Annotated in this window: 54 protein-coding genes and 1 riboswitch (1 of these 55 running past the window's edge); of the genes, 36 read left to right on the top strand and 18 right to left on the bottom strand. The window is 69.2% G+C overall.

Going from position 1 to position 57,443, the window contains the following annotated elements:
* From D0C15_RS13450 to D0C15_RS13440, 3 genes are all read left to right on the top strand, one after another.
* Positions 1-368 carry the 3' portion of a hypothetical protein gene (locus tag D0C15_RS13450; RefSeq protein ID WP_162830070.1) on the top strand. It extends 232 nt beyond the left edge of the window, so 368 of the gene's 600 nt are visible here — the last part of the coding sequence; its start codon lies beyond the left edge, outside the window; its stop codon occupies positions 366-368.
* Between the two features lie 161 nt (positions 369-529).
* A complete protein-coding gene (gene folC, locus D0C15_RS13445) occupies positions 530-1,984 on the top strand; it encodes a bifunctional tetrahydrofolate synthase/dihydrofolate synthase (protein WP_425455389.1) in 1,455 nt (484 codons plus the stop codon).
* Positions 1,981-2,406 (top strand): DUF4233 domain-containing protein, encoded by a 426-nt coding sequence (locus D0C15_RS13440; protein ID WP_116044813.1) that lies wholly within the window; start codon positions 1,981-1,983, stop codon positions 2,404-2,406. Before folC ends, D0C15_RS13440 begins: the two co-directional genes overlap by 4 nt.
* Before the next feature lie 73 nt (positions 2,407-2,479).
* On the opposite strand, the gene D0C15_RS13435 is transcribed toward D0C15_RS13440, so the two are convergent.
* Entirely contained in the window at positions 2,480-3,118 is a 639-nt protein-coding gene (locus tag D0C15_RS13435) for a class I SAM-dependent DNA methyltransferase (RefSeq protein WP_116044811.1), read from the bottom strand.
* Positions 3,119-3,217: 99 nt separating this feature from the next.
* Between D0C15_RS13435 and D0C15_RS13430 the strand changes: the two genes are divergently transcribed.
* The 7 genes from D0C15_RS13430 to D0C15_RS13400 all read left to right on the top strand — a co-directional run bounded on the left by D0C15_RS13430 (position 3,218) and on the right by D0C15_RS13400 (position 13,346).
* Entirely contained in the window at positions 3,218-4,801 is a 1,584-nt protein-coding gene (locus D0C15_RS13430; RefSeq protein ID WP_116044808.1) for an alkaline phosphatase D family protein, read from the top strand.
* A gap of 57 nt (positions 4,802-4,858) precedes the next feature.
* Positions 4,859-5,269, top strand: coding sequence for a nucleoside-diphosphate kinase (gene ndk, locus D0C15_RS13425; RefSeq protein WP_116044805.1), 411 nt, complete (start codon positions 4,859-4,861; stop codon positions 5,267-5,269).
* Between the two features lie 227 nt (positions 5,270-5,496).
* Positions 5,497-7,026: an alpha/beta hydrolase gene (locus D0C15_RS13420; RefSeq protein ID WP_116044803.1), complete on the top strand. Its 1,530-nt coding sequence runs from the start codon at positions 5,497-5,499 to the stop codon at positions 7,024-7,026.
* 183 nt (positions 7,027-7,209) lie between these two features.
* Complete coding sequence (locus tag D0C15_RS13415; protein ID WP_116044800.1) at positions 7,210-10,632, top strand: phosphodiester glycosidase family protein; 3,423 nt, start codon at positions 7,210-7,212, stop codon at positions 10,630-10,632.
* Positions 10,633-10,723: 91 nt separating this feature from the next.
* Positions 10,724-11,668, top strand: a complete 945-nt coding sequence (locus tag D0C15_RS13410; RefSeq protein WP_162830069.1) for an ABC transporter ATP-binding protein — start codon at positions 10,724-10,726, stop codon at positions 11,666-11,668.
* Positions 11,669-11,719: 51 nt separating this feature from the next.
* Positions 11,720-12,517 (top strand): ABC transporter permease, encoded by a 798-nt coding sequence (locus D0C15_RS13405; protein ID WP_116044994.1) that lies wholly within the window; start codon positions 11,720-11,722, stop codon positions 12,515-12,517.
* 1 nt (position 12,518) lies between these two features.
* Positions 12,519-13,346: an ABC transporter permease gene (locus D0C15_RS13400; RefSeq protein ID WP_116044797.1), complete on the top strand. Its 828-nt coding sequence runs from the start codon at positions 12,519-12,521 to the stop codon at positions 13,344-13,346.
* A 24-nt stretch (positions 13,347-13,370) separates the two neighbouring features.
* On the opposite strand, the gene D0C15_RS13395 is transcribed toward D0C15_RS13400, so the two are convergent.
* The gene (locus D0C15_RS13395) at positions 13,371-14,816 is read right to left on the bottom strand and encodes a S8 family serine peptidase (RefSeq protein ID WP_116044794.1); all 1,446 of its coding nucleotides are present in this window, start codon (positions 14,814-14,816) and stop codon (positions 13,371-13,373) included.
* A gap of 639 nt (positions 14,817-15,455) precedes the next feature.
* Here D0C15_RS13395 and D0C15_RS13390 point away from each other — a divergent pair.
* From D0C15_RS13390 to proB, 5 genes are all read left to right on the top strand, one after another.
* Positions 15,456-18,731 carry a translation initiation factor IF-2 N-terminal domain-containing protein gene (locus D0C15_RS13390; RefSeq protein ID WP_116044791.1) on the top strand — a complete coding sequence of 1,092 codons (3,276 nt, stop codon included), beginning with the start codon at positions 15,456-15,458 and terminating at the stop codon, positions 18,729-18,731.
* Between the two features lie 161 nt (positions 18,732-18,892).
* A complete protein-coding gene (rplU, locus tag D0C15_RS13385; protein WP_116044788.1) occupies positions 18,893-19,207 on the top strand; it encodes a 50S ribosomal protein L21 in 315 nt (104 codons plus the stop codon).
* 14 nt (positions 19,208-19,221) lie between these two features.
* On the top strand, positions 19,222-19,479 hold the full coding sequence (rpmA, locus tag D0C15_RS13380; RefSeq protein WP_116044785.1) for a 50S ribosomal protein L27: 258 nt from the start codon (positions 19,222-19,224) through the stop codon (positions 19,477-19,479).
* Positions 19,480-19,606: 127 nt separating this feature from the next.
* The gene (obgE, locus tag D0C15_RS13375) at positions 19,607-21,058 is read left to right on the top strand and encodes a GTPase ObgE (RefSeq protein WP_116044782.1); all 1,452 of its coding nucleotides are present in this window, start codon (positions 19,607-19,609) and stop codon (positions 21,056-21,058) included.
* On the top strand, positions 21,051-22,166 hold the full coding sequence (gene proB / locus D0C15_RS13370; RefSeq protein WP_116044992.1) for a glutamate 5-kinase: 1,116 nt from the start codon (positions 21,051-21,053) through the stop codon (positions 22,164-22,166). The genes obgE and proB overlap by 8 nt, the downstream gene beginning before the upstream one ends.
* Before the next feature lie 63 nt (positions 22,167-22,229).
* Here the strand turns inward: proB and D0C15_RS13365 are convergent, their stop codons facing one another.
* Positions 22,230-23,042 carry a PDDEXK family nuclease gene (locus D0C15_RS13365; protein WP_162830068.1) on the bottom strand — a complete coding sequence of 271 codons (813 nt, stop codon included), beginning with the start codon at positions 23,040-23,042 and terminating at the stop codon, positions 22,230-22,232.
* A gap of 214 nt (positions 23,043-23,256) precedes the next feature.
* A complete protein-coding gene (locus D0C15_RS13360; protein WP_116044777.1) occupies positions 23,257-25,371 on the bottom strand; it encodes a RecQ family ATP-dependent DNA helicase in 2,115 nt (704 codons plus the stop codon).
* Positions 25,372-25,506: 135 nt separating this feature from the next.
* On the opposite strand from D0C15_RS13360, the gene nadD reads away from it, so the two are divergent.
* The 7 genes from nadD to D0C15_RS13325 all read left to right on the top strand — a co-directional run bounded on the left by nadD (position 25,507) and on the right by D0C15_RS13325 (position 32,168).
* Entirely contained in the window at positions 25,507-26,163 is a 657-nt protein-coding gene (gene nadD / locus D0C15_RS13355) for a nicotinate-nucleotide adenylyltransferase (RefSeq protein ID WP_245975749.1), read from the top strand.
* Positions 26,164-26,172: 9 nt separating this feature from the next.
* Complete coding sequence (rsfS, locus tag D0C15_RS13350) at positions 26,173-26,595, top strand: ribosome silencing factor (RefSeq protein ID WP_116044774.1); 423 nt, start codon at positions 26,173-26,175, stop codon at positions 26,593-26,595.
* The gene (locus D0C15_RS13345) at positions 26,592-27,203 is read left to right on the top strand and encodes a histidine phosphatase family protein (RefSeq protein ID WP_116044771.1); all 612 of its coding nucleotides are present in this window, start codon (positions 26,592-26,594) and stop codon (positions 27,201-27,203) included. The genes rsfS and D0C15_RS13345 overlap by 4 nt, the downstream gene beginning before the upstream one ends.
* 11 nt (positions 27,204-27,214) lie before the next feature.
* On the top strand, positions 27,215-27,994 hold the full coding sequence (octT, locus tag D0C15_RS13340) for a diglucosylglycerate octanoyltransferase (protein ID WP_425455387.1): 780 nt from the start codon (positions 27,215-27,217) through the stop codon (positions 27,992-27,994).
* Between the two features lie 9 nt (positions 27,995-28,003).
* Positions 28,004-28,855 (top strand): DegV family protein, encoded by an 852-nt coding sequence (locus tag D0C15_RS13335; protein ID WP_116044768.1) that lies wholly within the window; start codon positions 28,004-28,006, stop codon positions 28,853-28,855.
* A 101-nt stretch (positions 28,856-28,956) separates the two neighbouring features.
* Positions 28,957-29,760, top strand: a complete 804-nt coding sequence (locus D0C15_RS13330; RefSeq protein WP_245975748.1) for a ComEA family DNA-binding protein — start codon at positions 28,957-28,959, stop codon at positions 29,758-29,760.
* Positions 29,757-32,168 (top strand): ComEC/Rec2 family competence protein, encoded by a 2,412-nt coding sequence (locus D0C15_RS13325; protein ID WP_116044765.1) that lies wholly within the window; start codon positions 29,757-29,759, stop codon positions 32,166-32,168. The genes D0C15_RS13330 and D0C15_RS13325 overlap by 4 nt, the downstream gene beginning before the upstream one ends.
* Before the next feature lie 18 nt (positions 32,169-32,186).
* On the opposite strand, the gene thrC is transcribed toward D0C15_RS13325, so the two are convergent.
* Positions 32,187-33,455 carry a threonine synthase gene (gene thrC, locus D0C15_RS13320; protein WP_116044762.1) on the bottom strand — a complete coding sequence of 423 codons (1,269 nt, stop codon included), beginning with the start codon at positions 33,453-33,455 and terminating at the stop codon, positions 32,187-32,189.
* Between the two features lie 12 nt (positions 33,456-33,467).
* Positions 33,468-33,599: riboswitch (SAM riboswitch) on the bottom strand.
* 174 nt (positions 33,600-33,773) lie between these two features.
* Between thrC and holA the strand changes: the two genes are divergently transcribed.
* On the top strand, positions 33,774-34,754 hold the full coding sequence (holA, locus tag D0C15_RS13315) for a DNA polymerase III subunit delta (RefSeq protein WP_116044759.1): 981 nt from the start codon (positions 33,774-33,776) through the stop codon (positions 34,752-34,754).
* Positions 34,755-34,840: 86 nt separating this feature from the next.
* On the opposite strand, the gene rpsT is transcribed toward holA, so the two are convergent.
* The gene (gene rpsT, locus D0C15_RS13310; RefSeq protein ID WP_116044757.1) at positions 34,841-35,101 is read right to left on the bottom strand and encodes a 30S ribosomal protein S20; all 261 of its coding nucleotides are present in this window, start codon (positions 35,099-35,101) and stop codon (positions 34,841-34,843) included.
* A gap of 256 nt (positions 35,102-35,357) precedes the next feature.
* Between rpsT and D0C15_RS13305 the strand changes: the two genes are divergently transcribed.
* The 3 genes from D0C15_RS13305 to D0C15_RS13295 are packed head-to-tail and all read left to right on the top strand — an operon-like array spanning position 35,358 to position 37,686.
* Positions 35,358-36,326 (top strand): zinc-binding dehydrogenase, encoded by a 969-nt coding sequence (locus D0C15_RS13305; protein WP_116044985.1) that lies wholly within the window; start codon positions 35,358-35,360, stop codon positions 36,324-36,326.
* Between the two features lie 45 nt (positions 36,327-36,371).
* On the top strand, positions 36,372-37,268 hold the full coding sequence (locus D0C15_RS13300) for an EamA family transporter (RefSeq protein ID WP_116044754.1): 897 nt from the start codon (positions 36,372-36,374) through the stop codon (positions 37,266-37,268).
* A 43-nt stretch (positions 37,269-37,311) separates the two neighbouring features.
* A complete protein-coding gene (locus D0C15_RS13295) occupies positions 37,312-37,686 on the top strand; it encodes a VOC family protein (protein WP_116044983.1) in 375 nt (124 codons plus the stop codon).
* 18 nt (positions 37,687-37,704) lie between these two features.
* Here D0C15_RS13295 and D0C15_RS13290 read toward each other — a convergent pair whose 3' ends face one another.
* Positions 37,705-38,307, bottom strand: coding sequence for a class I SAM-dependent methyltransferase (locus D0C15_RS13290; RefSeq protein WP_116044752.1), 603 nt, complete (start codon positions 38,305-38,307; stop codon positions 37,705-37,707).
* 112 nt (positions 38,308-38,419) lie between these two features.
* Between D0C15_RS13290 and lepA the strand changes: the two genes are divergently transcribed.
* Positions 38,420-40,279 (top strand): translation elongation factor 4, encoded by a 1,860-nt coding sequence (gene lepA / locus D0C15_RS13285; protein ID WP_116044750.1) that lies wholly within the window; start codon positions 38,420-38,422, stop codon positions 40,277-40,279.
* Positions 40,280-40,353: 74 nt separating this feature from the next.
* Positions 40,354-41,409, top strand: coding sequence for an NAD(P)H-dependent flavin oxidoreductase (locus D0C15_RS13280; RefSeq protein WP_116044748.1), 1,056 nt, complete (start codon positions 40,354-40,356; stop codon positions 41,407-41,409).
* 18 nt (positions 41,410-41,427) lie between these two features.
* On the opposite strand, the gene D0C15_RS13275 is transcribed toward D0C15_RS13280, so the two are convergent.
* Positions 41,428-42,483 carry an alpha/beta hydrolase gene (locus tag D0C15_RS13275; protein WP_116044745.1) on the bottom strand — a complete coding sequence of 352 codons (1,056 nt, stop codon included), beginning with the start codon at positions 42,481-42,483 and terminating at the stop codon, positions 41,428-41,430.
* Between the two features lie 99 nt (positions 42,484-42,582).
* On the bottom strand, positions 42,583-43,551 hold the full coding sequence (locus tag D0C15_RS13270) for a quinone oxidoreductase family protein (RefSeq protein WP_116044743.1): 969 nt from the start codon (positions 43,549-43,551) through the stop codon (positions 42,583-42,585).
* Positions 43,552-43,610: 59 nt separating this feature from the next.
* Between D0C15_RS13270 and D0C15_RS13265 the strand changes: the two genes are divergently transcribed.
* The 3 genes from D0C15_RS13265 to D0C15_RS13255 are packed head-to-tail and all read left to right on the top strand — an operon-like array spanning position 43,611 to position 44,648.
* Positions 43,611-43,838: a hypothetical protein gene (locus tag D0C15_RS13265; protein ID WP_116044741.1), complete on the top strand. Its 228-nt coding sequence runs from the start codon at positions 43,611-43,613 to the stop codon at positions 43,836-43,838.
* Positions 43,839-43,842: 4 nt separating this feature from the next.
* Complete coding sequence (locus D0C15_RS13260; RefSeq protein WP_116044738.1) at positions 43,843-44,277, top strand: guanyl-specific ribonuclease; 435 nt, start codon at positions 43,843-43,845, stop codon at positions 44,275-44,277.
* Entirely contained in the window at positions 44,274-44,648 is a 375-nt protein-coding gene (locus tag D0C15_RS13255; RefSeq protein WP_116044735.1) for a barstar family protein, read from the top strand. The genes D0C15_RS13260 and D0C15_RS13255 overlap by 4 nt, the downstream gene beginning before the upstream one ends.
* Before the next feature lie 12 nt (positions 44,649-44,660).
* On the opposite strand, the gene D0C15_RS13250 is transcribed toward D0C15_RS13255, so the two are convergent.
* From D0C15_RS13250 to D0C15_RS13215, 9 genes are all read right to left on the bottom strand, one after another.
* Positions 44,661-45,434 (bottom strand): enoyl-CoA hydratase family protein, encoded by a 774-nt coding sequence (locus D0C15_RS13250; RefSeq protein WP_116044733.1) that lies wholly within the window; start codon positions 45,432-45,434, stop codon positions 44,661-44,663.
* An 86-nt stretch (positions 45,435-45,520) separates the two neighbouring features.
* A complete protein-coding gene (locus D0C15_RS13245; RefSeq protein ID WP_116044732.1) occupies positions 45,521-46,276 on the bottom strand; it encodes a sirohydrochlorin chelatase in 756 nt (251 codons plus the stop codon).
* Entirely contained in the window at positions 46,273-47,556 is a 1,284-nt protein-coding gene (locus D0C15_RS13240; RefSeq protein ID WP_116044730.1) for a sulfate adenylyltransferase subunit 1, read from the bottom strand. Before D0C15_RS13240 ends, D0C15_RS13245 begins: the two co-directional genes overlap by 4 nt.
* Before the next feature lie 16 nt (positions 47,557-47,572).
* Complete coding sequence (gene cysD / locus D0C15_RS13235; RefSeq protein WP_116044727.1) at positions 47,573-48,493, bottom strand: sulfate adenylyltransferase subunit CysD; 921 nt, start codon at positions 48,491-48,493, stop codon at positions 47,573-47,575.
* Between the two features lie 10 nt (positions 48,494-48,503).
* Positions 48,504-49,208, bottom strand: coding sequence for a phosphoadenylyl-sulfate reductase (locus D0C15_RS13230; protein WP_116044725.1), 705 nt, complete (start codon positions 49,206-49,208; stop codon positions 48,504-48,506).
* Positions 49,205-49,357 carry an eL43 family ribosomal protein gene (locus D0C15_RS35045; RefSeq protein WP_116044722.1) on the bottom strand — a complete coding sequence of 51 codons (153 nt, stop codon included), beginning with the start codon at positions 49,355-49,357 and terminating at the stop codon, positions 49,205-49,207. Before D0C15_RS35045 ends, D0C15_RS13230 begins: the two co-directional genes overlap by 4 nt.
* Positions 49,354-51,054, bottom strand: coding sequence for a nitrite/sulfite reductase (locus D0C15_RS13220; protein ID WP_116044720.1), 1,701 nt, complete (start codon positions 51,052-51,054; stop codon positions 49,354-49,356). Before D0C15_RS13220 ends, D0C15_RS35045 begins: the two co-directional genes overlap by 4 nt.
* A gap of 125 nt (positions 51,055-51,179) precedes the next feature.
* Entirely contained in the window at positions 51,180-51,308 is a 129-nt protein-coding gene (locus D0C15_RS35700; RefSeq protein WP_425455386.1) for a putative leader peptide, read from the bottom strand.
* Positions 51,309-51,350: 42 nt separating this feature from the next.
* Positions 51,351-52,160, bottom strand: a complete 810-nt coding sequence (locus tag D0C15_RS13215) for a hypothetical protein (RefSeq protein WP_116044718.1) — start codon at positions 52,158-52,160, stop codon at positions 51,351-51,353.
* A 121-nt stretch (positions 52,161-52,281) separates the two neighbouring features.
* On the opposite strand from D0C15_RS13215, the gene D0C15_RS13210 reads away from it, so the two are divergent.
* The 5 genes from D0C15_RS13210 to hemW all read left to right on the top strand — a co-directional run bounded on the left by D0C15_RS13210 (position 52,282) and on the right by hemW (position 57,271).
* Complete coding sequence (locus D0C15_RS13210; RefSeq protein WP_116044980.1) at positions 52,282-54,003, top strand: carbon starvation CstA family protein; 1,722 nt, start codon at positions 52,282-52,284, stop codon at positions 54,001-54,003.
* Entirely contained in the window at positions 54,000-54,272 is a 273-nt protein-coding gene (locus D0C15_RS13205) for a cory-CC-star protein (protein WP_116044716.1), read from the top strand. The genes D0C15_RS13210 and D0C15_RS13205 overlap by 4 nt, the downstream gene beginning before the upstream one ends.
* 12 nt (positions 54,273-54,284) lie before the next feature.
* A complete protein-coding gene (locus D0C15_RS13200) occupies positions 54,285-55,217 on the top strand; it encodes an ArsA family ATPase (RefSeq protein ID WP_116044714.1) in 933 nt (310 codons plus the stop codon).
* A 240-nt stretch (positions 55,218-55,457) separates the two neighbouring features.
* Complete coding sequence (locus D0C15_RS13195; protein WP_211323187.1) at positions 55,458-55,871, top strand: hypothetical protein; 414 nt, start codon at positions 55,458-55,460, stop codon at positions 55,869-55,871.
* A 194-nt stretch (positions 55,872-56,065) separates the two neighbouring features.
* Positions 56,066-57,271: a radical SAM family heme chaperone HemW gene (hemW, locus tag D0C15_RS13190; RefSeq protein WP_245975747.1), complete on the top strand. Its 1,206-nt coding sequence runs from the start codon at positions 56,066-56,068 to the stop codon at positions 57,269-57,271.
* Positions 57,272-57,443 lie beyond the last annotated feature (172 nt).

The raw sequence follows: 57,443 nt of genomic DNA, 5'->3' as shown, positions 1-57,443 counted from the left end.
CCACGGAAGCGGAGGTGGAGCAGTGGCGCTCGGCGGTCGAGTCCGCCGCCACGCGTCTGGAGGAACGGCCCTCGGCCGGAACAGCCGTCAACCTCGCGCGGTCGAGCCTTGCCGGTTCGGTCACGATTCTCGGTCGCGCGGTCGAGGCCTATGCCGTCTCCCTGCGGGTCGAGGGCGCCGAGGTGGAACCGTTGCGGGAGTTGGCACGACAGCTCAGAGACGATGCCGTGGTGGCGTGGTCCGTGGCCGCGAACCAGCTCGACGTCGCCGGGGTCGAGTCGGGCCTCGGGCACGTGCACGTGTTCCTCCCGCCACAGGGAGTGGAGGGCGAGCTGAACTCGGATCATGCCCCGGAAGGACCACCCTGACGAGGTAATGGGCTCCAGCGGCACGGCGCCGATCGCGTCCGAGCAGGACGCACGTAGACTCGCAGGAGTCCGTGAGCAGGCATGAGTTGGGAGTTTGTGTGCCGCGAGGTGAGTTCGACGCCTCAGGTGATGAGCCGGTCGATGACGAGTTCCCGCCCGAGCTGACCAGCGGGGACAACTTTGTCGCCGGTCCGCTGCCGGACGACCCCGGCGATGCCGAGGACGCCCCGGTTGTGGAAGACCCTGTGCTGGAGGAGCAGGCCCGACGCGAGTTGATCGTGGTCGAGGCCGAGCTGAACGAGCGGTGGCCCGAGACGAAGATCGCGCCCTCGCTCGACCGGATCGCCACCCTGTTGAACCTGCTCGGCGATCCCCAGACCGGGTACCCCGCACTGCATGTCGCGGGTACCAACGGCAAGTCGTCCGTCGCCAGGATGATCGACGCGCTGCTGACCAGGATGGGCCTGCGGGTGGGCCGGTACACCAGCCCGCACCTGCAGGTGGTGACCGAACGGATCAGCCTGGACGGCGCGCCGATCGCGGCGTCGAAGTACGTGGACACCTACCGCGACGTCGCGCCATTCGTGTCCATGGTGGACGGGGCGACCGGCCCGGACGGTCCGCCGATGAGCAAGTTCGAGGTCCTCACCGGTATGGCCTTCGCGGCGTTCGCCGAGGCCCCGGTCGAGGTCGCGGTGCTCGAGGTGGGACTCGGCGGCAGGTGGGACGCCACCAACGTGGCCGACGCGCAGGTCGCCGCCATCACCCCGATCGGTATCGACCACGTCGAGTACCTCGGGCCGGACGCGGTGAGTGCCGCACGGGAGAAGGCCGGGGTCATCAAACCCGGTGGTGTCGCCCTGCTGGCGGAGCAGCAGCCGGAGGTCGAGCGGGTGCTGCTGGAACGTGTGCTGGAGGTCGACGCCACGGTCGCCAGGGCGGGCAGCGAGTTCGGTGTGCTCAGTCGCGAGGTCGCGGTGGGTGGCCAGTTGCTCAGGCTGCAGGGCCTTGGCGGGGTGTACGAGGAGATCTTCCTTCCGCTGCACGGCGCGCACCAGGCCGCCAACGCGGCGCTTGCGCTGGCTTCGGTGGAGGCGTTCTTCGGCGCGGGGCCCGAGCGGCAGCTGGTCATCGAGGCGGTCCGGGAGGCCTTCGCCGAGGTGGTCACGCCAGGCAGGCTGGAGCGTGTCCGCGCAGCGCCCGCCGTCCTGCTGGACGCCGCGCACAATCCGCACGGCGCGAGCGCACTGGCGAAGACGGTGACCGAGGAGTTCGCGTTCCGCAGGCTGGCCGCGGTGGTCGGGGTGATGGCCGATAAGGATGCTCGCGGCATCATCGAGGCGCTCGAGCCCGTGGTGTCCGAGATCGTGGTGACCAACAGCAACTCGCCGCGAGCGATGCCGCTGGAGGAGCTCGCGGAACTGGCGCGGTTGGTGTTCGGTGAGGAGCGGGTGTTCGCCGAGGCCGCGCTCGACGCGGCCGTGGAGACCGCGATCGGGCTCGTCGAGCAGGGGGACGACCCCGAGGAACCGCTGGCAGGCGGTGGCGTGCTGATCACCGGGTCGGTCGTCCTCGCGGGCGAGGCGCGCACGTTGTTCGGCAAGGAGCCGACATGAGCGAGGCAGGTGACGCCGCGCCGGAGTCGCCGGAGTCACAGCCGTCACCGGCTCCGGCGAAGGACCCGATGAAGTCCTTCCGCGGGATCATGGCGGGCACGCTGGTGATGGAGTCGATCGCGGTGGCGCTGGCGCTGCCCGTGGTGGCCAAACTGGGTGGTGGCGTCGCCAGCTGGCAGGGCTGGACCGTGATCGCGGTCGCGGTGGCGATGCTTTTGCTGTGTGGTGCGCTGCGCCGGGCGTGGGCCATCCCGGCGGTGTTCGCGCTACACGTGGTGCTGCTGGCTTTTGTGGTCGCGGTGCCCGCGATCGCGATCATCGGCATGCTGTTTCTCGCGCTCTGGCTCTGGCTCTTCTGGCTTCGCCGGGATGTCGCCCGCAGGATGGCCGAGGGCAGATTACCCAGCCAACAGTCCCCCTGACCCAGCCCGCCTCCCCCCCACACCCACACACCAAACCGCACTTTCCCGGGAAAGTGCGAGGCCTTGGGCGGGCTCAGATTTGCTTGCGGGCCAGAACGCAGGCCAGCGGGCACTTCTTCCCCTCCGACAACAACTGCGCGGTGACGCGGAGCCCGGCCTGGTTCAGCAACTCGGCGATGTGCTCGGGTGGCAGCCGGTACGCCGCATACGTCACTGGATGACCGTAGGCGCGCTCGGGGCGCAAACACTCGTCGCCGACGTGGAACCCCACCAGCACGTGGCCGTCGGGGGCCAGCACCCGGTGGAACTCCGCGAACAACGCGGGCAACTCGTCCGGTGGTGTGTGGATGATCGACCACCAGGCGACGAGGCCGTCGAGTTCGCCGTCGACACAGTCCAAATCGGTCATCGAACCCACGTCGAACCGCAGCTTCGGATGCCTGCGCCGGGCGATCGCGACCATCGCGGGCGACAGGTCGACACCGAAGGCGGACACTCCTAGGGCGTCCAGGTGCGCGGTGACGTGGCCCGGCCCGCATCCGACGTCGGCGACGGGACCACCGCCGCCAGACCGCACGAGTTCGGCGAACGCGGCCAGCATCGCGCGTCCCAGCGGCTCTTTCGAGAACAGCGCCGTTATCAGGTCGGTGTAGTCCTCGGCAACGGTGTCGTACGACGCTCGCGTGGCGGTCAGATGGGCGGGCTCGCTCATGACGGACGACCGTACTCGCCCCGGTATTGCCGTTCTGGTTCACCGAGCCGACAGCCTCAGTTGGCCCACCGGTCTTCGGCACGGGATAGACAGAACCGTATGACCGAACAGACCCACCACGACCATCAGAACCGACACACCCGCCGTGTCGCCCTGCGTACCGCGCTCGCCGGCGCCGGGGTGCTCACCGCCGGAACCCTCGGCGCGACTTCGGCCTTCGGCGCACCCGCGCTGGTCCGCCGCGGCCGACCCGTGCTGACTCACGGCGTTCAGTCCGGTGGGGTGACCGCCCGGTCCGCGCTCGTGTGGACCCGGGCCGACCGGGCTGCCCGCATGGTCGTCGAGGTGGCTGGTGACCCCTCGTTCGCCCGTGCCCGGACCGTGCGGGGGCCCCTGCTGACGCCGGACTCCGATGGCACCGGCACCGTGCACCTGCCGGGTCTGGCGCCCGGTCGTGAGTTGCACTATCGCGTTCGGGCCGTGGACCTGGACGGAAGGGTGGCGAGTGAACCGGTCACCGGCCGCTTCCGCACGGCTCCCGTCGCCGGGGGTGACGTTCGGCTGGTCTGGTCGGGCGACGTCGCGGGGCAGGGCTGGGGTATCAACCCCGACATCGGCGGGATGACCGCCTACGCGGCGATGGCCGCTCGGGAACCGGACCTCTTCCTGCACAGCGGCGACACGGTGTACGCCGACGGCCCGCTGGCGGAGACCGTGACCCTGCCGGACGGGCGGGTCTGGCGGAATCTGGTGACGCCCGAAAAGGCGAAGGTCGCCGAGACACTGACCGAGTACCGGGGACAGTTCGCCTACAACCTGCTGGACGAGAACGTGCGTGCCTTCGCCTCGGCCGTACCCGTGTCCGTGCAGTGGGACGACCACGAGGTGGTCAACAACTGGTACCCGGGCGAGATCCTCGATCTGCCGCAGTACACCGAGAAACGGGTGGACGTGCTGGCGGCACGGGCCGCCCGCGCGTTCCGCGAGTGGCACCCGATCGGGGAGGGCGCACCAGGACGGGACCGGGAGGGCCGGCTTTACCGGAGCTTCCGGTACGGGCCGCATATCGAGGTGTTCGTGCTCGACATGCGCAGCAATCGCGACCCCAACACCGCGGACCGGACCAAGCCCGGCCGGATTCTCGGCGAGCAGCAGGCTCGCTGGCTGGTGCGCGAGCTACACCGGAGCACGGCGACCTGGAAGATCATCCAGTCCGATATGCCGGTTGGTCTGACCGTGCCCGACGGCACCGACATCGAGGGCGTCGCCAACGGCCTGCCCGGTGCACCCGCGGGCCGGGAGAGCGAGATCGCCTGGGTACTGCGGGAGATCGCGCGCCGAAAGGTGCGCAACACCGTATGGCTGACCGCGGACGTCCACTACACCGCCGCGCACCACTACTCGCCGGACCGGGCCGCCGACGGGGACTTCGATCCGTTCTGGGAGTTCGTCTCCGGGCCGTTGAACGCGGGTGCGTTCGGGCCAAACACCCTGGACCCCACATTCGGCCCCGAGGCTGTTTTCGTCCACGCCCCACCAGTGGCCAACACCTCGCCGATGGACGGATTCCAGCATTTCGGTGAGCTGAACGTCGACGGGGAGTCCGGTGAACTTCGGGTGGATCTGCGGGACGGAACCGGTGCCTCGCTGTGGTCGAGGACCCTGCGCCCGGAGCGTCACTGAGGCGGTGGATAGGCTCGGGCGCATTCAACTGCAGTGAACGAATGGAGAGTTACCGTCGTGAGTGAGCGCACGCTGGTCCTGGTCAAGCCCGACGGAGTCAAGCGGGGTCTCGTGGGTGAGGTCATCTCGCGCATCGAGCGCAAGGGGCTGACCCTCGCCGCGCTGGAGCTTCGCACCGTGGAGCGGTCGGTGGCCGAGGAGCACTACGCCGAGCACAAGGAGAAGCCGTTCTTCGGCGAACTGCTCGAGTTCATCACCTCCGGCCCGGTGGTGGCACTGGCGGTCGACGGCCCCCGCGCCATCGCCGCCTTCCGCCAGCTTGCCGGTGGTACCGATCCCGTGGAGAAGGCGACGCCGGGCACCCTGCGCGGCGACTTCGCCCTGGAGACGCAGTTCAACCTGGTGCACGGTTCCGACTCGCAGGAGTCGGCCGAGCGCGAGCTCAAGCTCTGGTTCCCCGAGCTCTGACCGCAACGGACGCGGCACCATGGCCACTCCGCGGGTTTTCCTGCCGCTGACGTGGCCATGGTGCGGTCCCAGCCAACGTCCCTGGCGCGATGATCTCGCCGGCCGCTAGGGTCGGCCTGCTGGTAATGGATTACCGAAGGGGGCTGGGGATCGTGGGAAAATCGCGGCACCGCGTGTTGGGCACTGGGAGCACCGCGCGTGTCGTGGCTGTTCTGGCCTCGATCACAATGCTGACCAGTCTGGCTACGGCCACGCAGGCCGGCGGCCTCGAGTTGACCGCGCAGGGCACGAACGGCGCTCCCGTCCCCGAGCTGAACTGGGCTCCGTGCGATGCGGCGCCACCCGGTTACGAGTGCGCCGAGGCCGAAGTGCCACTGTCCTATCGCGACCCGCGCGGACAGCGCATCACACTCGCTCTCGGCAAGCTGCCCGCGACCGACCAGGCAGGCAAGCTCGGCACGATCTTCTACAACCCCGGTGGCCCTGGTGGATCCGGCCAGATCCCGCCCCAGCTCACCCCTGAACTGCACGAGAAGTTCGACATCGTCGGGTTCGACCCGCGGGGCATCGGCGCGAGCACGCCCTTGCGCTGCTTTCCCCAGCAGGATCAGGCTCGGCTGCTGGCAGGCGAGTTCCCGACCACTCTCGCCCAGGAACGCAAACTCGTCGAGGACACCGCCAAGGGCACTGCCCTTTGCGCGGAGAACGCGGGCCCACTGATCGATCACATGTCCACGGCCAACGTCGCCAGGGACATGGATCTGCTGCGCCAGGCGCTGGGCGAGGACCAGACGTCGTACTACGGGCTCTCCTACGGCAGTCACCTCGGCTCCGTCTACGCCAACCTGTTCCCGGACAAGGTCGGCGCGGTGGCCATCGACGCGGTGCTCAACCCGGTCGAATGGACCACCGGCTACGAACCCGGTCAGAACTTCGCGCCCTTCTCCTACCGTGTGGGCAGCCACCGAGGGGCCGAGAACGCGTTGGAGAGCTTCTTCGAAGCGTGCTCCGGCGACGAGGACTGCGCGTTCGACGAACCCGGCGCCGACCTCGCGGCCAAGTACGACCGGATTCTCGACCGCCTGCTCGACGGGCCGGTGACCATTCCGTCACCCGGTGGCGAGCAGACCGAGATCACCTACCAGAACGTCGTGCACAGCACCCTCGGCTCGCTTTACCACGCGCAGGCCTCGGGATCGCTCGCGAGGTTCCTGCAGACGCTGTCCGAGGCGGTCGAACCGGCCGCACGGCTGACCGCCGCGGACGCGGTCGCGGTTCCCGACCCCGTCGAGGGTCCCGGCTACCAGCGGAACCGTTATGCCGGGCCCGAACAGAGCGCGGCCGTGTTCTGCGCCGATTCCAGCAATCCCGGCAATCCCTACGCCTGGTCGGGTTTCGCCAGGAGTGCCGATCGGGAGGCAAGGGGATTCGGCTCGAGTTGGACGTGGTTGTCCCTGCCGTGCGCGACCTGGCCGGGGCACGACCGCGACCATTACGCCGGGCCGTGGGACCGGGAGACCGCCAACCCGGTGCTCGTGATCGGCAACGGCAAGGGTGACCCGGCGACGCCCTACGAGGACGCACAGAGCACGGCGAAACTGCTCGGCAACGCCCGCCTGCTCACACTGGACACGTTCGGCCACGGCGCTCTGGGAAACAGTGAGTGCATCGCGGGTTCACTGAACGCCTACTTCATCGAAGGGACGGTGCCCGCCGAGGGCACGGTCTGCCAGCCCGACCACGGGCCGTTCGACTGACCCTGATTTTTCACACTGTGCCTTATTCACATGTCGGGTGATGCACAGTCGCTGGTGCGGCTGACGTCCGCAGCTCAACCGCGTTGTGCATAACCCTACTGGCGTCACCACTTCCTCATTCGTTCACTTCGAGGTCTTCCGCTGGGGATCTCGGCACGCTTGAATGGTCTAGACATTAACTCGATGCTGGGGAAGCCTGTGAAAAAGTCACCACGGGTCGCCGTCCTGCCGTTGCTGGCGATCGCACTCGTCCTTCCGACCACCCCGGTCGCGGCTGATCCGCTGGCCGCACCGCTCGGACCGCCGCCCGTCGAGGCCGCTCCGGCCGCATCCTCCGACGCTCAGGGTTCGGTCTCACACGTAGTCCAGGGATCGCGGATCGCCGCGGCGGACCCGGACGGTCTCGTCACCGACACCGTAACCGCGCCGGTCGCTCCGGGGCTGAGCCTGACCGAGTTCGACCGGTTCGATCCCAACGGCTGGATCCGCGGCGACACCCTGGCTGTGGATCTCGGCACGGACGGTCTGCGACCCACGTACTTGAGCTCCGGCAAGGTATCAAGCAGGACTCCACTGTCCGAACAGGCCGATCGCGCGAATGCGGTCGCGGGGGTGAACGGGGACTTCTTCGACATCAGCGCCACCGGAGCGCCGCTCGGTGTCGGTATCGACGAAGGCGAACTGCAGACCGCTCCGGCGAAGGGGCACAACCTGACGGCATCTGTCACCAAGGAGGGCAAGGCTCGTCTTGCCGAGGTGTTCCTCGAGGCGACGGTGAGCCTGCCCGGCGGCGCGCAGGTCAGCGCGACGAACTTCAACGGCGCCAGGATCCCGGTGAACGGGATCGGGGTTTACACCCCACTGTGGGGCGCCGCCGCGCGTGGCACGGCCGTCACGGGAGCCGAACGTGTATTCGAGGTGGAACTGCGTGACGGATCGGTCGCCGCCGTCCGCGATTCCGTCACCGAGGGGCCGATCGCCGCGGGTAGCACGGTCCTGCTCGCCAGGGACGCCGGAGTGGACTCGCTGGCGGGGCTGAGCGCGGGGGATAGGGTCGGCGTGGAGTACGCACCACGAAGCGAGTTCGGGGAACTCGCGGTCTCCGTGGGCGGTAACCGGGTGCTGCTGCGCGACGGCCGGATCCAGCAGGTCGACACCGTTGCCGCACACCCGCGCACGGCGGTCGGTTTCTCCGCCGACGGCACGAAGATGTGGCTGGCCACCATCGACGGCAGGCAGGCCGACAGCAGGGGGATGACCGAACTCGAGCTCGCGAGGCATATGCGGGCACTCGGGGCGGACGATGCGCTCAACCTCGACGGCGGCGGTTCGTCCACCCTGCTCGCGAGGGAACAGGGTGCACCGGCCACGACCGTGCACAACTCGCCATCGGACGGCGGCGAACGACTGGTGCCCAACGGCCTCGGCTTCGCGACCGAGTCTGGCAGCGGCACACTCACCGGCCTGTCCCCGCGTCCCCGCCTGGACAGCGAGAACGCGAGTAGAGTCCTTTCTGGACTGTCTCGCGGCCTCGTTCCGGGAGGGCACGACGAGACCGGAGCCGCGGTCGAATCGCGTCCGCGGTGGGACACCTCGAATCCGTCGCGTGGCACGGTGAGCGACGGTGAGTTCACCGGGCATCCCGACCGTCGCGACCCGGCGCGCCGGGCGACGGTCGATGTGTACGCGGACGCGCAGGGGGTGCGTGGCACGACCGCGATGACCGTTCTCGGCAAGCCGGTGCGACTCGGGTCGAGCGCCGAGCAGATCGCGCTGTCCGGGGCAGGTGCGCGTGGTGAGTTCCAGATCTACGGATACGACGCGGATGGCTACGGCACCTGGATCGAGCCGGAGGATGTGAAGATCGAGTTCGACCCCGGCGTCGTGCGGATCGAACCCGACGGCGACGGGTTCTCCGTCACCGCTCTCGCGGAGTCCGGCGCATCGGTGATCACGGTGACGGCAGGCGGGCTGACCACCCACCTCGCCGCCTCGGTCGGCAGCGAGCCGCGGACGCTCAACGCGCTCGACGGAACGGACGGCTGGCGCGCGAGCGTGTACCCGTCGGTGGTCGGTGCCGCGCTCTCGAATGCCCCCGGCCGTGACGGCACCGCCGGGCTGGCCATGGACTACCGGCTGACCGGCACGAACGCCACTCGGGCGGCCTACGTCAACGCGACCGCGCCGCTCGCATTGCCCGCAGGAGCTCAGAAAATCGGTATGTGGGTGCACGGCGACGGCAAGGGTGCGTGGCTCAGGGCCGAGTTGCGCGACACCGCGAACGTGGCGTCTGTTGTGGACCTTTCGCTGAGTGTGGACTGGACCGGATGGCGGCACGTCGAGGCCACCCTGCCCGATGGGCTGCCGGACGGACAGCGGCTGACGCGGTTCTACGCCGTGGAGAACGTGCCCGCACAGCAGTACGAGGGCAGGTTGGTTTTCGACGATCTGACCGTGTCGGTGGCACCGTCGGTCGCTGTGCCCGCCGACCCGGCACCGCACGACCCAGCTCTTGTCACCGACGGCACGGTGGGCGAGGACGGTCTTCGGGTGGCCGTGGTGAGTGACGCCCAGTTCACCGCTGACAACCCGGACGGCCCGTTGGTCCGGCAGGCGCGCCGTTCACTGCGTGAGGCCCTGGCGGCGGAGCCCGATGTCGTGCTGATCAACGGCGACCTCGTGGACCGGGGAACCGAAGCGGACTTCGACCTCGCCCGATCGATCCTCGACGAGGAACTGAACGGGACCGTGCCGTGGTACTACGTCCCTGGAAACCACGAAGCCGACGGCGGCAACGGGATCACCGAGTTCACGGCGGAGTTCGGCGAGACCCATCGCGTGGTGGATATGCGGGGTGTCCGGCTCGTGCTGCTGGACACTTCGCGAGGAAGCCTGCGTGCCGGGGGCTTCGACCAGGTGCGGATGTTGCGGGAAGCGCTGGACGAGGCCGAGGGTGATCCTGCGATCCGGGCGGTCATGGTGGCCATGCACCACCCGGTCAAGGATCCGAGTCCGACCGGGAACTCGCAGCTGGCCGACCGTAAGGAAGCCGGACTGGTGACCGATTGGCTCACCGAGTTCGAGCAGGAATCCGGCAAGCCCGCCGCCGCGGTTACGTCACATGCGGGTGTCTTCGACGTGTCCCGTGTGGACGGTGTGCCGTACCTGATCAACGGGAACGCGGGCAAAGCACCCGCCGCCGCGCCCGCGGACGGTGGCTTCACCGGGTGGAGCCTCGTGGGGGTCGACCCGGCGCGGCGGGGTGACCCGATCCGGATAGAGACACGGGCGCACGTCGACGAACTCGAAATGCACGGCCCGGAGACGCTGGCCAAGGGCGAGACAGCCCAGGTTTCCGCCACCCTGCTGCAGCAGGACAGCCGGATACCCGTCACGTACCCGGTCAGCGCGGACTGGGCCGGTGGACGTTCGGTGTACATCGGCACCCTGCCTTCCAGGGGCGGCAGCCCACGGCCGGTCCACGGCTATGTCGCCGCGTTCGATCCCGGTACCGGGACCATGACCGCGTTGCGGCCAGGCACGGCCGAGTTGGGCGTGACGGTCAACGGCAGTCACCGAACGCTGAAGATCCGCGTGACCCGCTGAGGTGACACCGGCGGCAGGGTGACCTCCGGTCCTGTCCTGTCGCCGGTTAACCGGTCGATTCCTGTCGGTGTTCCGTGGCAGGCTGCCAGGTGTGAACGGACATGCTGGCGATGCGCCGGCCCTCGTCGAGGGCAAGGCTCTGGTCAAGAGGTTCGGGGGTTTCGAAGCGGTCAGTGGAATCGACCTCGAGGTCCGCCGGGGCGAGGCTTTCGGCTTTCTCGGCCCCAACGGCGCCGGAAAGTCGTCGACCATGCGCATGATCGCCTGTGTGTCACCTCGGTCCGAGGGTGATCTGCGGGTCCTCGGGATGGACCCCGAGCAGGACGGGCCACGGATCAGGGCCCGGATGGGTGTGGTGCCGCAGCAGGACAACCTGGACAACGAGCTGACGGTACGGCAGAACCTGCAGGTGTACGGCCGCTACTTCGGTCTGTCCCGGGCACACACCAGGCAGAAGGCAGTGGAACTGATGGAGTTCGCGCAGCTTTCCGAGCGTGCGGACGATGAGGTCGAACCATTGTCCGGTGGGATGAAGCGAAGGTTGACCATCGCGCGGTCGCTGGTCAACGATCCGGAGTTGCTGCTGCTCGACGAGCCGACCACCGGCCTCGACCCGCAGGCCCGGCACCTGCTGTGGGACCGGTTGTTCCGGCTGAAGTCCCGCGGCGTCACATTGCTCATCACGACCCACTACATGGACGAGGCGGAGCAGCTTTGTGACCGGCTGGTCGTGATGGACGGTGGCCGGATCGCGGCGGAGGGCTCGCCGTCGGAGCTGATTCGGCGCTACTCCACCCGGGAGGTGCTGGAGCTGCGCTTCGCCCCGGGCGAGCAGACCGGCGTCGCGGACACCGTGCGAGATCTCGCCGATCGCGTCGAGGTACTGCCCGACCGGATACTGCTCTACACAGCCGAAGGCGAGTCCGCACTGGAGGAAGTCCACGGACGGGGTTTGCGACCGGTGTCCAGCCTGGTCCGCCGCAGCACCCTCGAGGACGTGTTCCTCAAACTGACCGGCAGGACGCTGATCGAGTGAGGCGGCAACGGCGAAGGGGTTCTCCCGGTGCGTGAGGCGGCGAGCGGTGGCATGCCGATATCGCGGCCGGTGATCGGTTTCTGGCGTGGAGCCTGGTTGCGGGTGGAAGGTCACTGGACCTGGTATCGGCGCTACTGGACGTCGAACATCTACTCCTCCGGTTTGCAGCCGGTGCTGTTCCTCGCGGCGATGGGCCTTGGCTTCGGTTCGCAGGTGGAACCCGGCGCGGCCACGGGCGGGTTGTCCTATCTGCACTATGTGGCGCCCGCGATGCTCGTCGCGGGAGCGATGCAGTACGCGGTGGGGGAGTCCAGCTACCCCGTGCTGTCCGGCTTCAAATGGCAGAAGGACTACATCGCGGTGACCGCGACGCCCATCACGCCGGGGCAGTTGCTGGGTGGCCAGCTCCTCTGGGTGGCGCTGCGCCTGCTGCTCACCGGCATGGTCTACGCGCTGGTGGCGCTGGCGTTCGGTGCCTGGCTGAACGCGGGAGCGGTACTGGTGGTGCTCGTCGGCGTGCTCACGGGCGTCGCTTGTGCCGCCCCGGTGATGGCGATGGCCGCGTCGACCTTCGACGAGGGCCAACGGTTCGCGTCCCTGTTCCGGTTCGTGGTCATGCCGATGACGTTGTTCGCGGGCACGTTCTTCCCGGTCGAGCAGATCCCGGTGGCCCTGCGCCCGCTCGCGTGGATCTCGCCGCTGTGGCATGGCAACGAACTGGCTCGCGGGGCGACACTCGGAGGTCTCGATCCGCTGCCCGCGCTGGGGCACCTGGCATATCTGGCCGCCGTGTTCCTCGCGGGAACACTCGTCGCCAGGCACTGGTTCTACAAGAGATTGATGGTCTGACGTGCCTGTGCCCACCGAGACTTCCCGGCGTGGCCTGTTGCCGCGCATCCTCCCGCCCGGGTTGTACGCGGGTCGCGCGAGTGCGCTGATCGAACGCTCCCTGCTGGTGTCGTCCAGGCTCTGGCTGGTGTTCGCCTCCGGTGTGGTCGAGCCGCTGCTCTATCTGTTCGCCTTCCAGATCGGCTTCGGCAAGCTCGTCGGTGAGGTGGCCGGGCCCGGCGGGCAGGCGATGTCCTATGTCGCGTTCGTGGCTCCGGCACTGCTTGCCGCCTCGGCCATGAACGGAGCGGTTCTTGACTCCACGTTCAACGTGTTCTTCAAGTTCCGCTACGCCAAGCTCTACGACGCGATGCTGGCGACGCCGATCGGCCCGCTCGACATCGCCGTCGGCGAGATCACCTTCGCGGTACTGCGCGGCGGCGCCTACGCGGCCGCGTTTCTCGTGGTGATGGGCGTGATGGGACTGATCGTGTCTCCGTGGGCACTGCTGATGCTGCCAGTGGCGCTGCTGATCGCGCTCGCGTTCGCCTCGGTCGGCATGGTCTGCGCGACTTTCCTGCGCTCACCGAGTCAGTTCGACTACATACAGCTCGCGATCATGCCGATGTTCCTTTTCTCCACGACGTTCTATCCGCTGACGGTGTACCCCGAGCCCCTGCAGATCGTGGTGCAGTGCATCCCGCTGTATCACGGCGTGGAGCTGATGCGCGGTCTCTCCGTGGGGGTCCTCGACGTCAGCATGGTCGGACACGTGGCATATCTGCTCGTCCTGGTGGCGGTGGGTGTGTACGCGACCTCCCGCAGGCTCGCGGGGCTGCTGCTGAAGTAGGCGGGCCGGAGAGGGGCACGCCGTTCAGCGAGCCTGGGAGAAGTCCGGCCTGCGGGTTGCGCCCAGTGCCCGCTGCGCGTCAGGCATGCCGTGACCGTAGAAGCCGTTGTACCCCGCATATCCGGAACAGTAGGCGTCCTGCGAGCCGCTTCCGGTGAGGTCGTAGTCCGCTGGACACGGGACCGGTTGGGCCTGCTCGGTGAGAGTGTCCCTGAGCCGGCCGGGGGAGGGACTCCCCCTGGCGGCCAGCAGTGCCGCGACACCGGTCACGTGCGGTGCCGCCATCGAGGTGCCACACAGGGAGTCGTAACCGCCGGGGACGGTGGAGAGGACACAGTCGGACTCGTCCCCGCCCGGAGCGGTGAGGTCCACCACACCGAGACCGTAGGAGCTGTAGCTCGCCTTCACGCCGTCCCTGCTCACCGCGGAGACCGTGACCATCTTGCGTAGCCCGGCCGGCAGGGCTTCGCAGGCACCGGAGTCCTCGCCGGGGGAGCGAACGCCATCGGTGGGGGTGAGGGCGACGCCGCCGTTGGTGGCCGCCGTCACGTTGAGCGTGCCTTGGTTCTCGGCGTACTCCACCGCGCGGGTCACTGCCTCGTGCACGACCCCGTGATCGTCGTCCGGCCGGCACGACGGCGACCACGAGCCCACCGAGAAGCTGCTGTTCGTCAGGTCCATGCCCCGCGTCGCGGCCCACATCAGCCCGCAGACCGCCGCCTCGGGATCGACATGCCCGCTGTCGTCCACCACTTTCACCGAGGCTATCCGGGCGCCGGGCGCGACCCCGGTGATCCCCTCACCGTTGTCGGCTGCCGCGATCGTGCCCGCGACATGTGTGCCGTGCACCGACGTGGTGGGCAGCCACGCTGATCTTTCGGTGTCCGGTGCTCCGGTGAGGCAACCCGCCGACAGCTCCGGCGCGACCGCCGCCCGTAGGTCCGGATGCTGGGCATCGACTCCCGAGTCGAGGACCCCCACCACGACATCCGCGATTTCGGGCGGGATCGCTCCCGCGTCGTCCGCTCCGATCATGCGCAGGTTCCACTGCTGGCCCACGCGGTCGGCGATGGGGACGTCCGCGTACGTTGCCGGGAGCCGGTCCCGGGCCACACTCGCGCTCTCGACGCCATCGGTGCTTCGACTGTTTCCCGCTCGGGAGGCTTGTGCGCTGTACGCGCGTTCCGGCCCGATCCGCTCGGTGAACCCGGGCTGCTCGGAGGTCGCGACGGCAACCGCGATGGCGGGGTAGTAGATGGTGGTGCTGCCGCAGGCCGCCGCGATCGCCTGATCGGCCTTTTCGGCGGATGTGTCCTGGTCGAAGACGACGACGTAGCGCAGCTGCGGGCCGAGATCGCTACACGGCTGCGCGTCCGCGACGGAGCCGAGTGCCCCGCCTGCCGCGATCAGTTGCCCGGCCACCAATGTCGCGGAGGCGATCGCCACACTGGTGAGCCGCAGCACGGACACCGGGGACCTCCATGGATGAGACGTTGCGCGGATCGGCTGTCGTGCCCGCCGATCACCTGCCCCGAGGCGCACGGTAGCCACCGCGCGTGGGGTGGACAAGCAAATCGGCGAAGTTCGCCCGGCCGGTGTCGTGCGCGACCGATCGGTGCACTCGCCGTGAGCTGAATCTGACTCCGCGTGTTGCGGTCCGTGTGCACGTCGGAGCGCTGACGGGGGCGCTTGCGGGACCGACCACACTCCAGGAGACGGCTCGTGTGGGATACTCGGTGACGGACGTCAGGCCGGTCCATCGTGGAAGACGCGGTGAATGCCGGCGTGACGACCCGGTGACGCACTGGACGAGCGCCATGACGTCGCCGCTGAGCACTGCGGGTGCCGGCGGCTCGACGATGTGGGAGGTGGCGAGAAGCCAGCGCCCGCTCAGCACGTCACCGAGAGGACCTGCCACCGGCGGCCCGGAGTTTCCGGAGCCTTCGTGGCGTGAGGCAAGAGTGACAAGGATTCCCGCTGTCGGTACCACCGCGGCGGACAAAACAGAAAGGGCCCCTGCGCGGCCGCGTCCAGCCAGCCGGTGCCGGATCGAGGAACTGCCTCGGCCGGTAGCCGGTAGGTGTACGCGCCCGGGGGCGGAGGAGACATATGTCGAACGCGGAGATCCCCGCCGAGAACCAGGGCGGGACTACCGCCGCACCCACAAGCGGCCCGCTGGCCGAGCTACCGGACAGAATCCGGGTGCACGCGCTGGCGAAGCTGCTCGGGACGAGCAGCAAGGAGCTGCTCGCCAAGCTGGGTGAGCTGGGAGAGACGGCCCGCAGCGCGCAGTCGAGCGTTCCTCGCGAGGTCGCGTTGCGTGTCGCGGCATCGCTCGGCGCCCTGGACAGTGGCGAAGGCGAACCGGCCGCCGAGCCGGTCGATACGGCACCCCAGGCTGGCAGGCCCGAGCCCGAGACGAGCCCGGTGAACCCGCCACCCGCGGCCACCCGGCCGCCGATTCCCGCAGGCCCTGGCTCTCCCGAGCCGGACACCGCCAGCAAGGCGGCGGGCAAACCGCATGTGCCGGTGTTCGCGGCGCCCTCCCCGGTCTTCCTGCCGCCGGAGCCCGCTTCATCCGGCAAGGCCGACCCGGAACGCGCGGCAGGACCGGAGAAGAAGTCGCAGGCCAAGGCCGCCCAGCAGGAGAAGGCGGACACCGAGGCGCCCACGGAAGGCACGGAAGGCACGGAAGGCACGGAAGGCACGGCCACCGTCGATGGCGCCGACACCGCGGACAGCGGCGAGGGCGATGACACCGACGGTGGCCGCAGGCGGCGCCGCCGTGGCCGCCGTGGCCGTGGCCGCGGCAAGGGGAGCGAGGACGGCCAGCAGGAAGGCGGCGAGGACACTCCCGCCGGCAAGGACGACTCCGGTCAGGGTGGCGAAAGGCCGGGTAAGCCCGGCAAGGAGCCCGCTGCCGAGAACGCTGCCGACACCGCCGACGGTGACCAGGGCAAGGGCCGTAAGGGCGGTGACCAGGCGGCCGGTGACAGCGGTCCGGCCGACAGCGGTGAGGGCGACGACTCCGATTCGGACTCGGCCAGCAGGCGGCGCCGTCGTCGTCGCAGGCGCAAGGGCGGTGGCGAGGACTCCGCCGACGGGTCCACCCCGGACGACCCGCCCAACACCGTCGTCCACGTCCGCGAGAGCAAAGGCGAGACCAAGAGCGAAGGTAAGGGCGAGGGCAAGGGTGACGGCGTGCGCAGCGTGCGCGGCTCCACCCGGCTGGAGGCCAAGCGGCAGCGCAGGCGCGACGGCAGGGAAGCCGGCCGCAGGCGCGCCCCGATCCTGTCCGAGTCGGAGTTCCTCGCGCGCCGTGAGTCGGTCGAGCGCACGATGGTCGTCGCCGAGAAGGGCGACTCGACGCAGATCGGTGTGCTCGAGGACGGAGTGCTCGTCGAGCACTTCGTGACGTCCTCGGGCAGCGGGTCCATCGTCGGCAACGTCTACCTCGGCCGGGTGCAGAACGTGCTGCCGTCCATGGAGGCGGCCTTCATCGACATCGGCCGCGGCCGCAACGCCGTGCTCTACGCCGGTGAGGTCGACTGGGACGCCGCAGGTCTCGAGGGCAAGGCCCGCAAGATCGAGCAGGCCCTTTCCACTGGGGACAGCGTCCTGGTGCAGGTCACGAAGGATCCGATCGGGCACAAGGGCGCCAGGCTGACGACCCAGATCTCGTTGCCCGGCCGATTCCTTGTCTACGTGCCGGCCGGCGGCGCCACCGGAATCTCCCGGAAGCTGCCGGAGAACGAGCGGCGCAGGCTCAAGGACATCCTCAAGCGGATCGTTCCCGAGGACGCGGGCGTCATCATCCGCACGGCCTCCGAGGGGGTCAGTGAGGAGGAGCTCGATCGCGACGTCCGCAGGCTCAAGGCGCAGTGGGACGTCATCAAGGAGAAGATCGAGAGCGCGGGCGGCAACTCCGGAAAGAAGAAGTCCAGCGCTCCGACCATGCTCTATGAGGAGCCCGACCTGCTGGTGAAGGTCGTACGTGATCTCTTCACCGAGGACTTCAGGAAGCTGGAGGTCCAGGGCGATACGGCATGGGAGACCATCCACTCCTACGTGCAGCATGTGGCACCGGACTTGGCCGATCGGCTCAAGCGTTACGTCGGGAAGGGTGACGTCTTCGCCGACCACCGGATCGACGAGCAGATCACCAAGGCGCTGGACCGCAAGGTCTGGCTGCCGTCGGGCGGTTACCTGGTCATCGATCGCACCGAGGCGATGACGGTCATCGACGTCAACACCGGCAAGTTCACCGGCTCGGGTGGCAACCTCGAGGAGACGGTGACGCGCAACAACCTGGAGTCGGCGGAGGAGATCGTCCGCCAGCTGCGGCTGCGCGACATCGGCGGCATCATCGTGATCGACTTCATCGATATGGTGCTCGAATCCAACCGGGACCTGGTGCTGCGCAGGCTGACCGAATGCCTGGGCAGGGACCGCACCCGGCACCAGGTGGCCGAGGTCACCTCGCTCGGACTCGTGCAGATGACCCGTAAGCGGGTCGGGACCGGCCTGCTGGAGGCCTTCTCCAACAACTGTGAGCACTGCAAGGGCCGTGGCGTGATCGTCTCGACCGAGCCGCAGCGAGCGGCAGGAGCGGGCGGTGGCAACGGCGGCAGCAGTGGTGGCAGTGGTGGCAGCGGTGGTGGCACCCAGCAGCAGAGTGGCTCCCGCCGTTCGCGAGGCCGCGGCAAGAGCGAGGACACCAGCCAGCAAGAGCAGGCCCGTACCGAGCCCGCCGCCCAGGGGCCGACCCCTGAGCAGCGCGAATCGGTCGTGACGGCAGTGCAGGCAATGGCCAGTGCCGCCAAGGTCGCCCAGACGAAGGGCGGGGATGGCGAGGAGACGCGGGACACCGCGGATTCGCCGCGCAATGGCCGGGTGCCGTCCGGGGAAGACGAGCGGGGTGCGCAGCAGCAGTCCGCCGCCGCCCCGGAGGCGTCCGAGGCAGCACCTGCGGCACCCGTAGCACCGGCGGCACCTGTAGCACCGGCGGAGCCGGTGACTTCCCCGGATCGAGACGTGGCTGAGGCTCCGGAGACATCCGAGGCCGCGCCGCGGACCGGCCGTACGGAGAAGCCGGCGCCGGCTCCGGCGAAGGCCGTCCGGCCAGCGGGGCCCGCAGGGCCCGCTGAACGGGCCGTCACCGCCGTGTCCTCGGCGTCTACGGCGCCTACCGCGTCTACGGCGGCGAGCGCCGATTCGGCCACTGAGGCGGCCACGGAGCCCGTCACGGAGCCGGCAGGGACACCGGAGGCCTCAGCTGTCTCCGAGGCCTCCGGTCCCGTCGTGGCGAAGAGCAGCAGGCGGCCACGCAGGCGGGCGGCCTCCCGTCCGGCTGGACCGCCGGTCAACGCCACGGAAACCGGATGACCCCAGGTTTCGGCTACCCCGGTTTGACCATCATTTCGGGCGCCCCGTAACCTGGACAGCGGCCCGCCGACAGAGCGGGCCGCATTGCGCGAATCCCGGACCGCCTCGTGTGGGACGGCCGCGCAAGCCCCCACCCATTGTCGAGTAAGCAGGAGACTTCCGTGTCGGCGTACGCGATCGTCAAAACCGGCGGCAAGCAGTACAAGGTGGCCGTCGGCGACGTCGTCGAGGTCGAGAAGCTCGAGGGCGAGCCGGGGACCGAGCACAGCTTCCCCGCCGTGCTGTTCGTTGATGGCGGTGAGGTCACCACGGACGCTGACGCGCTGGCGAAGGTCTCGGTCACCGGCAAGGTCGTCGAGCAGACCAAGGGCCCCAAGATCCGCATCCACAAGTTCAAGAACAAGACCGGGTACCACAAGCGACAGGGTCACAGGCAGAAGCTGACCCGTGTCGAGGTCACCGGCATCAACAAGTAAGGACTTGACCAGCCATGGCACACAAGAAGGGTGCGTCCAGCTCCCGTAACGGCCGTGACTCCAACGCCCAGCGGCTCGGGGTCAAGCGCTTCGGCGGTCAGGCCGTGAACGCGGGTGAGATTCTGGTTCGCCAGCGTGGTACCAAGTTCCATCCCGGAGTCAACGTCGGTCGCGGCGGTGACGACACGCTGTTCGCTCTCGCCGCGGGTGCGGTCGAGTTCGGCGCCAAGCGTGGCCGTAAGACGGTCAACATCGTTCCGTCGGACGCCTGAGTCCAGGCCTTCGAGCAAAACCTCGAACGAGGGGCGGGGCCGGAACATATCCGGCCCCGCCCCTCTTTCTTGTATGAGGAACATGCGGGGCAGGGCCATTCCTGTCCGGCACTGAGAGAGGTACTTCATGGCATCCCGGTTCGTAGACCGCGCGGTCATCCATCTGGCCGCCGGCGACGGCGGGAGCGGCTGTGCCTCGGTGCACCGCGAGAAGTTCAAGCCGCTCGGCGGCCCTGACGGGGGCAACGGCGGCAACGGTGGCGACGTCCTGTTGATCGTCGACGCCAATGTGCACACCCTGCTCGACTTCCACTTCCGCCCGCACGCCAGGGGTGGCAACGGCAAGCAGGGGCAGGGCAGCAACCGCAACGGAGCCGCAGGCCAGACGCTGGAACTGCGGGTGCCCGACGGCACCGTGGTGCTCACCGAGGACGGAGAGGTGCTCGCCGACCTCGTCGGTCCCGGTACCACCTTCGTCGCCGCCCAGGGTGGTCGTGGTGGCCTCGGTAACGCGGCACTGTCCTCGCGCGCCCGTAAGGCTCCCGGCTTTGCTCTGCTCGGGGAGCCGGGCGAGGCACGTGATCTCGTGCTGGAACTGCGCTCGGTCGCCGACGTCGGCCTGCTCGGTTTTCCCTCGGCTGGTAAGTCGTCGCTGATCTCGGTGGTGTCCGCGGCCAAGCCGAAGATCGCCGACTACCCGTTCACGACACTCGTGCCCAACCTCGGCGTGGTCGAGGCGGGCGAGACCGTGTTCACGATGGCGGACGTACCTGGCCTGATTCCCGGAGCGAGTGAGGGTAAGGGGCTGGGACTCGACTTCCTCCGGCATATCGAGCGGTGTGCCGTGCTGGTGCACGTCGTGGACTGCGCGACCTACGAACCGGGCCGGGATCCGCTGTCCGATATCGACGCGCTCGAGGACGAACTCGCGAGGTACACCCCGAGCCTCGGCGGCGATCTCGCCGAGCGCCCACGGGTCGTGGTGCTGAACAAGGTGGACGTGCCCGAGGCAGCCGAGCTAGCGGAACTGGTGCGACCAGATCTGGAAGCGCGAGGTCTCCAGGTCTTCGAGATCTCGACCGCGACCAGGAAGGGACTGCGCGAACTCACGTTCGCACTTGCCCAGGTCGTTGAGCGGTACCGCGCAGCCCAGCCCGCGCCGGAGCCCGCGAAGATCGTCCTCAAGCCTGCCGCGGTCGACGACTCCGGATTCACCGTGGAACACGATCCGGACGACCCCGAGGGCTTCATCGTCCGGGGGACACGTCCGGAGCGCTGGATTCGGCAGACGAACTTCGGCAACGACGAGGCCGTGGGCTACCTCGGCGACCGGTTGAACCGGTTGGGCGTCGAGGAGGAACTCGCCAGGCAGGGTGCGCAGCCGGGCAGTCCGGTGACCATCGGCGACGTTACGTTCGACTGGGAACCGTCCACCCCGGCCGGAGTGGCCGCGCATATGTCCGGACGCGGGACCGACGCCCGCCTCGAGGACAGCAGCCGCATCTCTGCCTCCGAACGCAAGGAGGCTCGCCGGGTCCGGCGGGACGGCAGCGATGACGATGCGGAATCCGGTGACTGACACGCGCGGCGCGATCGCGGGCGCACGCAGGCTGGTCGTCAAGGTTGGTTCGTCGGCGCTCACCACGGCGGGCGACGGACTGGACACCGCCCGGCTTGACGCGCTGGTGGACGCCGTCGCGGACCGTATCTCGCGCAAGACCCAGATCGTGCTCGTCTCCTCGGGAGCCATCGGCGCCGGGCTGGCCCCGCTTGCCCTCGGGGTGCGCCCGCGGGACCTTGCGACTCAGCAGGCGGCCGCGAGCGTGGGACAACTCGCCCTGGCACATGCGTATGCCGAATCGTTCGGCAGGTACTCCCTCACGGTCGGTCAGGTGTTGCTGACCTCCGACGACGTCGTTCGTCGCGCGCACTACCGCAACGCGCAGCGGACCTTCTCGCGGCTGCTCGCGCTCGGCGCGGTGCCGGTCGTCAACGAGAACGACACCGTGGCCACCGAAGAGATCCGGTTCGGGGACAACGACCGTCTCGCCGCGCTCGTGGCCCACCTCATCGGCGCCGACGCGCTGGTCCTGTTGTCCGATGTGGACGCCCTGTACGACGGTGACCCCAGAGACGGGGCGACCCGCAAGGTGTCCGAGGTCTCCGGCGAGTCCGACCTGGACGGACTGACGGTCGGTATGTCGAGTTCGGGACTGGGGACCGGGGGAATGGTGTCCAAGGTCGCGGCTGCGCGCACGGCCGCCGCGGCGGGAATTCCGGTGTTGCTGGCCGCCGCCACGCAGTCGGCGGAGGCGCTCGGCGTCGCTGAGGTCGGTACCGCCTTCGAACCCGCGGATTCCCGGCTTTCGGCCCGCCGCTTCTGGCTCGGCTATGCGGCTGGGTCCGCGGGCAGGCTGCACCTCGACAACGGGGCGGTCGAAGCGGTGCTCACCCGCAGGCGGTCGTTGCTCGCAGCGGGGGTGACCGGCCTTGACGGGGATTTCCAGGCCGGCGATGTGGTTGACCTGGTGGACTCCGCGCAACGCGTCGTCGCACGGGGCGTGGTGGGTTTCGACGCCGTTGAGCTGCCCGACCTGATCGGCCGTTCCAGCCGTGACCTGCCCGCCGAACAGCGCCGCGAGGTAGTGCACGCCGACGACCTCGTCCCCCTCTCCCACGTCAGGTAGGAGTGCCTGCAAGTACCCCCAAGCAAGATCGACACCTCCTTTTTCCCGCGCCAACCGGCTTCGTCAGTACGGTACGGCGGCGATTGCCGAACGCACCGACTCGACGAACCGCGCTTTCCCGTGCACGACGTCCCACCAGGTGAAGCGCAGGATGGTCCAGCCAGCGGCGACGAGCAGGTTCTGTCGCCAGCGGTCGCGGAACAGTGCCTCGGGTTCGCTGTGAACGCCCTGCCCATCGAACTCCAGTCCGACCTTGCATTCGGCGTAGGCACCGTCGAGGAAGAAGACACTGCCGTCATTCGCGACGACACGGAACTGCGCCTGCGGTAGTGGCACCTTGCCGTCGCGCAGTGCCAGCCTGCCCGCGGTCTCCAACTGCGACTCCGCCTTGCCGTCGGCATCGGATATCCGGGCGCGGGCGAGCGCGTCGCCAGGTGCCCCTGGCCGGGCATCCAGCGATTTCAGCAACTCCTCCCGGTTCACCAGACATCGCCGCAACGAGTCGTCCACCGCCCACACCGCGGCGGTCTCGGCGAGCACCGGGAGGAGATCGATCAGCGTTCGTGGTGGGCGGGTGAGGGCGACTCCCTGGCGGATCTCGACATCGCCGAGGTCCATCTCCCTGCCGTGGAACACCAACTCCTTACGCCTGATCCGGCGCTGCGCGCGAGCCACCGTCACGTGCTCGGGGCATCGACCCTCGGGAAGCGGGATACCGTGCACGCGCGCGGCGGTGTGATGGCTCGCTACGGCGTCGGCTATTCCGGTCGTCAGGAGCGCGGCTCTGGCCACAGCGAGCGGCGAGATCTCGTCCGCGCGACAGACATAGACACCTCGTTGCAGTCGTCGAAGCCGCCCTGTCCGTAGCGCCTTCATTATCTGGTCAGGATCGACGCCGGCATGAAGCGCGGTGTCTCTGAGTATAAGTCCGTCCGGCTCGCGGACGTCCCCCATCCATTCGTCCACAGACCGATTATTCGGTGCGTGGGTCGTTCTTGGACAGGGTGAGTTTCTCACCTGTGGATAACTCGGAACCGCTGGTGGCTTGCTTGGTGGTACTTGCAGGCGCTCCAAGCCGGGGACGGTCCGGTCAGGAGGCGCTGGCGAGAGCGAAGGGGAGCACTGTCGGCGCGCCCGCGTTGAGGAGCAGGCGGGCGGCCAGGGTCATGGTCCAGCCCGTGTCGACGACGTCGTCCACGAGCAGGACCGGACCGTCCACATTGGATAGATCGGCGTGGACCGCGTCCGGGATCTCGAGGCGGCGCCACAGATCCGCCAGTCGCTGTGCGCTGTTCGCCCGCCGGGGCGGTGGGCCCGCGGACTCGAGCATGCCGAGGAACCGGAGCTTGCCGACCTGCGCCAGTCGTTGTGTCAGGTCCTGCACCAGCTCGGGCCGAGTGTGCGAGGCGATACCCACCACCGCCACGGGTCGCTCCGCCCAGTCCCAGGCGGCGAGCACCGAGAGGCATGCCTGGAACACCGGGTCCGGAACGGGCCCGTCCGCCGCCCTGATCCCGACGAGGTCTCGTAGTTTGTTGCCCCATCCGACATCGGTCAGCCTGCCGAGCGCACGCCCGGTCGCGGCCTGTTCCCCCTTGGAAATCCGGCCGGAAAGCGGGACATCGAGGGCGGCCATACCAGTCGGCCACTGTTTGCGGGAAGCCAGTTCGACGCCGGGCTGCTGCAGACTCCGCCTTGTCTCTTCGGCCGTTTCCGCCGACACCTCGGTGGACCATGTGTTGCCCGTGCAGTTGTCACAGCGGCCACACGGCGTGGCGTGCGGATCGTCGAGCTGGCGGAGCAGGAACTCCATCCGGCAGCCCTCGGTGGCGATGTAGCCCAGCATCGCGCGCTGTTCCTGGGCGCGCGCCTGTCGTACCCGTTCGTACCGGCGTTCGTCGTACTGCCAATCCTGTCCGGTCGACTCCCAGCCACCCCGCACCCGGCGGACGGCACCGTCGACGTCGAGCACCTTGAGCACCATCTCCAGCCGGGAACGGGACAACTCCACCGTCGGCTCGATCGCTGCCGTCGACAATGGACGGTCCGCCGCCGCCAGTGTGTCCAGCACCTCGGTCACCCGTCGCTCCTCGGGGAAGGCGAGTGAGCCGAAGTAGCGCCAGATCTCCTCGTCCTCCCTGCCCGGCAGCAGAATCACCTCCGCGCGGCGCACACCGCGGCCCGCGCGGCCCACCTGCTGGTAGTAGGCGATGGGTGAGGAAGGTGCTCCCAGATGCACCACGAAGCCGAGGTCGGGCTTGTCGAAGCCCATCCCGAGCGCGGACGTCGCCACCAGCGCCTTGACCCGGTTGGCCAGCAGGTCGTCCTCGGCGGCCTGCCGCTCGGCCGGGTCGGTCTTGCCCGTGTACGCCGCCACGGGATGGCCACGCTCGGTCAGCAGACTGGCCACATCCTGGGCCGCGGCCACGGTGAGCGTATAGATGATGCCGGAGCCGGGAAGGTCGCCGAGGTGGTCGGCGAGCCAGGCCAGCCGCGCCTCCGCGGTCGGCAGCGAGGCGACGGCCAGGTGCAGGCTCTCGCGGTCCAGTGGACCGCGCAGCACCAGTGTGTCGGTGCCGGACGCCGCGGCGCCGATGCCGAGCTGCTCCGCGACGTCGGTCGCCACCCGGTCGTTCGCGGTGGCAGTCGTGGCCAGCACGGGAACGGCGCGAGGCAGGTCGCCGAGCAGTGTCCGCAGCCGGCGGTAGTCCGGCCGGAAGTCGTGGCCCCAGTCGGAGATGCAGTGCGCTTCGTCCACCACCAGCAGGCCGGCGGACGCCGTGAGCTTGGGCAGCACGGTGTCCCGGAAGTCCGGGTTGTTCAGGCGTTCCGGACTGACCAGCAGAACGTCCACCTCACCCGCGGCGATCTGCGCCTGCACCGCGTCCCATTCCTGCGCGTTGGCGGAGTTCATGGTCGCGGCGTGGATACCGGCGCGCGCGGCAGCGGCGATCTGGTTGCGCATGAGCGCGAGCAGGGGCGAGATGATGACCGTCGGCCCGCTGCCCTGTTCGCGCAGGAGTGCCGTGGCCACGAAGTACACAGCGGACTTTCCCCACCCCGTGCGCTGGACGACCAAAGTCCGGCGGTGCTGTGCCACCAGGGCCTCGATCGCCGTCCACTGGTCCTCGCGCAGGGTGGCGTCGGCACCGGCCAGTGCCCGGAGCAGTGTGTCGGCGCGCTCGCGCAGGGAATGGGTGTCCACATGTCCACGTCTACCGCATCGCACCGACAGGACTCACCCCGACCACCCCGGCCGATACCGCGCCGGTCCGTGCGCAGTTCGCTACGCGACCAGGCACGGCCGGTCACGTTCGGTGCTCCGGGCTACCCTCGGATCATGTCGACACGTCGCATCGGGGTGATGGGTGGAACCTTCGACCCCGTGCATCACGGCCACCTCGTCGCGGCCAGCGAGGTCCAGCACCGCTTCTGCCTGGACGAGGTCATCTTCGTGCCAACGGGACAGCCTTGGCAGAAATCCGACCGGGTCGTCACCAAGGCCGAGGACCGCTACCTGATGACGGTCATCGCCACGGCGTCGAACCCGGTGTTCTCGGTGAGCCGCGTGGACATCGACCGGGGCGGGCACACCTATACGGTCGACACGCTGCGGGACCTGAACGCCGAATACCCCGACGACGAGCTGTTCTTCATCACCGGGGCCGACGCACTGGAGCAGATCCTCACCTGGCGCAACGCCGACGAGCTGTTCGACCTCGCGCACTTCATCGGCGTCACCCGGCCGGGCTACCACCTCAACGACCATCACCTGCCCAGCGGCAAAGTCAGCCTGGTCGAGGTCACCGCCATGGCCATCTCCTCGAGCGGCTGCCGCGAACGGGTCCGCGGGGGAGAGCAGGTCTGGTATCTCGTGCCCGACGGCGTGGTCCGCTACATCGCCAAGCGGAACCTGTACCGCCCGGAAGGGGAACAGCCTGGCCGGGGCGGCTCCGGAAGCGGGCGGGTAGGCTGCTCCGGGCACATCAACACCTGAAGGAGCACTGTGGCAGCGACGGCCGAAGCACGAGACCTCGCGACGGCGGCCGCCCACGCGGCGGCGGACAAGAAGGCGAGTGACATCGTCGTTCTCGACGTGTCCGATCAACTGGTCATCACCGATGCGTTCGTGATCGCCTCCGCGCCGAACGAGCGCCAGGTGGGCGCGATCGTGGACAACGTCGAGGAGAAGCTGCGGGTCGCCGGGCACAAGCCGGTCCGCCGCGAGGGCGCCCGTGAGGGACGCTGGGTGCTGCTCGACTACGTCGACGTGGTCGTGCACGTCCAGCATGACGAGGAGCGTTCGTTCTACGGCCTCGAGCGGCTGTGGAAGGACTGCCCCCGAATCGAGATCCCGGACCTGGACCTCGGTCACGGCCGGGACGACGGCGACGGGGAAGCCGCGGGCGAGGGGCACGAGGAGCGGTGACGCTGCGGCGTCTCGTGCTCTGGCGGCACGGCGAGACGGACTACAACGCCGCGGGCCGGATGCAGGGGCACCTGGACTCCGCGCTGACCCAGGTGGGCTGGAACCAGGCCCGTTTCGCGGTTCCCGCACTCGCCAGGTTCCAGCCAGACCTCATCATCGCCTCGGACCTGCGCCGCGCCACCGATACCGCCACCGTCCTCGCCGAGTCGATCGGCGTTCCCCTGCGGATCGACAAGCGTCTGCGCGAGACACACCTCGGTGAGTGGCAGGGTCTGACCGGCGCCGAGGTCGACGAGCGCTCGCCAGGTGAACGCAAACGCTGGCGAATGGACTCCACCTGGGCCCCGCCCGGCGGTGAGTCCCGCGTCGACGTCGCCGACCGTGCGGCCGAGGTCGTCGCGGATCTGCGCCGCGCCGACCAGCCGGGCGAAACCGTTCTGCTGGCTGCCCACGGCGGTCTCATTCTCGCGCTCACCGCGCGGCTGGTGGACCTGCCTGTCACCAGCTGGCCGATTCTCGGCGGAATCGGTAACTGCCACTGGGTCGAGCTGGGACTGCGCGACGGCACCTGGCGGCTGCACGCGTATAACGCGGGCATGACCGGCTAGGCGTGACAGGTGTGAGCGCGAAAGCCGGCGAGGACGAGGCGCCGACCCCGGCAGTGGACCAACGGTCCTCGCCACGCATCCTGGTGTTCGCCGACTCCCTGAGCTTCCACGGGCCCGATGGAGCGCATGCGGCCGACGAGCCGCGTCTCTGGCCCAATATCGCCGCACACGCGCTCGGCGGCGGGGCGGACCTCGTCGGTGGCATCGGCTGGACCGCGCGGGACGCATGGTGGTCCTTGACCGGGGATCCCCGGGTCTGGGCGGATCTGCATCACGCCGACGTCGTCGTACTGGCTGTCGGCAGCATGGACACACTGCCCTCGCCGTTGCCCACCTACCTGCGCACCGGCCTGCGCTACCTGCGTCCCGACGGCCTGCGCAGAACCGTGCGCGGAGCTTATCTGCGCGCCCAGCCGCGCCTTGCCGTCGCATTTCGGGGCCGGCCTGCCGTGCTGCCGACGAAACTGACCGTCCACTATCTGCGGACCGCGGTCGGCGCGCTGCGGGTGTTGCGCCCCGAGCTACCCATCGTGGGCTGGTTGCCATCGGTCCACCGCGCCGCGTCCTACGGTTACGTGCACACCGTTCGCCGCCGCACGGCGGCCGCCATGGCCGAGTGGGGCAGCGCCGCCGGTGTGCCGCTGCTGGACCTGCCCACGGTGGTAGGCCCACACGTGTTGGGCGGACACGGCAACCCCGACGGGATGCACTGGGGCTGGGAGGGACACAGCGCGGTGGGCAACGCCATGGCGGAGCTGATCGTCCCACTGCTGGCGCGGAAGGGCACGTAGGCTGGGGCGGTGCCGGTCGCAGTTGTCACGGACTCCACCGCCCACCTGCCGGAGGGCTTCGCCGAGCGGCACCACATCAGGGTGGTGCCGCTGCACGTCCTGATCGACGGTGTCGCCGCGCTCGACGGAACCGACATCGGACCTGCCGCGCTCGCCGAGGCCCTCGGACAGCGGCGCATCGTCACGACCTCGAGACCAACCCCCGCGGAGTTCGCGGACACCTTCCGGGCCGCGCTCGCGGAGGGCGCCGACACGGTGGTCTCGATTCACCTTTCCCGGGAACTGTCCGGCACCTGGGAAGCCGCCGTGCTCGCCGCGCAGGAGGTCGGGCCGGACATCGTGCGGGTGGTCGACTCGCGCACCACGGCCATGGGCCTCGGGTTCGCGGCACTGCACGCGGCCGTGGCCGCGGCTGCGGGGGCCGACGGCGCCGAGGTCGAGGACGTCGCCGTGCGGACGGCGGCCCGTTCGGAGACGCTGTTCGCGGTGGAGACGCTGGAACATCTGCGCCGCGGCGGGCGGATCGGTCCCGGCGCCGCCCTGCTGGGTACCGCTCTTGCGATGAAACCGGTCCTCCGGATGGACGAAGGGCAGATCCGGCCGTTGGAGAAGGTCCGGACGATGAACCGCGCGGTGGCGAGGATGATCGAGCTGGCCGTCGCGGCGGCGGGGGACGGCAACCCCGAACTGGCGGTGCACCACCTCGCGGCGCCGGAGCGGGCGGTGGAGCTGGCCAACCGGCTGGAGGACCGGCTGCCCGGATCAGGTGGCTGTGTGGTGTCCGAGATAGGCGCGGTGATCGGTGCGCACACCGGGCCGGGCGTGCTGGGGATCGTGGTCCAGCGCACGGCCGGGGACTGACAGTCCCTCGCGATCGGTAGTTGTCCACGGGTACCCAGTTGTCCACAGCCTGACGAATTGAGGCTGTCGATCCGGCACCGCCGCTTCCTAGCGTGGAACCCGTGTCGGACGAATCATCGAGCAACAGCAGGCTTCTGTACCTGAAGAACCAGGCCGAGGCCGTCGAGCACAGTACTGATCCCGATCGGGACGAGCGGGGTGCGCCGGGCGGGCACCGAGAGCGGGACGGGCCCGAGTCCGGCGCTACTGGCGACCTGCTCGGCAGATGGCTGCCCGGCTTCGTTGTCCGTCTCGGCGGTGGCGGGCGCCGCAGAGGGGCCACGGTGGCCGCGCTGCTGGGTGTACTCGGCGCGGTTGTGTTCGCCGTGGTGTTGATCCGTGGCGATCCCGTCACCGAGTCACCCCCGCCACTGCCGCTCGCCGGGGAACGCACGAGTACCCAGCCTGCCGCTGCCCCATCGGCGCGGCAGGGCACGGACGAGCCGGTGGTCGTGAGCGTGGTCGGCAAGGTGCGGGAACCGGGGCTGGTGACCGTACCCGCGGGATCGCGCGTCGCGGTCGCGGTAGAGGCGGCCGGCGGCGCGCAGGACGGCGTGGACCTCGCCTCGGTCAATCTGGCGCGCAAGCTCACCGATGGTGAACAGATCCACGTCGGTTTGCCGGTGCCCGTGGCCGCGGCAGCCGTCGCGGCGGGTCCCGGCGGGGTGCGGGTAAAGGTCGACCTCAATACCGCGACCGCGGAACAACTCGAAGAACTGCCCGGGGTCGGGGAGGTCACCGCCGCGCGCATTCTCGACTGGCGAACGGAGCGCGGAGCGTTCACCTCGGTGGAACAGTTGCGCGAGGTGGAGGGGATCGGGGACACCCGGCTTTCGCGACTGCGTGATCACGTGAGTGTGGGGTGAGCGGCGCCGATCGCCGGGACGACACCGTATCGGCGGGAACCGATCTCCGGCTCGTTCCCGCGGCGAGCACCGTATGGCTCGCGGCACTGCTGGGGCTTCTGTGGGGCTGGTGGGCCGCATTGGTGTTCGGTACGACAGGCGCGTTGGTGGGAGCGGTATGGCTGTACAGGTCGGGTGCGGGGCGGCGCGGAGGCGAGCGGCACCAAGGGCGATCCGAGATGGCGGCTGTCGCGCTCGTGGGCTGTGGCGTTCTCGCCGCGCTGCTCGTGACGGTCCGGGTGGCGCGAGCGGAACAGGACCCCCTGCGCGTCGCGGCGGGGCGGGGAGCGGAGGTGGTTCTGCGGGTGGAGGTGATGGAGCGCCCGCGCCCGGTGCGTTCTGACGGTTACGCGGGGCAGCGGGCCGGCGCGAGATCCGTGCTGATTCCGGTTCGGGTGGAATCGGCCGCTGCCGGGGGCACCCCTGTCCCGAGCCGAGGCAGGGTGCTGTTGATCGCCGATGCCACCGAATGGTCCGGCCTGCTCCCGGGACAGTTGGTGAACGTCCACGGCGGACTGGCGCCGGCCCGTCCTGGTGAGTTGACGGTCGCGGTGTGTTTCGTCCGCGGGCCTCCTGAGTCGATGAGTCCCGCTTCCTGGTGGCAACGCGGCGCCGACGGAATGCGCGGGTCCCTGCGCCGCGCCGCATCGGTGCTGGCCGACGAACCCGCCGGTTTGCTTCCAGGTCTGGTTCTCGGGGACACCAGTGCGCTGTCGGCCAGAGTGGAACGCGAGTTCCTCGACGCGGGGATGTCGCATTTGACAGCGGTCTCCGGGGCCAACATCACGGTGGTGTGCGGCGCCGTGCTGCTGTTGTTCCGCGCGGCACGGGCCGGGCCCCGCCTGTGCGCGACCGCCGCTGGCGTGGCCCTTGCCGGTTTCGTCGTCCTCGTCGGCCCGGAACCCACCGTGCTGCGCGCCGGGGTCATGGGCGCGGTGGGACTGCTCGCGCTGGCGCTCGGTCGCAAGGGTTCCGCCTTGCCCGCGCTGGCCGCGGCGGTGATCTGTCTCGTACTCCACGACCCCGGTATGGCGGTGAGCCTCGGCTTCGCGTTGTCGGTGGTGGCGACCTCGGGACTCGTGCTCGTGGCACCGCGGTGGACCCGGCGAATGCGCGGCAGGGGTGTGCCGGCGGTGGTGGCCGCCGCCCTTGCCGTGCCGCTGGCGGCCTTCCTGGTGACAGTGCCGATCGTGGCCGGTATGGCGGGCAGCTTCAGTTCCGTCGCGGTCGCGGCGAACGTGCTCGCAGCTCCGGTGGTCGCCCCGGTGACAGTGCTCGGGGTCGCGGTGAGCGCACTCGCGGGGCTCTGGCCGTTCGGGGCCGAACTGCTCGTCCGGCTCGCCGGTCCGGGCGTCGAGTGGCTGATCCTGGTGGCCAGGCACGCGGCAGCGGTACCCGGAGCCGTGGTGCCCTGGTTTTCGGGTTGGTGGGGTGGTCTGCTCGCCGCACTGGCGGTTGTGGCGGCGGTGTGTGCGTTGCGGTACCGGCCGGTTCGGGTCGGGCTCGCCGTCGGGCTGGTCGTTCTGCTGCTCGTCGTCTTGCCGGTTCGGGTGGTGTCGCCGCCGTGGCCGCCTTCGGACTGGTCGGTGGTGGCCTGCGATGTCGGGCAGGGGGATGCCATCGTGTTGTCGGCAGGCGAGCGGGGGCGGGCGGTCGTCGTGGACACCGGGCCAAGGCCCGGTCCGGTGGACCGATGTCTCGATCGGCTGGACGTGGACCGGGTGCCACTGATCGTGCTGAGCCACCTGCACGCCGACCACATCGGCGGACTCGAGTCGGTGTTCGAGGGCCGGACGGTGGGCGGGATCGCGGTGGGGCCCGGCCGGACTCCGGCCTGGGCCTGGCGAGAGGTGACGGAACTGGCTTCGCGGCACCGCGTTGCGCTGCTCGAACTCACCACGGGAGACCGGTTCGGCTGGCCGGGTCTGGACATCGAGGTGCTCGGTCCCCGCTATGTGCCCGCCGCGCCCGCCGGCGACGACGCCGAGCAGGACGGGACGAGTATCAACAACTCGTCAACGGTGGCGGTCGCCAGGACCGCGGCGGGCCGGGTCCTGCTCACCGGTGACATCGAGTTGACCGCGCAGGCCGACCTGCTGGCCGCGCGGACGGACCTGAGCGCGGAGATACTGAAGATTCCGCACCACGGCAGCAGGTTCACTCTGCCGGAGTTCCTCGGCGCGGTACGGCCGAGGATCGCACTGGTGAGTGTGGGGGAGGACAACACCTATGGCCATCCCAGCGAGCGCACACTGCGGGTGCTCACCGGAGACGGGGCACTGATCGCCAGGACCGACCGGAGTGGGGACACGGCGGTGGTACCCGGCGACACCGGTCCCGCAGTGGTGCGCAGGGGGCCGGGCCGGTGATCCGGCCCGGCCTGCGTCCTACTCGCCGAGTGCCGCCTTCACCGCGTCCGCGTTCGGTGGCACGGTCGCCTTCGGGCCGACGTGGTTCTCGATCGCATCCAGGGTCTTCAGGCCGTCGCCGGTGATGAGCAGCACCGTCTCCTCGTCCGGGTCGATCTTGCCCGCCTCGATCAGCTTCTTCGCGGTCGCGACGGTGACGCCGCCAGCTGTCTCGGTGAAGATGCCTTCGGTACGGGCGAGCAACCGGATGCCCTCGACGACCTCCTCGTCGGTCACGTCCTCGATCGCTCCGCCCGTGCGGTTGACGACGTCAAGGACGTAGGGTCCGTCGGCCGGGTTACCGATCGCGAGTGAGCGGGCGATGGTGTCCGGCCGGACCGGCTGCACCACGTCGTGACCGTTGCGGAACGCCGACGACACCGGCGAGCAACCGGTGGCCTGCGCACCGAAAACCTTGTACGGGCTGGGATCGACGAGCCCCAACTCACCGAGCTCGCGGAAGCCCTTGTCCACTTTGGTCAGCTGCGAGCCGGAGGCGATCGGGACCACGATCTGCTCTGGCAGGCGCCAGCCGAGCTGCTCGGCCACCTCGTACGCCAGGGTCTTCGACCCCTCGGAGTAGTAGGGCCGCACGTTGACGTTGACGAACGCCCAGGACTCCCGGTCCGCGGCCAGCTGGGTCGCGAGCCGGTTCACGTCGTCGTAGTTGCCGTCCACGGCGATCAGCGAGCCGTCGTAAACCGCTGTGGTGAGGATCTTCGCCCGCTCGAGCGAGGACGGGATCAGCACGACCGAGTCCCAGCCTGCGCGGGCCGCGGCGGCCGCGACGGCGTTGGCCAGGTTGCCGGTGGAGGGGCAGGCGAGGGTGTCGAAACCGAACTCCCGTGCGGCGGCCAGCGCCACGGCCACGACCCGGTCCTTGAACGAGTGCGTGGGGTTGCCGGTGTCGTCCTTGACCCAGAGCTTGCGGACACCGAGGGCTTTCGCGAGGCGGTCCGCGCGGACCAGGCGGGTACAGCCCGGCTCGGTGTTCGGGATCTCCTCAACGTTGGACGGAACCGGCAGCAGCTTCTTGTAGCGCCAGATGTTGCGCGGTCCGGACTCGATGTCCTCACGGCGGACCCGGCCGAAGTCGTAGGCGACCTCAAGCGGGGAGAAGTCTTCCGCGGAAACGAACTCGGGGGCCAGCGGCTGGCGGTGTCCTTCTTCCTTGGACACCAGCTCCACGGCAGGGCCGAGGTCGAAAGCGCGGCCGGAGGTGGTCTTCGATCCCAGGGCTGCAGTCATCGCGAGGTCCTTTCCTCATCTGTCCCACGATGTGGGCCGGAATTGGCACCGTGATCGTCAGCTACCTCGCGGAATCGAGATGACAGGCTGACGCCGGTTGCCGGGGCTTCAACGGGCCGTTCCCTCTGCCCCTCTGGATGAGCGGTATTCAGTTGTCGGCGAGCTGTCGCCCTGCCTCGGTTACACCGTACGACATCGCCCCGTGCTCCTGCCACGGGATGGGGAGCCGCGTCACCATCGCGCGCTTCGCGGAGCCGCCCGGCGGGAGTGCCGGGCCGTTCCCGATCCCTGTCAGTGGGACGTGGGAGGATCGGCCGCGTGACCGTCCCAGCCACCACCCCCGCACCGCTGCACCTCGTGCTCGGCGAGGAGGAGCTGCTCATCGAGCGGGCGGTGCGCGCGGCCCTCGACTCCGCCCGCCTCGCCGATTCGACCGCTGATCTGACCAGGTTGCGCGTGTCCGAACTCACACCTCCGGCGCTGGCCGAACTGGTCAGCCCATCGCTGTTCAGTGAGGGCAGGGTGGTCGCACTGGAGGCGGCACAGGAGGCCTCGCAGGAGATCGCGGACGCGATTCTGTCCTACGCCTCGCAGCCCGCCGACGGCATTGTGCTCGTCGTGCTGCATTCCGGCGGCGGGCGCAGCAAAGCGGCGAAGGCGCTGCCCGCGGCGCTGCGCAAGTCGGGGGCCGAGGTCACCGAATGCGCGAAGCTCACTCGTCCGGCGGACCGGGAAGCGTTCGTGCGCCACGAGGTCCGGACCGCGGGCGGACGTATCGACGCGGCCGGGGTGCTCGCATTGATCGACGCGGTGGGCTCCGATCTCCGGGAGCTGGCGTCCGCGGCCGCGCAGCTGGTCGCCGACTCGGGCGGCAGTGTGGACGAGGAAGCCGTACGGCGGTACCACCGCGGCAGGGCGGACGTGACGGGCTTCGTCGTCGCGGAGAAGGCGGTGGCCGGTGACCGGGCGGCGGCGCTGGAGTCGATGCGGTGGGCGATGCAGATCGGCGTGCCCCACGTACTGGTCGCGGACGCCCTCGCCGACGCCGTCCGCACGATCGCGAGGGTCGCTGGTGCCGGGCGGGGCAATCCCAACCAGATGGCCGGTGAGCTGGGCATGCCGCCATGGAAGATCAGGAAGGCGCAGGGGCAGGCGCGCGGCTGGGGACCGGACGGGCTCGCGGACGCGATGCGCGTGGTCGCCCGGCTCAACGCGGAGGTCAAGGGCGCCGCCGCCAGCCCCGACTACGCCCTCGAACGGGCGGTGCTGGACGTGCTCGCCGCGCGCGAACGGCGCTGAGGACAGCAGAAGGCCCCGGTGAGCGGGTCACCGGGGCCTCAGCGTGGAACGACTTGTGATCGAAATGCGGCCGGAGCCGCGCGCACTCAGAGCTGGTTGACGCGCTTGGCCATCGACGACTTCTTGTTGGCGGCCTGGTTCGGGTGCAGAACACCCTTCGTGGCGGCCTTGTCCAGCTTCTTCGACGCCTCGCGCTGCAGCTCGATGGCCTTGTCCCGGTCCCCGGCGTTCGCAGCCTCGCGGAACTTGCGGACCGCGGTCTTCACCGAAGAGCGCACCGACTGGTTGCGCTGCCGCGCCTTCTCGTTGGTCTTGATCCGCTTGACCTGCGACTTGATGTTGGCCATGCCGGCACTCCTGTTCGACGGTGGTGAGTCGCTGCCGCGTTCTCGTGGCCCCGGCCACCGGAATCGGCGGCTGCGGGTCTTCCTCCATGGCGGAACGCCACACGGCAACGACCGGTCAGCCTACACAACGGCGTTCCGCGTACCGGCACCCACCTGGTCGAATGCGGCAGGTGTGACCCCGCACTCCCTGGTTGACCTCAAGTTAAGTCGAGGTTCGAGAGTGGGTGTCACACAGGATTTCGAGGAGGCGGGATACATGCGGGTGGTTCAAGTGACGAAGTTCGGCGGGCCCGAGGTGCTGGTACCGGCACAGTTGCCGGAGCCGGTTGCGGGCGAGGGCGAACTCGTGATCGCGACGGTGGCCGCCGATGTGCTCTTTCTCGACACCATGGTCCGCGGTGGTGGCGGTGGCGAGTACTTCCCGGTGCGGCCGCCGTACGTCCCCGGTGGTGGGGTGGCGGGCAAGGTGGTGTCGGTGGGCGACGGCGGGGACCCTGGCCTGCTCAATACGACGGTGATCGCACGATTGCCCGGCGGCGGATACGCGGAGCGGGTCGTCGCGCCTGCCGGCCAGGTGCACGAGGTGCCGGACGGGGTCGACCCGGTGGTGGCGGTGGCCCTGCTGCACGACGGCGTCACCGCACTCGGGCTGGCCGAGCGCAGCCGGATCCGGCCTGGCGAGCGCGTGCTGATCACCGCGGCTGGAGGCGGACTGGGACTCCTGCTGGTCCAGCTCGCCAAGGCCGCGGGCGCGCGAGTCGTCGCCGCGGCACGGGGGCAGCGGAAGCTGGCGCTGATCCGGGAGCAGGGTGCGGACGCGGTGGTCGACTACTCCGAGGCGGACTGGGCCGAGCGGGTAATGGGGGCCACCGATGGTGCCGGCCTGGACCTGGTGCTCGACGGTGCGGGCGGGCAGGTGGGAGCTACCGCGTTCTCGCTGATCGCGCCCGGTGGCAGGTTCTCCGCACACGGCACTCCGAGCGGGCGGTTCGCGGCCGTTGATCCTGGCGAGGCGGCTCGCCGAGGGGTCGGTTTCTGGGGGATCGAGGCCGTGCAGTTCGACTCGGACGAGCACGCGCGACTCACCGGCCAGGTCCTCGCCGAGGCCGCCGCTGGACGGCTGCGGCCGGTCATCGGCCAGACATTCCCGCTGGCGTCGGCCGCCGACGCGCACGCCGCCATCGAGGCCCGCGCCGCGCTCGGTAAGACCCTGCTACTGATCTGAGCGCGGCGACTGCTGGGATAGGGACGTGGACGCGCGAGGTGCTCGGTGACGGGCGTCGCTCTCGCCCTCGTCCTCAGCGCCGCCGTGGTGCACGCCGGGTGGAATCTGGCGGCCAAGCGGGTACCGGGCGGCGGCGCCGTCTTCGTCTGTCTCTACTACACGGTTTCGGCGGTGGTGTGCCTGCCACTGGCGATCATCGTTCTGCTGCGGACCCCGGGACCTCCGCAGTGGACCTGGCTGTTCGCCTCCGCGGTCACCGCGGTGCTGCACGTCGTGTACGGAGTGTTGCTGCAACGGGGTTACGCCGTCGGCGACCTTTCCGTCGTCTACCCCCTCGCGCGGGGGACGGGGCCGCTGCTCGCCGTACTCGCCGCCGTGACCCTGCTCGGTGAACGTCCCGGTTGGATCGGCCTGCTCGGCGCGCTGCTGGTGGTCGTTGGCGTGCTGGTCATCGGTGGGGTGGGCAGACCGGACAAGCGCAAAGACCCGGGTGTGCCCGGTGCCACTGAGGGGCGCAGACGTTGTGCCGGCATCGGTTACGGGGTGCTGACCGGGGCGGTTATCGCGGCGTACACCCTGTGGGACGCGCATGCGGTGACCACGCTGGCCGCGCCACCCGTGGTCTATTTCGGTGTCGCCGCTCTGCTGCAGAGCGCCTTGCTGGCTCCGATCGCCATCAGGGATGTGAGCGGGACCGCGACACTGTGGCGCGCCCACCGCAAGGAGGTCCTGCTGGTGGGCGTGCTCTCGCCCGTGGCCTACCTGCTGGTGCTCTTCGCGCTGCGCATCGCGCCGGTGAGCCTTGTGGCCCCGGCGAGAGAACTGAGCATCGTGCTCGGCGGTCTGGCAGCCTGGCGGGTGCTGGGTGAGGCAGACCCGCTGCGCCGGATCGCCGGTTCGGGCATCGTCCTCGCCGGGATCACGGCGATCGCGCTCGCCTGAACCGACGGTCCCTGTAGGAGTCGACGTGAACACGGAGGGTGCCATGGAGGTCCTGAGCAGCCGAATCTTGCTCAAGCCGCGGAACCGGCGGATCACCACGGAGTTCTACCGGGACGTGCTCGGCCTCGCCGTCTACCGGGAGTTCCCGGTCGGCACGGTCTTCTTCCTCGGTCAGGGCTTCCTGGAGATCGTCGGGGAGGGCGAGCAGGGGGCAGGCCCGGACGTCGCGCTGTGGCTGCAGGTCCGCGACCTCGCGGACACCCTCGCCGAGCTCACGGTGCGTGGGGTCCCGATCGTGCGCGAGGCCCGGCGGGAGCCGTGGGGTCTTGACGAGGCCTGGATCGCCGATCCGGATGGCACCCGGATCGTGCTGGTGCAGATTCCCGAGGACCATCCGCTGCGGGCCGACACGCGGTAGACGTGGGGTGCCGCCACGTCAGGAGCGGGGACGCACCGCCCGCAGCTGAACCGCTCGGCTGGCCGTCCGGCCGGGCGGATCCCAGGTCCAGCTCTGCACGTCGGTGAATTCCGCGGCCTCCAGTTCGCCCACCAGTTCGTGCCGGGACACCGGCAGCCACTTTTCGTGGGCGGACAGGACCAGTCGTCCGCCTGGCCGCAGCACCCGCGACAACTCGGCCAGTACCGCCGTGCGGTCGGACCAGAGCGCGAGGTTGTTCACGCTGAGCACCACGTCGACGGAGTCCGGCTCCTGGCCGGTCGACTCCGCTGTGCCTGCCCGAAGCTCCACGATCCCCGCCTCGATCGCGGCGGCGCACCGGCGCCTGCAGCGCCGCAGCATCTCCTCCGACGGGTCGACGCCGATGGTGCGGCGCGCTCGCGCGGCGGCGAGGCCGAGCCCGACTCCCGGCCCGGGACCGACGACCAGCACCGTCTCGTCCTCGCCCGGTTTGGCGACCTCGACCACCTTGCTCTCGGTGGGGCCGTTGCCCCGTTCCATCACCGCCGCGCCGATCCGGCCGAGCAGACCGCGTGGATGGCCGAACGCCCTGTCCAGTACTTCTTCCAGTGGGATAGCCATACTTCGAGGACAGCACGGCCACGTCGGCACTCGCATCGGGGATGACCCCGAGAGTGCCCCGTACCCGCCATGGGACGATGAAGGCTGCCAACCCCGACGCGAGGACCAGCGAGTGACAGTGACGCGCACGTTTGCCGACTCCACCTTCACCCCGCCGGAGCTGATCCGGAACTTCTGCATCATCGCGCACATCGACCACGGCAAGTCCACGCTGGCCGACCGGATGCTGCAGATCACCGGGGTCGTGGAGGGGCGCGCCATGCGCGCGCAGTACCTGGACCGGATGGACATCGAGCGCGAGCGCGGTATCACGATCAAGGCGCAGAACGTCCGGCTCCCGTGGGAGGTCAACGGCAACGAACACGTTCTGCACCTGATCGACACCCCCGGCCACGTCGACTTCACCTATGAGGTCTCGCGGGCGCTCGAGGCGTGTGAGGGGGCGATCCTGCTGGTCGACGCCGCGCAGGGGATCGAGGCGCAGACGCTGGCGAACCTCTATCTCGCGCTCGAGAAGGACCTGCACATCATCCCGGTGCTGAACAAGATCGACCTGCCCGCCGCCGAGCCGGACAAGTACGCCGCCGAACTCGCGCACATCATCGGATGCGAACCCTCCGACGTGCTCCGGGTGTCGGCCAAGACCGGGGAGGGGGTCCGGGAGCTGCTCGACGAGGCGGTCCGACAGGTGCCGCCGCCGGTCGGAGACGCCGATGCTCCCGCACGGGCGATGATCTTCGACTCGGTGTACGACACGTACCGGGGTGTCATCACCTACATCAGGGTGGTGGACGGGCGGATCACCCCGCGCGAGCGCATCAGGATGATGTCGACCAACGCGACCCACGAGCTGCTCGAGGTCGGAATCGTGTCGCCGGAACCGAAGCCCAGCAAGGGCCTCGGAGTGGGCGAGGTGGGCTATCTGATCACCGGCGTGAAGGACGTTCGGCAGTCGCGTGTCGGTGACACCGTCACCTCCGAGCGCAAGGGCGCCGAAGAGCCGCTGACCGGATACCGCGAACCCAAGCCGATGGTCTACTCCGGCCTGTACCCGGTGGATGGCTCCGACTATCCGGTGCTCCGCGAGGCCCTGGAGAAACTGCAGCTCAACGATGCCGCGCTGACGTTCGAGCCGGAGACGTCGGTGGCGCTCGGGTTCGGTTTCCGCTGCGGGTTCCTCGGCCTGCTGCACCTGGAGATCACCAGGGAGCGGCTGGAGCGGGAGTTCAACCTCGACCTCATCTCCACCGCGCCCAACGTGGTCTACGACGTGTACATGGAGGACGGCAGCGAGCACGTCGTCACCAACCCGTCCGACTGGCCGACGGCGGGCAAGATCTCCGAGGTGCACGAGCCGCTGAGCAAGGTGACCGTCATCGTGCCCTCGGAGTTCATCGGCTCGGTGATGGAGCTCTGCCAGGGCAAGCGGGGTCAGTTGCTGGGGATGGACTACCTGTCCGAGGAGCGGGTCGAACTGCGCTACCACCTGCCGCTCGGCGAGATCATCTTCGACTTCTTCGACTCGCTGAAGTCCCGTACCCGCGGCTACGCCTCACTGGACTACGAGGAGGCTGGCGAGCAGGTCGCCGACCTGGTGAAGGTCGACATCCTGCTGCAGGGCGAGGGGGTGGACGCGTTCTCGGCAATCGTGCACAAGGACTACGCCTACGCCTACGGCAACAAGATGGCGACCCGCCTGCGCGAGCTGATCCCGCGCCAGCACTTCGAGGTGCCGATCCAGGCGGCCATCGGCGGCCGGATCATCGCGCGCGAGACGATTCGCGCGATCCGCAAGGACGTGCTGGCCAAGTGCTACGGCGGCGACATCTCGCGTAAGCGCAAGCTGCTGGAGAAGCAGAAGGAAGGCAAGAAGCGGATGAAGACCGTGGGGCGCGTCGAGGTGCCGCAGGAGGCATTCGTGGCGGCGCTGTCCACCGAGACTCCTTCGGACAAGGGCAAGGGCAAAAAGTAGCAACGCATACCCCGCGCTCGAGGTGAGCAGGGCGGGGTCGTCGATGCCCGCCCGGCAGTTCGTACGCTGTGCACATGTTCGAGAGTCTGCGTTTTCCCGTGCTCGTCGCACCCATGGCCGGTGGTCCCTCCACACCCGAGCTGGTCGCCGCAGCGGGCCGGGCGGGGGCGTTCGGCTTCCTGGCCGCCGGATACCTGGGCGTTGAGGCACTCGCCGAGCGGATCGAGCGGACCAGGGCCCTCACCGATGCCGAGTTCGGGGTCAATCTGTTCGTACCCGGAGTCCGTTCCGGTGCGGACCTCGGCAGCTACGCCGAACGGCTGGGTCCGGAGGCGCGGCGGCTGGGCGTCGAGGCGGGAACCCCGCGCTGGGACGACGACGTCTATCCGGCCAAGCTCGACCTGGTGGTCGCCAGTGGCGTCCCGGTGGTGTCGTTCACCTTCGGCGCGCCCCTCGCCGAGGATGTCGCCCGGCTGCACGAGGCCGGTAGCAAGGTGCTGGTGACGGTCACCAGTCCCGCCGAAGCTCGGCAGGCCGCCGCATTGGGAGTGGACGGGTTGTGCGTGCAGGGTTTCGAGGCGGGTGCACATCGTGGGGTGTTCACCGACGACCCGGCCGATCCAGCGGGAGGCGAGCTCTACGGGCTGCTCGCGGCACTGCGGCTGATCTCGGCCGAGACCGATCTGCCGCTGGTCGCCACCGGTGGCCTCGTGCATGGTGCGGACATCGCCGCGGTGCTGGTGGCGGGGGCCGCCGCCGCCCAGCTGGGGACGGCGTTCCTGCGCGCGGACGAGGCTGGTACCGCCCAGGCGTATCGGGACGCACTCGGCGAGGCCGGTAGGCCGACAGCCATCACGAGGGCGTTCAGCGGCCGCCCCGCTCGCGGGCTGGCCAACCGGTTCCTGCGTGAGCACTCCGCGCACGCCCCCGCCGCGTATCCGCAGGTGCATCACCTCAGTAAGCCGATCAGGGCCGCGGCCGCCGCCGCGGGAGACTCCGAGTCGATGTCACTGTGGGCAGGGCAGACCTACCCACTGGCCGGTACGGGGCCGACAGCCGAGATCATCGACCGGTTGCGCGGGCAGGCGCGGGAGGCCATCGACAGCGGCGGACGCAGGCTGCCCGGCTGAGCCGAGCTCCGTACGGGACTACCCGGCCGCGCCGCGCTCCTCGTCGATATCGAGCTGCCGCGGTGCGTGCAGCGCACTCCCGTGCTGTGCACCGGCCGCGAAGTAGCCGAGCAGTTCGGCGATCGCGGCCGGGTCGTCGAGCTGGGGACAGTGACCCCAGTCCTCTCGCACGAGCAACCTGCTGTGTGGCACCAGCGAGTGCAGGCGCCGCCCCGCGGCCGCGCTCACCAAGCGGTCCTTGCCACAGGCGACCACGAGCAACGGCGCCTGGATCTGGTCGAGCTGGTATGCGTCGGCCAGTTCGCCGACCAACTGCCTGGCCTGCTCCAAGCGGGCGGTGGTCGCCCGGTAGTCGGGGAAGAGTTCGACGAAGCGCCGGACCTGTTCCCGTTCGGCGGCCGAACTGTCGGCGTAGAGCAGTCGCGGGATGACCTGTTCGGCGACCGTGCGTACGAGGAAGCTGGGGACCGGCAGGGGCAGGGCGTTGTACAGCCGCAGCGGGAACGGGTAGCGGCCGACGGTCCGCACGAGCCAGGAGTCGACGAGCCCGGGGGCCGCGATCGAGGCGACTCCGGCGATCTGCAGCCGCTGGTTCTGTGCCGCCCGAAGGCTCGTGGTGCCGCCGAGCGAGTTGCCCGCGAGTACGACGTTGCCCAGCACGGACTGCTCACGGACGATCGCGGCGGCGAACGCGTCCAACTGGGGCAGCATCGGGCCTGGGCGCAACGGTTCCGCCTCGCCGAATCCGGGAAGGTCCACCGCGATGGCGCTGTGGCCCGCGGCACCCAGTTCGGCCAGCACCGACATCCAGGTGTCGGCGTTGTCGCAGTAGCCGTGCAGCAGGACCAGCCTCGGAGCGGTCGGCCTGGTCCCCGCCCGTTTACCCGTCAGCCGGCCTGTCCTGAGCCGAGAGGTGCGGCCGTGGTGCCGGTGCGTCTCAGCGCCGCGGGGGCCGACCTCCAGCACCCTCGTGCGGACGCCGGCATAGCGGCGGTGGCCGACCCGTACCTCGGCCGGGTCGGCCACCTCGTGGCTCGCCGTGTCAGGCGATGCCTCCCGCCGCGTTGCGGTCATCTCTACAGGTTAGCCAACAACTTGCGGTTCAACCCGCTAACCAGTGGATCACAAACCAGTATCGGCGCGGTGTCAACAAGGCGTCTGTGCTGGTCAGAGCTAATTTTTGGTGAACACGATTTTTCCGGCCGTAGCGCCCTGCTGCATGTCCGCGAACCCTTGCGCGGCATCGGAGAAGGGCAGTTCGGCCCCGATCTGCGGGCGAATCCCGGACAGCTCGACGTAGGACAGCAGATCCGCGAGCTCGTCCCTGGTGCCCATCGTGGAGCCGGTTACCCTCAGTTGCAGGAAGAAGACTCGCTGCAACTCGGCATTGGCGTCCGGTCCGCTTGTCGATCCGGAGACGACAATGATGCCGCCGGGCTTGAGCGAGCGCACCGAGTGGCCCCACGTCGCCTTGCCGACGGTCTCGAACACGGCGTCGACCCGCTCGGGCAGGCGGGCTCCGGACTCGAAGCTCTGGTGCGCACCCAGCCCTTCGGCGAGCGCGCGCTTCTCCGCACTCCTGCCGGTCACCCAGACGCGCATTCCGGCGGCCCTGCCGAGCTGGACCAGCGCGGTGGAGACACCGCCGGACGCTCCTTGGACGAGCATGGTCTGGCCTGGCCGCAGCCCGGACTTGACGAACAGCATCCGATAGGCGGTCAACCACGCGGTCCCCATCGTCGCGGCTTCCTGGAAGGAGAGGCCGGCCGGCTTGGGCAGGACGTTGCGGGCAGGCACGACGACCCGATCGGCAAAAGTGCCCTGGTGCTTCTCGGTGAGCAGCGTGCGTTTGGGGTCGAGTGTGTCGTCGCCCTGCCAGCCCGCCGCATTGATCACCGAGTGCAGCACGACCTCGGTGCCGTCCTCGAGCACCCCTGCGCCGTCACAACCGAGGATCATCGGGAACTGCTCGGGTTTGATCCCGACACCTCGCAGCGTCCAGAGATCGTGCATGTTCAGGCTGGCGGCCTTCACGGAGACGGTGACCCAGCCATCGGGCACCTCCGGTTCGGGTCGTTCGCCGACGACGAGCGAGGCCAGCGGGTCGTCCTGGTTGGGTTCCTTCGCGTACACGGCAAACATGCGGCCAACCTACCGGCCCGTCACCTGTTTGGCAGCAGCCCCGGCGTAGGCTCACACTCGTGCTCGATGGACTGGCCGAGTGGTGGGACGCGCTGGAGCTGTGGCTCGTGCAGCGCTGGTTCCCCGTGCAGTTCGTGTTGGTCATGGCGGTGCTGATCCCGTTGTGCCTGGCGTTGGCGTGGCTGCTGGGCCGGATCGTCGACCGGGTCGCCACCTGGTTCGGCACCGACCGGTGGGATGAGAACACTGCTCCGCGTGTGGACACGCGGGCGGACAGGGCGGAGTGACGCGGTGCTGAACCGGAGGCGGATCACCGCGGCGTTGATCGGGCTGCTGGTCCTCGTCCTCGGCGGCTGGCTGATCCAGGACGTCGTCGGGGCCGACGGTGGAACCGGCGGTGGCGGGGACACCGGTAGTACGGTCCCGGGGATCGAGTCCGGTCTGCGGGTCGAGCCGCTGTCCGCCCTGCCGGACCAGGCGCGGCAGACCTGGGAGCTGATTGAGCAGGACGGCCCGTTCCCGTATCCGGGCAAGGACGGGAGCGTGTTCGGAAATCGGGAGAAGTTGTTGCCACTCAAGGAATCTGGTTACTACCACGAGTACACGGTGCCCACTCCAGGCAGCCAGGATCGCGGCGCTCGCCGACTGGTGACCGGCGAGTCCGCGGAGCTGTACTACACGGCGGACCACTACTCGTCCTTCGTCGTCGTGGATCCGAAGCGATGACCGCCATGGGGGACAACGACACCGGCACGCTCGTCGCGCGAGCCCGTTCGCGCGGTGCGTACCCGCATGTCGTGGACACCGGAAGCGATCCGGACAAGACGTCCGCCATGGACGCGATCGCCGCGGCACTGTCCTTTCCCAGCTGGTTCGGCCGCAACCTCGACGCGCTCTACGACTCGCTGACCGACCTGTCCTGGCTGCCCGAGGGGGAGCACGTGCTGATCTGGGTGGCGGCTGACGTGCTCAAGCGCACGGACCCCAAGGGCTACCTGGCGATCCACGGCGTGCTGTCCGATGCCCAGCGCGCACTCGCACCCAACGGAAACCGGCCGGTCAACCGCCGGCTGGTCGTGCTTCTGGCCGACGGCTGACCGCGAGCTCCCTCAGCCTTCCGGAACCCAGTTCGGCCTGCGCTTCTGCGCGAAGGCGGTGATGCCTTCCTGGCCTTCCTCGCTGGCGAAGAAGCGCGCGGAAGTCGCGATCATCTGCTCGAACGCCGCGGTCATGCTCGGTGCCTTCTCCGACCGGAGCAGTTCCTTCGTGGCCGCGAGCGCGTTCGGACCGCCGAGTGACAGCGAGGTGACGAAACGCCGCACCTCGGTGTCGAGTTCCTCGGCGGGCACCGCCGAGTTGATCAGCCCGATCCGGGCGGCGCGCTCGGCGTCGAAAGTGTCCCCGGTGAGGAACAGCTCGTGGGCATCGCGCGGGGCAAGCCTCGGCAGCACGGTGACCGAGATGACCGCCGGGATCACGCCGATCCGCACCTCGGTGAACGCGAAGGTCGCCTCCGTCACCGCGACGGCGATGTCGGCCGCGGCGACCATGCCGACGCCACCGGCGCGGGCAGGCCCGGCGAGCTTTGCCACCACAGGCTTCGGGCTCGTCCAGATCCGCTCCAGGATCTGCGGGAACTCGTTGACGCCCTGGTCGCCCGCTCCCGCTCCACGGGCCTCCTTCAGGTCCATCCCCGCGCAGAAGACCGGACCAGTGTGATCCAGCACGATCACCCTGACCTCGTCGTCCTCCTGAGCTGCGGCGAGTCCATCGAGTAGCTCGCGGCGCAGCTGCGCGGAAAGGGCATTGCGATTGTGCGGCGAGTCGAGGGTGATCGTCGCCACCCCGGCCTCGACCCCGTAGTGCACCAGTTCATCAGCCATAGGCCTCACTCTGGCACAACCGCGCAGGCGAGAAGGTGGGCGGCCAAGCACTCTGCGCACTTTCCCGGAAAAGTGCGGGGCCTGGTTCAGGCGCTGCGGACTGCCGAAGCCACGATCTGGTCGTAGCGGCGCAGGACGAGATCGGCGACCCTGGGTTCGGCGCCGAGAGGCGCGGCGATCGGGATACCGGGGTCCACCTCGGCGGCATGTGCGGCGACCCGGTCCGGCAGCAGGCCCGGGGCGAGGAACCAGGAAGCGACGGCGAAGCGCCGCGCGCCCCTGGCCCGCAGCCGGGCGATCGCGGCCTGCACATCCGGACTGGTACTGGCGAACGCCGGAGCCACGCCCGCCACGCGGTGACGGCGCTGCCACCGGCGCGCCATCCTCGAGACCGCGTCGTTCGCCGCCGTACTCGAGGAACCGACGGCGGCGAGTACGACACCGAGTCCGGGGTCGGTGAGATCCGCGCCGGTCTCGGAGAGCCGATCGGCGGCCAGCGACTCCAGCGCGGGGTCGATCCCGAGTACCTCGGCGACCGGTACCCGGAACCCGGGCGCGGCCGCGGTCACCTGCTCGATCAGCGCGGGCAGGTCGACTCGGGCGTGAAACGCACTGCCGAGCAGCAGAGGCACCACCACGGCCCCCTGATGACCCTCGGCGTGCAACCCGGTGAGCACATCGGTCACCTTCGGCTCGGAAAGATCGAGGAACGCGGTACGTACCTCGAGTTCCGGCGCCGCTTTCCGCACCGCGCGAGTGAGGTCCCGGACACACGCCGACGAGCGCGGGTCCCTGCTGCCGTGCGCGACGGCGACCAGGGGGAGCGGTGCTGCCGCGCTCACGCCGCCCGCTCACCCAACCCGGAGAACCGGTCGCCGACCATGCCCGCGGCGAGGGTGTCGCCGTCCTTCGGATCGATGACCAGAAACGCGCCCGTCCTGGGGCTGCTCGCGTAGTCGTCCACCGGGATCTCCTCGGACAGCCGCAACCGCACGCTGCCGATCTCGTTCAGCTCCAGTGAATCTGGAGAGTCCACCGTGGACAGAGTCTGCTCGTCGAACCGGGAGTGGAGGTCCTGCACGAGCGCCTGTACGGTGCGCGCACCGTGCTTGACGAGCACCTTCGAACCTGCCGTCAGGGACTTCCCGGACAGCCAGCACAACGCCGCGGTGAATTCGTCGGTGACGACAGGACGCTGCTCCGCCGAGGCGATGAGATCGCCGCGGGCGATGTCCAGCTCGTCGGTGAGGATGACGGTGACCGAACTCCCGGATCCCGCCTCGGGCAGCGATCCGTCGGCGGTATCCACGCGTTCGACCGTGCTGCGCAACCCCTGCGGCAGCACGACCACCTCGTCGCCCGGCCGCACCGTGCCCGCCGCGATCTGCCCCGCGTAGCCGCGGTAGTCGGGGTGTTCGGGTGTCCTCGGCCGGATGACGTACTGCACCGGCAGCCGGAAGGCCGCGTCGTGCGGGTCGGGTGCCACCGGCACGGACTCCAGGTGCTCCAGCAGGGTGGGACCGGAGTACCAGGGCGTGCTGTCCGATGCGACGGCCACGTTGTCGCCGTGCAGGGCCGAAACCGGGATCGTGAGCACGCTGCCGTCGCCGTAGCCGAGGGAGGCGGCGTGGGTCGCGAACTCCTTGGCGATCACGTCGAAGGCGGCCTCGTCGTAGCCGATCAGGTCGATCTTGTTGACCGCGAGCACGAGCCGCGGCACGCCCAGCAGCGCGAGTACGGCCGCGTGCCTTCGGGTCTGCTCGATAACGCCCTTGCGTGCGTCCACCAGCAGTACGGCCAGCTGCGCTGTGGAGGCACCGGTGACCGTGTTGCGGGTGTACTGCACGTGACCCGGAGTGTCGGCGAGGACGAAACTGCGCCGGGGCGTGGCGAAGTACCGGTAGGCCACATCAATGGTGATGCCCTGTTCCCGTTCCGAACGCAGCCCGTCCACCAGGAGCGAAAGATCCGGTGTGGACAGTCCTCGGTCGACACTCGCGCGCTGCACGGCGTCGAGTTGGTCGGCCAGTACCGACTTGGTGTCGTAGAGCAGCCTTCCGACGAGTGTGGACTTGCCGTCGTCCACGCTTCCCGCCGTGGCCAGACGTAGCAACGAGCTCATCGCTGTGCCTCTCCCATCAGAAGTAGCCTTCCTTCTTGCGGTCCTCCATGGCGGCCTCGGACAACCGGTCGTCCGCCCTGGTGGCACCGCGTTCGGTGAGCCTGCTCGCCAGCACCTCGGTGATCACGTCCTCCACGGTGGCGGCGGTGGACTCCACCGCTCCCGTGCAGGAGCCGTCGCCGACCGTGCGGTAACGCACAGTCAGTTCCCGCACGTCCTCGTTCTCGCGCGGGCCGCCCCACGGTCCCTCGGTAAGCAGCATTCCGTCACGCAGGTAGACCTCGCGCTGATGCGCGTAGTAGATCGACGGCAGTTCGATGCCCTCGCGGGCGATGTAGTTCCACACGTCGGCCTCGGTCCAGTTCGACAGCGGGAAGACCCGCACCTGTTCACCGGGACGATGGCGTCCGTTGTAGAGGTTCCACAGCTCGGGCCGCTGCCTACGCGGATCCCACTGTCCGAAAGCGTTACGCAGGCTGAAGATGCGCTCCTTGGCACGAGCCCGCTCCTCGTCGCGCCTGCCGCCGCCAAACACAGCGTCGTACTTGTTCTCGCTGATCGTGTCCAGTAGCGGGACGGTCTGCAGCGGGTTTCGGGTGCCGTCCGGCCGTTCGGCCAGCCTGCCGTCGTCGATCCAGTCCTGGACCTTCGCCACGACCAACCGGAGATTGTGCTTTGTCACCACCTCGTCGCGGAAGGCGATGACCTCGTCGAAGTTGTGCCCGGTGTCCACGTGCAGCAAGGGAAACGGCACCGGAGCCGGCCAGAACGCCTTGATCGCGAGGTGTAGCAGCAGAGTGGAGTCCTTGCCGCCGGAGAACAGGATCACCGGGCGGTCGAACTCGCCCGCGACCTCACGGAAGATGTGGATGGCCTCGGACTCGAGCGCGGCGAGGTTGTCCCTGGCCGCGTCGGTGGCGGGTTCGAGCGTGGTCATGTGTTCCTCTCTAGCCGTGCAGACCGCACTCGGTCTTGGACTTGCCCGCCCAGCGGCCGCTGCGCGGGTCGTCGCCGGGGGCGACCTTCGCCGTGCAGGGCGCGCAGCCGATCGACGGGTATCCCGCGTGCACCAGTGGGTTTTCCAGAATTCCGTGCCGGTCGATGTAGTCGCGGAACTCGTCGTCGCTCCACGGTGCGATCGGGTTGACCTTGACCAGCCCGTTGCGGTCGTCCCAGGTGATCACCGGGGTGTTCGCCCTGGTGGGCGCGTCCACCCTGCGCACACCGGTGATCCAGCACGAGTAGTTCGCCAGCGTCCGGCGCAACGGAATCACCTTGCGCAGATGACAGCACTGGGCCGGGTCGCGGTCGTGCAGTTTCGGCCCGTACTCCGCGTCCTGCTCCGCAACGCTCTGCTCGGCCTTGGCGTTCACCACCCGGATTCCCGAGTAGACCGTCTCAACGGCGTCGCGGGTGCCGATTGTCTCCGCGAAGTGGTAGCCGGTCTCCAGGAACAGCACGTCGACATCGGCTTTGACCTTGGTCGCCAGATCGATCAGAACCGCGTCCTGCATATTCGAGGCGACGATCAGGTCGTCGCCGAACTGCTCCACCGCCCACCGGATCGCCTCCTCGGCGGGGGCGTCCGCGAGGTCCGCGGAGGCCTGTTCGGCCAGTGCCTTCAGTTCGTCCGTTCGCGTGGCTGCCGTCATCGAACTCCTCCAGGAAGCTGCAGGCCGATCATCGTGACCGAGAAAACTCTTCTGCAGGAAGAACACAGCCAGCCGCCGTTCTCTTCCGGGCGCAGGTCCTCTTCACCACAGAACGGGCAGTAGAAGGGGACCGCGCGCTGCGAGGTCACTTCAGGTCACCCTCGTCGGCGCGGGCCACCCACTGCGGAAAACGCTCGCCGTCGGTGCGCTGGGTGACGAAGTTCCGCACCACCCGCTCCACATAGTCGGTCAGTTCGGCGGTGGTGACCTTGTGACCACGCAGTTTCCGGCCGAATCCCGCATCGAGGCCGAGCCCGCCGCCGAGGTGCACCTGGAATCCCTCAACCTGGTTGCCGTCGGCGTCGGTGACGATCTGCCCCTTCAGGCCGATGTCCGCGGTCTGGATACGGGCACAGGAGTTCGGGCAGCCGTTGAGGTGCACACTCACCGGAGCGTCCACACCGGACTGGATATCGGCCAGTCTGCGTTCGAGGTCGGCCACCAGGTCGTGGGCCCTGGCCTTGGTCTCGACGATGGCGAGCTTGCAGAACTCGATCCCCGTGCAGGCCATCACTCCCCGCCGCCACGGCGACGGCTCGGTCTGCAGTCCGAGGTCGGCGAGTTCGCCGCGCAGTCCGCTCAGTTCGGTCTCGGGCACGTCCAGCACAACCAGCTTCTGCTGCGGTGTCAGCCGGACCCTGGCGGATCCGGCGCGCTCGGCCGCCTTGGCCACCGCGAGCAGTGTGGAGCCCGACACGCGCCCGGCGATCGGTGCCGCGCCGACGTAGTAGTTGCCGTCGTGCTGGCGGTGCGTGCCCACGTGGTCCAGCGGCTGTTCGGGGACCTCGGGTGCGGGTCCGTCGATCAGCTTGCGTTCGAGGTACTTGGTTTCGAGAATCTCCCGGAACTTCTCCGCGCCCCAGTCCTTGACCAGGAACTTGATCCGCGCACGCGAGCGCAGGCGCCGGTAGCCGTAGTCCCGGAAGATGCTGATGACGCCTTCCCAGACGTCGGGCACCTCGTCCAACGGGACCCATGCGCCGAGGCGCTGGCCGATCATCGGATTGGTGGAGAGCCCGCCACCGACCCATACGTCGAAACCGGGCCCGTGCTCCGGATGCCGCACGCCGACGAAGGCGACGTCGTGGATCTCGTGCGCGACGTCGGGCAGGCCGGAAACCGCGGTCTTGAACTTGCGTGGCAGGTTCGCGAACTTCGGGTCCCCGATGAAGCGGCGCTTGATCTCGTCGATCGCGGGAGTGCCGTCGATCACCTCTTCGGCGGAGATGCCCGCGACCGGCGAGCCGAGGATGACCCTGGGGCTGTCGCCGCAGGCCTCCATCGTGGTCATGCCCGCGTCCTCCAGCTTCTGCCAGATGGTCGGCATGTCCTCGACCTGGATCCAGTGGTACTGGATGTTCTGCCGGTCGGTGATGTCGGCGGTGTCACGGGCGTAGGTCTGCGAGATCTCCCCGAGAACGGTCAACTGCTCGGTGCTCAGCGTGCCGCCGTCCAGCCGGACCCTGAGCATGAAGTACTCGTCGTCGAGCTCCTCGGGCTCCAGTGTCGCGGTACGCCCACCGTCGATTCCGGGCTTGCGCTGGGTGTAGAGCCCGAACCAGCGGAAACGTCCGCGTAGGTCGCCCGGGTCGATCGAGTCGAACCCACCGTCGGCGTAGATGTTCTCGATCCGCGCGCGGACGTTGAGCGGGTTGTCGTCCTTCTTCGAACGCTCGTTGGGGTTCAGTGGCTCGCGGTATCCCAACGCCCACTGGCCCTCGCCACGGCGTTGTTTCGGACGTGCTGTGCGACCGGCGTTCGGGGTGTCGCGTGTCGGCGAGGCCATTCGTCGTCCTCCGGGGCTGTGGTGGAGCCGTGCGCAGCGAGAACGCCCAGGTGAAACCGTGGTGGGAGCGATTCGCGGCGCATCCGGCGCCTGCGGGTCCTAGATAGTGGCAGTGGCGGCGGTGTTCAGCGCGTCGCCGCGCACAGTGCGCTGGCCACACGGCGCAGGTCGACGTGTCGTCGAGCCACGAGGCGCACACCGGCAGAAGTCACCCTGTCAGACTGCCACGCGCCCACTACGTGGTCTAGCGCCATCCACATGGTGGGAGCAGCGTCACCCGGCCGGATCGCGGTCGATCAAGCCCGCCGAGCGCGCTCCCTGGCGGCCAGTTCCTTCCGGCAATCCCTGGCCAGTGCGTGCTGGCGGCGGATACGTGGCAGCAGGGACAGTGGCGCGAGGTCGGCCTCGGGGTTACCGGACCGGTGGGCGACGCTCAGTTCGTCGCCGAACAGGGCGCCGTGCAGCGACCAGCGTTCCCACCGTTCCAGATCCGGCATCGAGTAGTCGTAGCCACTGACGGCCGAGGCGGCACCGTCCCCGCGCAGCGGCCCGCCATCGAGCTGTGTCAGCCGCACCGGATCGCGGTCGTGCTCCACGGTGACCGTGTCCAGCGTGAGCCCGGTGCCGTCATCGCGCACCAGCAGGGCCTGGGTGGCCGGATTGGTCCTTGCCGCCAGTTCCAGCTCCCTGCGCACCCGCATCGGCCGCACGATGATGCGCGGCAACCACCACCAGTTCTCCCTGCAAAGCAGCGGGCTGTCCGCCAGCGTCCTGGTGGGTGGGTACTTCACCAGTTCCTGGCGCAGCAGTTCCACGGAGAAGATCTCCCCCTCGGTGTCGTCGATGATCTCGACGTCGCCGATCACCGCATGCCCCGGCCTGCCCTGTGACAGTGATCGGGAGTCCGTCACCGAGAACGCGACCTCCGTCGCGGACCGCAGGCCGGCGACCTCACCCGCGCTGGAGTAGGGAAGCGCGACGCAGGCGAGTCCGTCCGAGCCGCCAGACAGCGGGGTGACGGGCAGCACGGCGGGTTCCCCGGACGCCGTGAGCCAGGAGATCTCCCCGGTGAGCGCACGACGCCATAACTGATCGAACTCGTTCACGTTCCAGCTCTTCTCTCCGGGTCAACGGACTGTTACGGTGCGCCGGAATCGGCTGGTCAAGGCCTTTGTCAACGGTGTCAGTGCTGTCTGTGCCATCAGTGCCATCCTTGGAGCGTCCGACATGCCCGCAATCGTCGTAGCCCTCGTCGTAGCCGTCCTGTTCTACCTCGGGTATCGCTACTACTCGCAGTATCTCGCGCGCAAGGTGTACGCGCTCGACCCGGCGTTCGTCACGCCCGCACACAGCATGCGCGACGGCGTTGACTTCGTCCCGACCAACAAACACGTGCTGTTCGGTCACCACTTCACCTCGATCGCGGGCGCGGCCCCGATCGTGGGCCCGGCGATCGCCGTGTTCTGGGGCTGGGGTCCCGCACTGGCCTGGGTCGTGCTCGGCACGATCTTCGCGGCCGGGGTGCACGATTTCGGTTCACTCGCCATCTCGGTGCGCCACCGCGCGAAGAGCATCGGCACGCTGGCCAAGGAAGTGGTCAACAAGCGGGCACGTGCGTTGTTCCTGCTGATCATCTTCTTCCTGCTCACGCTGGTCAACGCCGTGTTCGCCGTGGTCATCGGCAACCTGTTCGTGGCGTATCCGGAAGCGGTCCTGCCGATCGTGCTGGAGATTCCGCTGGCCATCGGGATCGGTCAGTACATCTACCGGACGCGCAGTGCGGCACTGGTGCCCTCGATCATCGGCGTCATCGTGCTCTACCTCTCGATCTTCCTCGGGCAGCTGCTGCCGATCTCCCTGGAAGGGATCGCCGCGGAGGACGGTCTGTTCGTCGAGCGCAACCTGTGGGTCATCCTGCTGTTCGCCTACACGTTCGTCGCCTCGCGAATCCCGGTCTGGGTGCTGCTGCAGCCGCGGGACTACATCAACTCCCACCAGCTGTTCATCGCGCTCGGCGTGATTCTGCTCGGTCTCACCGTGGGTATGGACCGCATCGTGGCCCCGTTGGTGAACGACACACCGGAAGGCTCCCCGAGCTGGTTCCCGTTCCTGTTCATCACCATCGCGTGCGGGGCCATCTCCGGCTTCCACAGTCTCGTGTCCTCGGGGACGACGTCGAAACAGCTGGACAAGGAGACCGACGCCCGGCACGTCGGTTACCTCGGAGCGGTGGGCGAGGGCTCCCTCGCACTCGGTTCGATCCTGGCCTGTACCGCGGGTGTCGCGGCGACCACTGTGGACTGGAATGCGCTCTACAGCGACTTCTCCACCGCTTCGGGCGGTTCGACCACGAACTTCGTCAACGGCATCGCCTCGTTCGCGGGCAATCTGGGCCTGCCGTTGTCGATCGGCGTCATCTTCGCCTCCATCGTGGTGATCAGCTTCGCCGCGACCACGATGGACACCGGTGTCCGGCTGCAGCGCTACATCGTGCAGGAGATCGCGGACATCGCCGGGGTCAAGGCGGTCTCGCGCAACGTCACGCTGGCCACCGCGCTCGCGGTCGCGGTGCCGATGGCGATGGCGCTCCTGCCCGGCGGCGGCGACAAGGGCTACACCTTCGGCGTGCTGTGGCAGCTCTTCGGCACCACGAACCAGCTGACCGCGGGGCTGGCGCTCGCGGTGATCGCGGTCTGGGTGACGCGCAACCGGCGTAACCCGATCTCCATCCTGATCCCGCTGGTGTTCCTGCTGGCGATGACCACCTGGGCACTGGTGCTGAACCTGGGCACGTTCATCGAGGAGGGCCAGTGGGTGCTCGCGCCGCTCGACCTGATCATCTTCGTGCTCGCGGTCTGGCTGATCGTGGAGGCCGGCATCGCCCTGCGCAAGGCGTGGGTCGGTGCGCGCTCCGGTGAACCGGCACAGGAGTCGGAAACCGAGTCGTGAGTGTCTGGTCGCGTATCGCCGGCGCTTGGCGCGCGGTCGAGCGCGGTCACGACGCGGTCTTCACCGCGCGGTGGCGGCAGGGACTGCGCAGGGAGGCCCGCAGGCAGGAGGACACCCTGCGGGCTCTGGTGATGCTGGAATCGCTGGGCATCGACAATCCGGTCGCCTACGAGACCCTGGACCTGGTGCCGTATCTGGTCGCCGATCTGCACGAATGGCATCAGCGGATGGGCAGGGAGAGTTTCGGGGACCCCGGTGTCTGCTGTTAGGAAACCAAGCCGATGACCGCCATTCGCTTCCTCGGCGGCAAGGGCGGCGTCGGGAAGACGACGATGGCCGCCGCGCTGGCCATGGCGCAGTCCGGGCGCGGGCACCGGACGCTCGTCGTCTCGACCGACCCCGCGCACTCGCTCGGGGACGTGCTCGCCACCCCACTCGGCGAGGAACCCGCCGAGGTGGCACCCGGCCTGTGGGCCGCGGAGGTCAGCGGTGAGGCACAGGCGCACCGGCGGGTGGCCGAGATCACCGAGGACGCGGAGCAGGCACTGCCCCGGGAGGTGCTGCCCGCGGTGCGGCGGCATCTGGCCAGGGCGGTCGACAGCCCCGGCACGGTCGAGGCGGCGCTGCTCGACCGGCTGACCGCGCTCGTCGAGCAGGTCGGCACCGAATGGGACCGGCTCGTGGTCGACAGCGCGCCGACCGGACACATGGTGCGGCTGCTCAGCCTGCCTGCCCTGCTCACGCCCTGGGTTGAGGGGCTGGCACGGCAACGAGAACGGACCAGGAACGTGGACCGCATGGCCGCGGGCATGCTGGGCAAGGCGGACGAGGCACCGGACCCGCTGCTCGATCGGCTGCACGCCCGGCGCAGGCGGCTGGAGTGGATGCGGGAGAGGTTGCGCGAGGACTCGCTCGTACACCTGGTGCTGGTGCCCGAGCACCTGCCGCTCGCCGAAACACTGCGTGCGGCGGACACGCTGGTCGAGGCGGGTATGCGGCTGGGAACACTGATCGTGAACCGGGTCGTCCCCGAGGGGGAGACGGGGGTGCTCGCCGGACGTCTGGCCCAGCAGAGCGAGGTCCTGCAGAGCCTGCGAGAGCGGTTCAGCACCCCCGGCATGGTGCACGTCCCACTGCTCGCGGGCGCACTGACGACCCGGCCCGAACTCGCCGATCTCGCGGCGCTGCTGGATCGAGCCGAGGTGGGCACCTGACCGGGCGGCGCGCGTTCGAGCGGCAGCGACGGGTGTCTTCGTAACCGCGCGGCGATTCGGATTGGTCGCGCTGACCGCGAGGGTGATTTCCGCCCTTCCGTGTTACTTCCGGCGGCGGATGTGGAAGCCGCCTATTGGTTCGGTCTTGCGAACCAACGGAGCAGGACCTGGCACTGCTTGTCCCATGGAGTCGGGATCGGCCAGTTCCTGCCGCTGCCAGAAGACAGAAAGGACGATCGAATGCGTACAGTCAAGAGGGCCGTTGTAGCCAGTGCACTCGCGTTTCCGCTCACCCTGGGCACGGCCGGTATCGCGTCGGCCGACGCCAGTTTCGGCGAGAACGGCTCGTTCGCGGGGGCGGACGGTGCTGGCAGCTACAGCGTGAGTTCCCAGGCGGACGGCCACGTCCGTGCTGACGGGGACGGCACCTCTTTCGAGGAGTCCTCGAGCTTCGCGGGCCCGGACGGCGCGTGGACCGAGTACGTCAGCGCGCACGCCGACGGCGACGGCGACACCAGCTTCGAGCAGGGCAGCAGCAGCGCCACGAGCGAGGGCGCCAGCTCGGAGAACGTGAGTTCCAGTGCCGGCGGCGATGTTCACATCGAGGGGTCCGAGGATGAGCAAGGACTGCTCGGTGGCCTGATCGGCCTGTGAGCACGGCCGGAACACAGCGGCATCGCTGTGGGTGAGCTGCCCGTAGAGCGGTAGGAGCGGCTCACAGCACGGGGCCCGGACCGCACGGTCCGGGCCCCGCCGCAGTTCCGCTGGCCTGGCGCGCCGGGTGGATGTCCGGAGTTCCGGACGGGGGCGTCGAACGATCTGGATGTGGCATTGGGGACACTGGGACGGTGACCTCTGCCGCCCTGCCCGCCGGTTCCGCCCTGCCCGCCGAATCACTGGCGGGGCTCGGCACGCGTCCGTTCGGCGTGTATGTGCACGTGCCGTTCTGTGCGACTCGCTGCGGCTACTGCGATTTCAACACCTACACCGCCGGTGAGCTGGACTCCGGCTCGTCCCCGCAATCGTGGCTGGACGGGTTGCGGCGGGAACTCGAGCTGGCCGGGCGGGTGCTTGGGAACCCGCCCGCCGCGGACACGGTCTTCGTCGGGGGCGGGACGCCGTCGCTGCTCGGCGCGGACGGCCTCGGTTCGGTACTCGACGCCGTGCGTGACGTCTTCGGGCTGGCTCCCGGCGCCGAGGTGACGACGGAGTCGAATCCGGAGTCGACTTCGCCGGAGTTCTTCGCGGGAATCCGGGAAGCCGGCTACACGCGGGTGTCCCTCGGCATGCAGTCAGCCGCGAGGCACGTGCTCCAGGTGCTCGACCGGGTGCACACCCCGGGCAGGCCGGTGGCCGCGGCGGCCGAAGCGCGCGCCGCCGGGTTCGACCACGTCAACCTGGACCTGATCTACGGCACTCCGGGCGAGCGGCCGGAAGACCTGCGCGCGTCGCTCGACGCGGTGCTGGAGTCCGGGGTGGACCATGTCTCTGCCTACGCGTTGATCGTGGAGGAAGGCACCGCGCTGTCCCGCAGGGTGCGCAGAGGTGAACTGCCGCGGCCCGACGACGACGTGCTCGCCGAGTACTACGAGTTGATCGACGGTTCACTCGCCGCGGCGGGGTTGCGGTGGTACGAGGTGTCGAACTGGGCGTCCTCGGACGCCGCCCGGTGCGGGCACAACCTCGGCTACTGGCGAGGCGGGGACTGGTGGGGCGCGGGACCCGGAGCACACAGCCACGTCGGCGGAGTGCGCTGGTGGAACGTGAAGCACCCGTCACGGTACGCCGCCGCACTCGCGTCCGGCGAGTCTCCGGTCGGCGGACGCGAGGTGCTCACCGAAGCGGACCGCCACCTGGAGCGGGTGATGCTGGAACTCCGGCTCGCCGAAGGGCTGCCGGTGGAAGACCTCGACCAGGCCGGAACCGCTGCCGCGCACGCGGCGGCGGACGAGGGTCTGCTCGACCGGCCGGCCCTGGACACACGTGGCCGGGCGGTACTGACCGCACGGGGCAGACTGCTCGCCGACGGCGTCGTACGACGCCTGGTCACCTAACCCGCCACTCCCGCCCACTGCATTGGTGCGTCTGCAAGTACGCCCAAGCAAGATCATTCTGGTCGTCAACCGCTACCAAGCGGCCCACTTGGTAGCGGTTGACGAAGGGTTTGATCTTGCTTGGTGGTACTTGCAGACACCCCTCTCCCTGGGGGTGGGGTCAGGCGGGGGT

Origin of the sequence: Amycolatopsis palatopharyngis (genome assembly GCF_003385185.1) — a bacterium.
Taxonomy (GTDB): Bacteria; Actinomycetota; Actinomycetes; order Mycobacteriales; family Pseudonocardiaceae; genus Amycolatopsis; species Amycolatopsis palatopharyngis.
Note: the sequence above shows the minus strand (reverse complement) of the source record. Positions and strands in the feature narration are given on the sequence as shown.

Excerpts from the sequence above, each read along its gene's own strand:
- D0C15_RS13440 (WP_116044813.1), top strand. The coding sequence starts at position 1,981 with ATGAGCGAGGCAGGTGACGCCGCGCCGGAGTCGCCGGAGTCACAGCCG.
- D0C15_RS13435 (WP_116044811.1), bottom strand. The coding sequence starts at position 3,118 with ATGAGCGAGCCCGCCCATCTGACCGCCACGCGAGCGTCGTACGACACC.
- D0C15_RS13430 (WP_116044808.1), top strand. The coding sequence starts at position 3,218 with ATGACCGAACAGACCCACCACGACCATCAGAACCGACACACCCGCCGT.
- D0C15_RS13420 (WP_116044803.1), top strand. The coding sequence starts at position 5,497 with ATGCTGACCAGTCTGGCTACGGCCACGCAGGCCGGCGGCCTCGAGTTG.
- D0C15_RS13415 (WP_116044800.1), top strand. The coding sequence starts at position 7,210 with ATGCTGGGGAAGCCTGTGAAAAAGTCACCACGGGTCGCCGTCCTGCCG.
- D0C15_RS13405 (WP_116044994.1), top strand. The coding sequence starts at position 11,720 with ATGCCGATATCGCGGCCGGTGATCGGTTTCTGGCGTGGAGCCTGGTTG.
- D0C15_RS13390 (WP_116044791.1), top strand. The coding sequence starts at position 15,456 with ATGTCGAACGCGGAGATCCCCGCCGAGAACCAGGGCGGGACTACCGCC.
- rpmA (WP_116044785.1), top strand. The coding sequence starts at position 19,222 with ATGGCACACAAGAAGGGTGCGTCCAGCTCCCGTAACGGCCGTGACTCC.
- obgE (WP_116044782.1), top strand. The coding sequence starts at position 19,607 with ATGGCATCCCGGTTCGTAGACCGCGCGGTCATCCATCTGGCCGCCGGC.
- D0C15_RS13365 (WP_162830068.1), bottom strand. The coding sequence starts at position 23,042 with ATGAAGGCGCTACGGACAGGGCGGCTTCGACGACTGCAACGAGGTGTC.
- nadD (WP_245975749.1), top strand. The coding sequence starts at position 25,507 with ATGTCGACACGTCGCATCGGGGTGATGGGTGGAACCTTCGACCCCGTG.
- thrC (WP_116044762.1), bottom strand. The coding sequence starts at position 33,455 with ATGACTGCAGCCCTGGGATCGAAGACCACCTCCGGCCGCGCTTTCGAC.
- rpsT (WP_116044757.1), bottom strand. The coding sequence starts at position 35,101 with ATGGCCAACATCAAGTCGCAGGTCAAGCGGATCAAGACCAACGAGAAG.
- D0C15_RS13305 (WP_116044985.1), top strand. The coding sequence starts at position 35,358 with ATGCGGGTGGTTCAAGTGACGAAGTTCGGCGGGCCCGAGGTGCTGGTA.
- D0C15_RS13295 (WP_116044983.1), top strand. The coding sequence starts at position 37,312 with ATGGAGGTCCTGAGCAGCCGAATCTTGCTCAAGCCGCGGAACCGGCGG.
- D0C15_RS13290 (WP_116044752.1), bottom strand. The coding sequence starts at position 38,307 with ATGGCTATCCCACTGGAAGAAGTACTGGACAGGGCGTTCGGCCATCCA.
- D0C15_RS13280 (WP_116044748.1), top strand. The coding sequence starts at position 40,354 with ATGTTCGAGAGTCTGCGTTTTCCCGTGCTCGTCGCACCCATGGCCGGT.
- D0C15_RS13275 (WP_116044745.1), bottom strand. The coding sequence starts at position 42,483 with ATGACCGCAACGCGGCGGGAGGCATCGCCTGACACGGCGAGCCACGAG.
- D0C15_RS13270 (WP_116044743.1), bottom strand. The coding sequence starts at position 43,551 with ATGTTTGCCGTGTACGCGAAGGAACCCAACCAGGACGACCCGCTGGCC.
- D0C15_RS13255 (WP_116044735.1), top strand. The coding sequence starts at position 44,274 with ATGACCGCCATGGGGGACAACGACACCGGCACGCTCGTCGCGCGAGCC.
- D0C15_RS13250 (WP_116044733.1), bottom strand. The coding sequence starts at position 45,434 with ATGGCTGATGAACTGGTGCACTACGGGGTCGAGGCCGGGGTGGCGACG.
- D0C15_RS13240 (WP_116044730.1), bottom strand. The coding sequence starts at position 47,556 with ATGAGCTCGTTGCTACGTCTGGCCACGGCGGGAAGCGTGGACGACGGC.
- cysD (WP_116044727.1), bottom strand. The coding sequence starts at position 48,493 with ATGACCACGCTCGAACCCGCCACCGACGCGGCCAGGGACAACCTCGCC.
- D0C15_RS13230 (WP_116044725.1), bottom strand. The coding sequence starts at position 49,208 with ATGACGGCAGCCACGCGAACGGACGAACTGAAGGCACTGGCCGAACAG.
- D0C15_RS13220 (WP_116044720.1), bottom strand. The coding sequence starts at position 51,054 with ATGGCCTCGCCGACACGCGACACCCCGAACGCCGGTCGCACAGCACGT.
- D0C15_RS35700 (WP_425455386.1), bottom strand. The coding sequence starts at position 51,308 with ATGGCGCTAGACCACGTAGTGGGCGCGTGGCAGTCTGACAGGGTGACT.
- D0C15_RS13210 (WP_116044980.1), top strand. The coding sequence starts at position 52,282 with ATGCCCGCAATCGTCGTAGCCCTCGTCGTAGCCGTCCTGTTCTACCTC.
- D0C15_RS13200 (WP_116044714.1), top strand. The coding sequence starts at position 54,285 with ATGACCGCCATTCGCTTCCTCGGCGGCAAGGGCGGCGTCGGGAAGACG.
- D0C15_RS13195 (WP_211323187.1), top strand. The coding sequence starts at position 55,458 with ATGCGTACAGTCAAGAGGGCCGTTGTAGCCAGTGCACTCGCGTTTCCG.